Consider the following 48,278-nt stretch of genomic DNA (forward strand, 5'->3'; position numbering starts at 1 on the left):
CGGGAGATGCGAAGCATGAGCCGACTCAGCTTGATTCTGAACAAGATCTTCAAGGGCGGCGAAGCCCAGGCGTCGGAGCGCGCGCCGCAAACGAGCGCGCCGGCGTCACAGCCCTCCCCCGCCGCGCCGGTCCCCGGCGGCACAAGCCCCGCGCCGGCCGGCACGACCACCACGGCCAGCCCAGCGCCATCGACGCCGCCAGGCGTCAACCCGGCGCCCGCAGCCGGCGCTGGTGCGCACACTTCCACGCCGCAGGCCACGGTCGACGTGGCCGCCGTGCTGTCCGCGCTGGCCGCCAAGTCGCCGGGCAAGCTCGACTGGAAGAAGTCGATCGTCGACCTGCTCAAGCTGCTCGATCTCGACAGCAGCATCACCGCCCGCAAGGAACTCGCCAAGGAGCTGCACTATACGGGCGACCCCAACGATTCCGCCGCCATGAACATGTGGCTGCACAAGGCCGTGATGCAGAAGCTGGCGGAGAATGGCGGCAAGGTGCCGGCCGATCTCAAGGACTGACCGACCGTCCGAACGTTTGAGGAGGCCGCGCCCCGCGCGGCCTCTTTGCGTGACGCCGCCTTTCCGGGCGGCGCCGGTTTCGTGCCATCATAATGCCGACGAATCATCCGACAGACACGCCATGGGATTTTTCCAGCGCCTTACCGGCACACCTGCACCCGCCGGCGTCGCCAAGCCGGACCATTGCCATGTCGAAATCGACGGCGAGAAGGTCCGCGTGACGCTGCTGTGGAACGAGCGCGCCCGCCGCTACACCCTGCGCCTGCGCGGATCCGTGCGCGAGCCGGTGGTGACGATTCCGGCGCGCGGCCGGCTTTCGGAGGCGCGAGCCTTTCTCGACCGCAATCGCGGCTGGCTGCAGGCCCGTCTTGCCGCCCTGCCGGCCGCGACCCCGCTTGCCGACGGCGTCCTGATCCCGCTGCGCGGGGTGCCGGTGCGCATCCTGCACCGGCCGGGACGCGGCGTCGTGCGGCTGGAGGAGGGCGACGGCGAGACGCGGCTTCTGGTGCCGGGCGAGATCGACCACCTGCCTCGCCGCGTCACCGATTTCCTGAAGCGCGAAGCGCGGCGCGATCTCGAGGCGGCGACGGCGCGGCATGCCGCCTCGCTCGGCGTCACGGTCAAGACCATCCGGCTCGGCGACCCGACCAGCCGCTGGGGCTCGTGCTCGTCCTCGGGGACGATCGCCTATTCCTGGCGGATGATCCTGGCGCCGCCCGCCGTGCTCGATTATCTCGCCGCGCACGAAGTGGCGCATATGCGCGAGATGAACCATTCGGCGCGCTTCTGGCGCCATGTCGCCGCGATCTGCCCCGGCATGGACGAGGCGAAGGCCTGGCTGGTCCGCCATGGTGCATCGCTGCACGCGGTCGGCGCGGAATGACACGCCAGGCCTGCTAGACGGGACGCCCGGTCATTCCCGGAGCTGCCGCCACCCGCTATGATCAAAGCGAAGAATTGGGACGGAGAGAGCGTGATGTCTGCCGAAAAGTCACCGGCGCTGGCAGTGTCCAGCTGGAGCCTGCACCGGGCGCTGGGCCTCACCTACCCGAACCGGCCCGATCACGACGTGCCGCTGGCGCCCGAGCCGACCTTCGGCCCGGGGCACCTCGCCCTGCTCGACCTGCCGGCCGCCGTCGCCGCGCTCGACATCCACCGCATCGAGCTGTGCTCTTTCCACCTTCCCAGCCGCGACGCCGACTACGCGGCCGCATTCCGGGCGGCGCTCGAAAAGGCCGGCGTCGTGCTGCAGACCCTGCTGATCGAATATGGCGACATCACCCATCCCGTGACCCGCGAGCGCGATCTCGCCTGGATCGAAAGCTGGATCGACACGGCGGCGCGGTTCGGCGCCGAGCAGGCCCGCGTCATCGCCGGCCGGGCCGAGCCCACGCGCGACGCGCTCGATCTCAGCGTCGCCGGGCTGACCCGTCTCGGCCATTATGGCGAGGCTCGCGGCGTGCGGATCGTCACGGAAAACTGGTACGAACTGCTGCCCGGGCCGCGCGAACTGCGCTACCTGTTCGACCGGCTCGACGAGACGGTTACGCTCAACGGCGATTTCGGCAACTGGTCCGGCCCGACCAAATATGCCGATCTCGAGGCGATCTTCGATCTCGCCACCTGCTGCCACGCCAAGGCGGATTTCAGCAATGGCGTCCTGCATGCCGAGGATTTCCGGCGCTGCCTGGCCGCCGCCGACGCGGCCGGTTTCCGCGGACCCTACACCCTGATCTATGACGGCCCGGACGAGGACGAGTTCGCCAATCTCAGGGTCGAGCGCGATTTCATCCGCCGCCATTACGAAGAGGTACGCGCGAGCGTCGGCTGAGAGGCCATTGGGGACGCGGCTCTTCCTCGGGACGACGCCCTGCCCTTTATCGAACCAGGTTCAGCGTCCTGGGCTTGGCGGCGCCGGGCTTGGGCGGTTCGGGGCGGGCGGCGGCTTCCGCGTGCTTGACCGGCTCGGCCGGCTTCGCGGCTTCGGCGGGCCTGGCGACCGGCGCCGGTCGGGCGGGTTCGGCCGGCTTTTCGGCCTTGGGCGGCGCCGGCGGCTCGAAATCGAAGGAATAGTCGGCGAGCAGCTCGATCGCCTTGGCGAAGATCGTCTCCTCCCGTCGGGTCTTTTCCGCCTGCTCGCGCGTGTCGGCGGCGCGGCGCTCCAGCACCTTGCGGATGATGTTGTCACCCTCGCGCTTGCGGAAACGGGCGGCCATCGCCTCGGCGCGCTTCGCCTGGCGCTCGAGCTTGCGGATGCCGACGCCGATATCGGCCTTCTGCTTGGTCAGCGTGTCGCGGATCGGCGCGATCAGGTCGACCGCCTCGAAGGGAATGTCGCTTTCGAGCACCGAGGCGACCAGCGCGTGGATGCGCTCCATCGCCCGGCCGACAATGTCGTCGACGGCCAGTTCGCCCTCATAGCCGGTCTCGTCATACGCCTTGCGGCGGTCGGGATCGGAGAGAATCGCATAGGCATGGCTGAGGGTGTGAAACGCTTCGGCGGTGCCGCCGGCATCCGGATGCGCGGCGCGGGCGCGCTGGCGATAGGCCTTGTCGATCTCGGCGGGCGTGGCGTCCGGTTCAACGGCCAGCTCGCGGTACAGTTTGCGCTTGTCGGCCATGGCCGGCGAACTCCCTGGGCAGGGTGCCCGGCCTCTCCCATGGAGAGCGGCGAGCCTTGAAACGAAGCACGCCCGAACGGGCGCGTCGCCACTATCCACGCCTGACCGGCAAAGTCCACCGCCGCCATGGACGGCGCGGGCACGATCCTAGGGATCAGCCGCCGAACAGGCGGTCGAGCAGATTGCGGCGATGCGGGCGCGCCTGGTAGACGCCGGCCTGGCCATCCTCGCCGACACCGGCCGGCGGAACCGGCCCGCCGCGCTCGACGCCATAGGACGGATCGCCATCGCGGTAGATGCGGGCGCCGGGTGGCGGCGCCTGATAATCGCCGCCATCGTTCCAACCGCCATCGGGCGATTCCGGGTCGCTATAGCCGCCATAATCGGGCTGGCTCGCCTGTTGGTCGCGATATTGCGGCGCCGGCTGACCATTGGCCGGACCGCGCTGCGGCGGCGGTCCGCTGCCCACGACCTGGCCGTATTCATCGACCAGGCCGCCCTGTTCGGGACCGACATACTGGCCGTTCTGGTAAAGTTCCTGCGCCGTCTCGGCCGGGTCGCGATAGGCGTAGTTGCCGGGCAGCGCCGCGACGGCGACGCCCTTGTGCGCCTCGGTCATGAAGCGGTTCCAGATCTGCGCCGGCAGGCTGCCACCGGTCATCCGCTTGGTCGGCTTGGAATCATCGTTTCCGAGCCAGACGCCGGTGGTGAGATTGGCCGTATAGCCGACGAACCACGCATCCTTGGAATCATTGGTGGTGCCGGTCTTGCCCGCCGCCTGCCAGCCGGCGATCGCCGCCTTGCGGCCGGTGCCGCGCGCCAGCGTGTCGGTCATCATGCTGTTCATCATGCCCACATAGAGCGGATCGATGATCTGCGTCGCCTTGACCGAGGGGTGCTCGTACAGCGTCTTGCCGGCGACGTTCTTCACCCGCGTGATGACATACGGCTTGGCGCTGTAGCCGCCATTGGCAAACGGCACATAGGCGTCGGTCAGCTCCAGCAGGCTCACTTCCGAGGTGCCGAGCGCGATGGACGGATTGGGCTGCAGCGGCGAGGTGATGCCGAGCCGCTCCGCGGTCTTGATGACGCGGTCGGGTCCCACTTCATTGGCAAGCTGCACGGCGACCGTATTGATCGAGAGCGCCAGGGCGGTCTGCAGCGAGACGGGGCCCTTGTACATCTTCTCGTAGTTCTTCGGCTCCCAATTGCCGATCCGGGTCGGCTCGTCGACGCGGATGGTTTCCGGCACCATGCCGTATTCGAGCGCCGCGAGGTAGACAAAGGGCTTGAAGGCAGAGCCGGGCTGGCGCTTGGCGTCGACGGCCCGGTTGAACTGGCTCTGCTTGTAGTCGCGCCCGCCAACCATGGCGCGCACCGCGCCGGTGCCGTCCACCGCGACCAGCGCGCCCTGCGACACGCCGAAGGACTTGCCGCTCTTGTCGAGCGCCTCGGTCAGCGCCTTGCCGGCCATCTCCTCCAGATGCGGATCGATCGTCGTCTCGACGATCACGTCCTGGTCGAGCGCGCCGACCACTTCCGGCACCAGATCGGCAACCCAGTCGGCCACGTAGCGGCCGGCCCCGCCCTCGCCCTCCGACTGTGCCTTGATGGTGATCGAAGCGGCCTGCTTGGCCTGCTCGGCCGTGATGAAGCCGGCTTCTCGCATGGCGCCCAGCACCACGTTGGCGCGCGCATTGGCGGCGGCCGGGTCGGAGGTCGGGGCATAGGTCGACGGCGCCTTGAGCAGGCCGGCGAGCATCGCGGCCTCCTTCAGCGAGATGTCGCGCGCCGACTTGCCGAAATAGCGCCGCGACGCCGCGTCGACGCCATAGGCGCCGGCGCCCAGATAGACGCGGTTCAGGTAGGATTCCATGATCTGGGCCTTGGAGTATTTCGTCTCCAGCCAGATCGCCATGATCGCCTCCTGGATCTTGCGATCCATGGTGCGTTCGGGCTTCAGGAACAGGTTCTTGGCCAGCTGCTGGGTAACGGTCGAGCCGCCCTGCACGACATAGCCGGACCGGAAATTGACATAGGCCGCGCGCAGCAGGCCGAGCGGATCGACGCCGAAATGGCTCTGGAAGCGCCGGTCCTCGATCGCCATCACCGCCTGGCTCAGATAGGGCGGCAATTCCTCGATGCGCACCGACTCTCCGCCAGTATCGCCGCGATTGGCGATCAGCGTGCCGTCATTGGCCAGCACCTTGATGTTGGGCGGGCGCTTGGGGACCGACCAGTTGGCGGTCGAGGGCAGTTGCGTCGCATACCAGGCGATGCCGCCGGCCAGCGCGATCGTGCCCCAGAACATCAGGATCACGGTCCACTTGATGCCGCGGCGGATCCACTTGCCGATGCCGGAACCGCCGGAAGAGCGCTTGCGGCCGCCGGAACGCGCCTTCTTGCGGGCAGGCGCCTTGCTGCGGCGCGATTTGGAGCGTCGGGAATCGGCCATGGGGTCATCTTCACCGAGATCGATGAATTCCGCATCCTCTATGTCTTCTTCGAAGGGCTCGACCTCGGGCGGGCGCCCGCGCCGGTCGGCGGCGCCGAGTTCCGGCTCCCGCCGTTCGCGCCCGGGGCGCGGCGCGGCTTCCGGTTCCGGCTCGGGCGCTTCGCGCCGGCGGCCGGAGCGCTCCAGCGCCAGGCCCGGCTCGCGCCGTTCGGTGGCACCGGCTTTGCGAGAGCCCGGTTCGCTGCGGGCGGGGCCAAAACCGGGCTCCTGTCGTTCCGCGCCAAATTCCGGCTCGCCGCGAACGGCGCCGAAGCCCGGCTCGCTGCGCGTCTCGGCGTCGCGTTCGCCCCGCTCCCGCGGCGAACGGGGCGTGAAGCCCCCGGCCGGACGGTCGTCGGCGCCCAGGCGAATGTCGAATTCGCCTTCATCCGGGTCCTGCGGCTTGTCGAGCACCGGTTCGATCCGTTCGCTCCGCGGCGGTCTCGCCATGCCTGTTTCGTCTTCCGATCCAAAGGGTCGATAGGGTGCGCGGGGGCGCATGTTTAGCGGCCCGAATGCTCCATGAATACGGCGATTTCAGGGGAATCGGCAGTTGCCAACCGCTGATCGTCGCCGCGGAGCGGCCGGCCGGTCCCGCCGCGGCCGGCCTGTGACCCCCGTAACAGCGCCGGGAACGAAGATGGATAATGCTTCGTTAAGCAACGGGGTCGGTCGAAGGAGACGGCAATGGCACGGTTGGCAAGACAGACGGAACAGCAGGCGACGATGCAGATCGCCGCGACTCTGGCCGCCTCCACGACGCTCGTGCTCTTCCTCGGCAGCAGGACGCCTCTGGAGCCGTCGGCGACGCTGGCGGCGCTGACGCCGATCGCGCTGTGCGCCCTGCTCTACCTGTCCGGCGCGCTCGCCGCCACCAGCGTCACCAGTCTGTCGCGCCGCCCCATCCTTGGCGTCGCCGCGCTGACCGGCTTCGCGCCGTTCGGCCCGCTGCTGCCGCCCTCCGAGGACTGGGCGCTGTACGCCGCCTTTGCCATTTTCGGCCTGCTCACCGCCGGCAGCCTGCGCGCCGTCGTCGCCGCCTTCGCCCGCGAGCGGCTCGGGAGCCTGTGCGGCGCATGCGGGCTCGGCCTGATCGCCGCCATCGCGGCGACCGCCGGCATGGCCGACGGCCCGCTGATGCAGATGGTCCTCGCGCTGACCGGCATCACGGCCTTGCTCGCCGTCGCCACCGTCGTCGCCACCAGCCCGGCCAAGGTCCGCTGACCCCGTTGCCGCCGACAGTCCGATGGCAACAGAAGCGTTGTCATCGTGTCGCCGGCTGTAGCCAAACCGGATGCTCGCGGGCATAGTCCGCGCATGTCAGACACGCTCGCTTCCGCCATCGTTTCCCGCCCCGTCCAGAAGGGCGATCACGTCTTTCTGGTCGATGGATCGTCCTATATTTTCCGCGCCTACCATGCGCTGCCGCCCTTGACGCGCAAATCCGACGGCCTGCCCGTCGGCGCCGTCGCCGGCTTCTGCAACATGCTGTGGCGGCTGCTCAAGGAAGCGAACGAGGCCGGCGTCAAGCCGACCCATCTGGCGGTCATCTTCGACCATTCCGCCACCACCTTCCGCAATGCGCTCTACGACAAGTACAAGGCGCAGCGCCCCGAGCCGCCCGAAGACCTGCGGCCGCAGTTCGGGCTGATCCGCCAGGCGGTCGGCGCCTTCAACGTTCCGTCGATCGAGATGGAGGGTTTCGAGGCCGACGATCTCATCGCCACCTACACCAGGCAGGCGGTGGCCGCCGGCGCCGACGTCACCATCGTCGCCTCCGACAAGGACCTGATGCAGCTGATCGAGCCGGGCGTGATCATGCTCGACACGATGAAGGGCAAGACGATCGGCCGCGACGAGGTGATCGAGAAATTCGGCGTGCCCCCCGAGAAGGTCGTCGACGTGCAGGCGCTGGCCGGCGATTCCGTCGACAACATTCCCGGCGTCCCCGGCATCGGCGTCAAGACGGCGGCGCAGCTGATCGAGACCTATGGCGATCTGGAAACGCTTCTGCAGCGGGCCGAGGAGATCAAGCAGCCGAAGCGCCGCGAGGCGCTGATCGCCCATGCCGAGATGGCGCGGATCTCGATGCAGCTGGTGACGCTGGACCGCGACGTACCGCTCAACGAGCCGATCGACCGGCTCGGCGTGCGGCCGATCATCGGCGAGCAGCTGATCGCCTTCCTCAAGGCGATGGAATTCACGACGCTGACCGGCCGCGTCGCCGCTGCCACCGGCGTCGAATCCGGCGCCGTCGAAGCGGATGGCACACTGACGGCCAGGGCCCGCGAGGCGGGCCGCGCCGCGACCGCCGCCTCGCTGTTCGGGGCCCAGGCCGCGCCGCAGCCGGGCCTCGAGGACATTGGCGGGCTGACGCCCTCCAGCCTCTCGGCCACCCGGGCCAGCGCCATCAAGGCGATCCCCTTCTCGCATTCCGGCTATGAGACGGTGCGCACGGAGGACAGCCTCCGGGCCTGGATCGCCCGCGCCACCGAACTCGGCGTCGTCGCCGTCGACACAGAGACCACCTCGCTCGACCCGATGCAGGCCGAGCTGGTGGGCATATCGCTCGCCGTGGCGCCGAACGAGGCCTGCTATATCCCGCTCGCGCATCGCGGCGAGGGCGACGGCCTGTTCACGGAAGGGCTCCTGCCCGACCAGCTCGATATCCGCGTGGCGATTGCGCTGCTGAAGCCGATGCTGGAAGACCGCGCCGTGCTCAAGGTGGCGCAGAATCTCAAATATGACTGGCTGATGCTCGCCCGCCACGGCATCGAGACGGCGCCTTTCGACGACACCATGCTGATCTCCTATGTGCTCGACGCCGGTCGCGGCACGCATGGCATGGATCCGCTGTCGGAGAAGTGGCTTGGCCACAAGCCGATCTCGTTCGACGACGTCACCGGCAAGGGCAAGGCGCGCATCACCTTCGACCGCGTGCCGATCGAGCGCGCCAGCGAATACGCCGCCGAGGATGCCGACGTCACGCTGCGGCTCTGGCAGGTGCTGAAGCCGCGCCTCGCCGCCGAGGGCATGTCGACCGTCTACGAGACGCTGGAGCGGCCGATGATTCCGGTGCTGGCCTCGATGGAGCGGCGCGGCATCTCGATCGACCGCGCCATCCTCTCCCGGCTCTCCGGCGAATTCGCCCAGAGGGCGGGCGCGCTGGAAGCCGAGATCCAGGAAATCGCCGGCCAGCCCTTCAATGTCGGCTCGCCGAAGCAACTCGGCGACATCCTGTTCGGCGTGATGGGCATGCCCGGCGGCACCCGCACCGCGACCGGCGCCTGGGCGACAGGCGCCAGCATCCTGGAGGACCTTGCGGAACAGGGCTTTGAGTTGCCGCAGAAGATCCTCGACTGGCGCCAGCTCTCGAAACTGCGCTCGACCTATACCGACGCGCTGCCGGGCTATGTCCATCCCGAGACCCGGCGGGTCCACACCTCCTACGCGCTCGCCGCCACGACGACGGGCCGCCTGTCCTCGTCCGAGCCGAACCTGCAGAACATCCCGGTCCGCACCGAGGCGGGGCGCAAGATCCGCGCCGCCTTCATCGCCGATCCCGGTTTCAAGCTGGTCTCGGCCGACTATTCGCAGATCGAGCTGCGGCTGCTCGCCGAGATCGCCGACATCCCGCAGCTGAAGACGGCCTTCTCGGAAGGCATCGACATTCACGCGCTCACCGCGTCGGAGATGTTCGGCGTGCCGGTCGAAGGCATGCCTTCGGAAGTGCGTCGCCGCGCCAAGGCGATCAATTTCGGCATCATCTACGGCATTTCGGCCTTCGGCCTCGCCAACCAGCTGTCGATCGCCCGCGAGGAGGCCGGCGCCTATATCAAGCGCTATTTCGAGCGCTTCCCGGGCATCCGCGACTACATGGAAGAGACCAAGCGGATCTGCCGCGACCTCGGCTATGTCACGACGCTGTTCGGCCGCCGCTGCCACTATCCCGAGATCGCCTCGAAGAACGCCTCGATCCGTGCCTTCAACGAACGCGCCGCCATCAACGCCCGCTTGCAGGGCACGGCGGCCGACATCATCCGCCGCGCCATGGTCCGCGTCGAGCCGGCGCTGGAGGAAGCGGGCCTCAACGCGCGCATGCTGCTGCAGGTGCATGACGAACTGATCTTCGAGGTGCCGGAGGCGGAGGTGGAGCCGACACTGGCGCTGGTCACCCGCGTCATGGAGAACGCGCCCACGCCGGCCGTGGCGCTCAGCGTGCCGCTCAATGTCGACGCGCGCGCCGCCGACAACTGGGACGAGGCGCACTGAGCAGCGTCCGCGCCGATCCTGAAACAAGGAGGGCGCGGCCTGACCGGCCGCGCCCCAAGATCCTGCCTCGCCGGCAGCGTCGGATCAGATGACGCCTTCGACCGACTGGAAGCCTTCGAAATTCGGGTGGCCGAGGAACATCGGCTTGCGGTCGCCGGCGCCCTTGTGGGAATCGCGGAACTGCTGCGACTTGGTCCAGGCGACGAAATGCTCTTCGCTCTGCCAGACCGTGTGCGACGAATAGAGGGTGTGATCCTCGGCGGTCGCGCCCTTCAGCAGGTTGAAGGAGATGTAGCCTTCGAGCTCGTGCAGGTTGCGCGGGCGCGTGCGCCAGACTTCCTCGAACTCGGCTTCCATGCCCTTGATGACTTTGAAGCGGTTCATGGCGATGTACATGATCGTTCTTCCGTTTGCGTGCCGATGAGGTGCGTGTAGGGGTGATTCTTCAAGATAGGCAAAAAATGAGGAGGGACGACCGTTTCCGGCCTTCCCCCCTCGCGCCTGCCCGTCGTCACCACACCGCCGGGCAGGCGGTCTCAAAGCCGGCTCAGAACTGCATCTTCGCCGTCAGGAGGAAGGTGCGACCGCGACCCGTGTCCATTGCCGGAGCGCTGGCGATGTTGGACAGGGCGGGCGTGTAGGCCTTGTCGAACAGATTCGTGATATTGGCCGAGAGGTCGAGGCCGTTGTCGAACTTGTAGTTGGCGAAGGCATCGACCAGCGTATAGGCGGCCCAGTCGGCCTGCGGACCGAACAGGGCTTCGCCGCCCTGCGTCTCGCCGACATAGTTGACTCGCCCGCCGATCGTCAGGCGCTGCTCGAGGAAGCGCGCGCCGCCGGTCAGCGTGAAGACGTTGTCGGGCATGTAGCTGGAGGCGCCGAGCCCGTTGGTCTGCGAGGGCAAGTCGGTATTCGTGTAGGTGTAGGCGATGCTGCCGAACGCGAAACCCGCATCATAGGCGGTCTCCAGTTCGAAGCCCTGGACCGTCGACGTCCCTGGATTGTTGACGAACATCACTGAACCGCCCTGGCCAAGTCCGGCGGTGATGTAGTTTTCGATGTTCTGGTAGAAGTAGTTGGCCTTGATGCGGAAGATGTCGCCCTCGGTCAGCAGCCCGTTCTTGCGGATATTGGCGCCGACTTCCCAGCCCTTCAGGATCTCGGGATCCAGGAACGGGTTGGGGCCCATGCCGATGCCGCCACCGGGATGCGAGCCACCCAGCATCGTCTCGTTGATGGTCGGGGCGCGGAACGTCTCGGCATAGGTCACATAGGGCTGGAGCCACTCATAAGGATTGAGGGCCACGGTGAGGCGCGGATTGACGCGACCTTCCGACTGGTCGAGCTCGTTATTGCCCGCCGGCAGTCCGGCGCCATTGCCAGGCTGCGCCACAAAGGCGCCGTCGAGCGTGTAGAAATCGTAGCGCAGGCCTGCGATTACATCGACGATGTTGTAGCTGAACGTCGTTTCCGAGAAGACGCCGCCAATTCCGCTCTTGCCGCTCGGATTGACGCCACCCCCGATGGTGGGGTTGACCGTGTTGTAGGTGTCGACCGTGTCGTGGAAATACTCGAAGCCGTAAATCGCGCTGGCGCGAACGGCGCCGAGGTCAAAATTCGACGTGTTGGAGATGTCGAACCCGATGCCTTGATCATCGATGTGACGGCCGGCATAGGAGCCCGTCGTGATCGGGCTGTCATAGTCCATCTTGACGTCGCTGTAGTACAGGTGCGCCCGGACGTTGACGAGTTCGCTATCGGGATCCCAGTTGACGCCTGCCGAGTAGGTGTTCGACTTGACGTTCTGATTGTAGCTGTTGGCCGAAAAATCATTGTCGTAGAGGACGGCGCCGAGATTGACCGTCAGGTCGTCGGTCGGCTTGAACTCGCCCTTGACCAGGCCGGAAAGCAGGTTCTGACCGGTATAGGGCACCGTGATGCCGTCGCCATTCTGGTAGTCGCCGGGATTGCTGTAGCTGATCGCACCGGCGATGGCCGCGCCGCCGCCGGTCGAGCGCAGCGCGCCGGCCGCCATTTCGGAGAAGCCGACGTCGTTGCTGCCCCAGGTGAGCGTCGCCAGCGCACCCCAGTTCTTGCCGTCCTTCAGGATATCGTCGATGCCGATGGTGCGCATATTGGCGGTACCGGCCAGCGCGCCAGCGCCGCCCGCGGTCGACACCGCGCCGCGCTGCACGTCAACACCGGCGACCAGCGCCGGGTCGACATAGACGAAGCCCTGCGCCTCGTGGCCGGTGAAGCGGAAGTTCTGCCGGACACCGTCGATCATGGCGTTGACGCGGCCCGACCCTTCGAAGCCCCGGATGTTCACCGACAGGCCGGGGTTCTGGATGCTGTCGCGCGAGAACGTGCCGGGCATGGCGCGGAGCACATTGCCGATATTGCGCTGGCCGAACAGCTGGATCTCGTCCTCGCCGGCCGTGCTGATCGGCGCCGGGGTCGTGAACGGGTTCTTCCAGCCGTCCCGGTCGCTCGTCACGACGATCGGCGCCAGGAAGGCGGTCTCGCCCTTGGCGGCCTTCTTCTTCAGCTCCTCGTCGGTTTCCGTGCGATCGGCGGCCGGCGCCGGGGCGGTCTGCGCCCTGGCGGCGGTGGCCGCGAATGTAGCGAGGAGGGCTGCGGCCGTACCAGCCATCAGCCAAGTCTTGTGTCGAGCAACACGCATGCGAGCCCCATAGGCATTGGTTTGAATGGGCCTGGCTGGCTGTCCGGGCGCGCATGGCGGCGGCACTGGCGTGCTTGGCAATCTGCCGTTCTCCGTGGCTCCCCCGAGCGCATCGAAACCGGCATCGACGATCTTTCACTTGCGGAGATACGAAAAGGTGAGTACGTCAGTCAACTAAATTGTTGCGAATTATTCGCAAGTTTAGAACAACTCAAAATTGCCGCCACCCAGGCAATCCGGTGGAGCTGACATGCACGAGACACGACTGGCCGGGGATGCCCCGGAGACCCCTGTACCGGGTTCGGGACCGCGCGTGATTTCCAGCGACGAACTCCTCAACGGAACGCGCGAAATCATCATTCGCCATGTCGGCGAAGACTACAGGCTGCGCCTCACCCGGGCCGGCAAGCTCATATTGAACAAGTAGACGGGATCATGATGAGGCTCTCGCATTCTCCTTCGCCATTCGGCGCCCTCCGCTCGGTCGAGCGCCTGTCGGGCCGCCGCTTCCCGTTCCTGTTCGGGCTCGCCTTCGCCATCGTCATCACCTGCGGCGCGATCGTGCAGTCGGTCGCGGCCGAGCGGGTGATCGAGGATGCGACCGGCCGCAAGGTCACGATCGGCTCGACCGACCGCATCGTCACCATCGGCGGCGACATCACCGAGATCGTCTATGCGCTGGGCGCCGGCGACCGGATCATCGCCCGCGACACCACCTCGTCCTATCCGCCGGAGGCCGCCGCCAAGCCGGATGTCGGCTACATGCGCGCGCTGTCGGCGGAGGGCGTTCTCTCGGTCAAGCCGGACCTGATCATCGCCGTCGAGGGCTCCGGCCCGAAGGACGCGATCACCCTGCTCGAATCCGCTTCCGTGCCGATCGTCATCGTGCCCGAACGCCGGACCGGCGACAGCATCCTCGCCAAGGTGCGCCTGATCGCGGACATTCTCGGCGAGACGGAAAAGGGCGACAAGCTCGCCGGCACCATGGCCGCCAAGTTCAAGGCGCTGGAGACGGCGCTCGCTAGGATCCCGGAAAACGAGCGCAGGAAGGCCGTCTTCCTGATGAGCCTGAACGGCGGCAAGCCGATGGCGGCCGGCCACAACACCGCCGCCGATTCGATGATCCGGATCGCCGGCGGCATCAATCCGATGGCGGCCGTCGAGGGCTACAAGCCGGCGTCCGACGAGGCGCTGATCGCAGCCGAACCGGAAGTCGTCGTGATGATGATCGGCCAGAGCGGCCCGCCCAAGCCGGAAGTCGTGTTCGATTCGCCCGCTCTGCGCGCGACGCCGGCGGCCCGCGACAAGGCGCTCGTCACCATGGACGGCCTCTACCTGCTCGGCTTCGGGCCGCGCACGGCGGACGCGGCGCGCGATCTCGCGCACGCGCTCTATCCCAAGCTCGACCTTCCCGAATGGCCGGCGGCCGACTGATGAGCCTCGCCATGACAGCCCCGGTCGCCGGCGACCGCCGTGGACGGGCGCGGGTGGTGACCGCCAGCCTGGTCGTCCTGCTCGTCGCCGTCAGCGTGATCTCGCTCTGCGTCGGCCCCTCCGGCATGTCGACGGCGGAAGTCGCCGGCCTGCTTTCCGACGCGATCGCCGGCCGCTTCGATGCGATCAGCACGGTCAACCACGTCATCCTGTTCGACATCCGCGTGCCCCGCACCCTGCTGGGAGCGCTGGTCGGCGCGGCGCTGGCGCTGGCCGGCGCCATGATGCAGGGCCTGTTCCGCAACCCGCTCGCCGATCCCGGCCTGGTCGGGGTCTCGGCCGGCGCGGCGCTCGGCGCGGTCCTGGTCATTGTGCTGGGCGGCGCCTTCCTGGCGCCGGTAATGGATTTCCTCGGCATCGGCGCGCTGCCGATCGCCGCCTTCTTCGGCGGCCTCGGCACGACGCTGCTGCTCTATGCCATCGCCACCCGGCGCGGCCAGACCTCGGTCGGCACCATGCTGCTCGCCGGCATCGCGCTCGGCGCGATCGCCGGGGCGATCACCGCCTATCTCGTCTTCCGCAGCGACGACTTCCAGCTGCGCGAACTGACCTTCTGGTCGATGGGCGGCCTCGGCGGCGCGACCTGGCACAAGATCCTGCTCGCCACGCCGTTCATCGTCGGCGTGTTCCTCGCCATGCCGTTTACCGCGAGAGGGCTGGACGCGCTGGTGCTGGGCGAGGCGGAAGCCCGCCATCTCGGCTTCAACACGCAGTTCCTGAAGAGCCTGATCATCCTCGTCGTGGCGCTGGCGGTCGGCGTCTCCGTCGCCTTTGCCGGCATCATCGGCTTCGTCGGCATCGTCGTGCCGCATGTGCTGCGGCTGGTGATCGGGCCGGAGCACCGGACGCTGCTGCCGGCCACCGCGCTGCTGGGCGCCACGCTGCTGATCGTTGCCGACATGATCTGCCGCACCATCGTCGCCCCGGCCGAACTGCCGATCGGCATCGTCACCGCCACGATCGGCGCGCCCTTCTTCCTGTCGATCCTGCTCAGGAAGCGCGGCGTCATCGATCTCTAGGCGTCCATTCGGCCTGCGATTGAAGCGGGAGACGTGGCGGCCCGACCGGCCGGCCGCTCTCCCAGGAAACGGGAAGCAGAAATGCTGGAAGTTGAAGCCCTCACCGTCCGCGCCGGCCAGCGCGCCATTCTCGACAATGTCTCGCTCACCGTCGCGCCGGGCGAGCTGACGGCGGTAGTCGGGCCGAATGGCGCCGGCAAGTCCACGATCCTCAAGGCGGTCACCGGCGAACTGCGCGCCGCGCAGGGCATCATCAAGCTGGACGGCAAGAGCCTCGCCGCCTACCGGCCGTATGAGCTGGCGCAGCGCCGCGCCGTGCTGCCGCAGGCCTCCTCGCTCGCCTTCCCCTTCACCGTGCACGAAGTCGTCCGCCTCGGCACCAGCGGCGCGCTGAGCCCGGCCGACCGCGCCGCCCGCGTCGCCGCCGCGCTGATCCGCGTCGATCTGAACGGCTTTGGCGGCCGCTTCTTCCAGGAGCTGTCCGGCGGCGAGCAGCAGCGCGTACATCTGGCGCGCGTGCTCTGCCAGGTGTGGGAGCCGATCGTCGACGGCGTGCCGCGCTATCTCTTCCTCGACGAGCCGACGGCGAGCCTCGATCTCCGTCATCAGCTCCTCACACTCGACACGGCGCGCAATTTCGCCCGCGCCGGCGGCGGCGTCATCGCCATCCTGCACGATCTGAACCTCGCGGCTCTCTATGCCGACAAGATCATCGTCGTCAGCGCTGGCCGCATCGCCGCCAGCGGCACGCCGCGCGAGGTGCTGACCGATGCGATGATGCGCGCCGTCTTCGGCGTCAGCGTCCATGTTGGCGGCGTCCCCGCCGATGCGCCCTTCATCCTGCCGCATAGCGCACACGCCGCCTGACACCAACCTTTCGGCGGACAACCTGCCGGAACGGGAGGGGCGCGTCGCCATGTCGATTCCATCGCCACGGAACAGGCTCTAGATTGCGCCTCCCGAAACTGCGGACAGGGATTCGAACATGGCAGCCAGGAAACTGGTCAAAAAGCCGGCGCCGGCGCGCACGGTACTGATCATCGACGTCGGGACCTCGTCGGTGAAGGCCGCCCTGTTCGACGAGGCCGGCCGCACGCTGCGCTCCGCCGATGCGTCGATCACCACCCAGGCGCCGCAGCCGGGCTGGGCCGAGCAGGACCCGGCGCTCTGGTGGAAGGCGACGGTCGACGCGGTCAAGGCGCTCGCCATCGACATCCAGCCGATCGCCATCACGCTGACCGGCTCGATGCAGAACGTCATCCTGCTCGGGCGGGACGGCGCCAGCGTGCGCCCCGCTTTGCTCTACAGCGACGCGCGGGTGACGGCGGCGGAGATCGAGGCGCTGAAGGCGCAATTGCCCGGCGATTTCGAGACCCGGATCGGCAACCGCGCCGAGCCGGCGCTCTGCCTGTTCCGGCTCGACTGGCTGCTGAACCACGAGATCGACACCATGGGCAAGGTCGAGCGCGTGCTGTTCGGCGCCAAGGACGCGATGATCCATCGCATGACCGGCCGCGCCGTCGTCGATCCGACCTGCGCCACCACCACCGGCCTGCTGAACCTTGCCGGCCGCCATTGGGATGCGACCATACTCGGCGCCATCGGCCTGTCGCCGGCGATTCTTCCCGATATCCTCGACGCCGACGCGCTGGCCGGTCCGCTGCTGGCCGATCCGGCGAGCGTGCTCGGCCTGAAGCCGGGCATTCCCGTCTATGTCGGCGCCGGCGATGGCGGCGCAACGGCCTGGGGCACGGCGAGCGAGCAGCACGACCGGCCGCACGCCTATCTCGGCACCACCGGCTGGATCGCGGCGACCATGCCCTATTCCGTCGCCAAGCCGCCGCGCGACGCCTACACGCTGGCGGCCCCCGTCGGCACCGACGTGATCGTCATCTCGCCCTTCCTGGCGGCGGGACTGGCGATCGACTGGTATGCCGCGATCGCCAACAAGCCGGTCGGCGAGCTCTATGCCGCGGCGGCCGCCCAGGACGCCAACCCGCCCGGCGCGCTGTTCCTGCCCTATCTGATCGGCGAGCGGGCGCCCTTCTCCGACCGCGCCGTGCGCGGCGCGTTTTTCGGCCTCGACCGCGACCATGCGCCGGAAGCGCTGGCCTATGCCGTGCTGGAAGGGCTTGCCCACGCCATCCGCGACAATCTCGAGGCGCTGCCGATCCGCCCCGCGACCATTGCGCTCGCCGGCGGCGTCGCCGGCAGCCTCACCGTCGCGCAGCTGATCGCCGACGTGACCGGCGCCAGAGTGACGGTGCCGGCCGCCAGCCGCATCGTCACGGCCTATGGCGCCTTCCGCATCATCGCGCCGATCATCGGCCTGGCGGCCAAGGGCGACGCGGCCGAAACGAAAACCGCAGGGCGCGCGAAAAAGGCCGACAAGGTCGCCGGCATCCGCGACGAGACGGTCGTCAAGCCGCGCAAGGAGCGGGCCAGGCGGGCGGCCCGGCGCTTCGCCGCCTATCGCATGGCGGCAAGCCATGCCCGGGCGCTGGCCGCCGCGCTCGATCCGACGCTCTGATCCGCTTGCGCCGACGCTAGCGGAAGCGATATCACTCTCCCCGCACCCAAGGGGAGAGTGATAAAATGCGGGCTGGAATTCTTGGCTTGGCCTTTGCCGGCCTGATGGCTTCGACGGTCGGATCATTCGCCGCCGACGTGGCGGTGTTGACGCCGTATCAGAGCTCGGTCGCCACCAACCAGATGATCAACGTGTTCCAGGACAAGGCCAAGATGGCCGGCTGGAACGCGACCGTCGTCGACACGCGCGGCGACATGGGCCAGCTCGCCAGCCGCATCGAGGACGTCGTCGCCGCCAAGGTCGCGGCCATCGTGCTCGTCAGCGTCGACCCGACCCAGATCCAGGATCAGGTCAGCGCGGCGGCCGCCGCCGGCATCCCGGTGATCACCATCGACGGCGCCAAGGCGCCGGGCGTCGTGCTCAACGTCACCTCGGACAATTTCGAGCTCGGCACCAAGCTGTCCGACTTCCTGTTCGACAAGCTCGGCGGCAAGGGCAACATCGTCAAGTTCTTCTATTCGGCCCATCCGGGCGTGCACCAGCGCGAACTGGCGCTGGACGCGGCGCTGAAGAAATATCCCGATATCAAGGTGATCGCCGACCATTACGTCGTCGTGCCGGGCCCGATCGACGATGCCCGCAAGACCACGGAAAACTGGCTGAAGAGCCAGGGCGACCAGATCGACGCGGTGTGGGCCGCCTGGGACGAGCCGGCGATCGGCGCGCAGCTCGCGATCGAGGCCGACAAGCCGGATTCGAAGATCATCATCGCCGGCATCGACGGCAATCCGCAGGCGGTCGAGCTGATCAAGGCGTGCAGCCACATCAAGGGCACGGTCAGCCAGGACTTTGACGCCATGGCCGGCCTCGCCGCCGAAGGCCTGACGCAGATCCTCGCCGGCAAGACGCCGGAAAAGGCCGAGATCTACGCCCCGGCCAAGCTGATCACGCCGGAGACGCTGGGCGTCACCTGCCCGTGACATCGGATTCCTTTCTCGCGCTGGGCGGCCTCGTCAAGCATTTCGGCGCGACGAAAGCTCTCGACCGTGCCGATCTCGCGCTCCGCGCGGGGTCGGTGCATGCGCTTGTCGGCGAGAACGGCGCCGGCAAGTCGACGCTGATCAAGACGCTGTCCGGCCTCTACCAGCCGGACGCCGGCGCGATCCGCCTCGACGGCACCGAGGTGACCATCGACGGCCCGCGCGCCGCCGAAGCGCTCGGCTTCCGCTTCATTCACCAGGAGCTGAACCTGGTTCCGCATTTCGACGCCGTCGGCAATGCCTGGATCGGCCGCCGTCATCCCCGGCGCGGTCCCTTCATCGACCGCCGCGCCATGCGGGCCAAGGTGGCCGATGTCGCGGCGCGCATCGCCCCGGACCTGCCGCTCGACAAGCCCGCCGCCCGATTGACGCCCGGCCAGCGCCAGATGGCGGAAATCGTTCGCGCGCTGGTGGATCCAGCCCGCCTCGTGGTCATGGACGAGCCGACCTCCAGCCTCTCCGAGGGCGAGGCCGAACGGCTGCACGCGATCGTGCGCCAGCTTTCCGCCGAGGGCTGCGCCGTGCTGTTTATCTCGCACCGGCTCGACGAGGTGCTCGACCTTTGCGACAGCTACACCGTACTGCGCAACGGCCGCACGGTCGGCGCGGGCCGGGTCGCCGACACCAGTCGCGCCGGACTGGTGGCGATGATGTCGGGGACGGCGGGTGTTTCGCCATCCGCCCTGCGGCCCCCCCAACCCCAACATCCTGAGGAGGCTTTCGCAGAAAGCCGTCTCGAAGGACGCACAGTGGATGTGCAGCAGAAGCTTCCCGGCACCGACGCCCTGCGTCCTTCGAGACGGCCCTCCGGGCCTCCTCAGGATGTTGCGGTCGGCGCCCTGCCCGGCCAATCCAAAGGTCGAGCTGAAAAGCCAGTCCTCGCCACCGACCTCGCCTTCGGGCCCGGCGACAGCCGTTTCGCCTTTTCAGCCCGGCCGGGCGAGATCGTCGGGCTCTACGGCCTCGTCGGCTCGGGCCGCTCGTCGCTGCTGAAGACCATCTGGGGCGCGACGCCGGGGCGCGGGCTGATCGCCATCAACGGCCAGGTGCCGGGACATGGACCGGCCGGCCGCATCGCCGCAGGCTGCGCCTATGTGCCGGAAGACCGGCGCCGCGAGGGCCTCGCCAATGCGCTCTCGATCGAGAGCAATCTTTCGCTCGCCCACCTCCCCGATTTTCGCGCCTTCTCCCCCTTGCCGATGCCGTCGCGGTCGAAGATCCGAAACTTCGCCAGAGCCACCGGCGCGCGGCTGCGCCTCGTCGCCGGCGGCCTCGACCATTCCCCCGCCACGCTTTCCGGCGGCAACCAGCAGAAGCTGCTGTTCGGCCGCTGGCTCGGCCGCCCGATCCGCGTCCTGCTCGTCGACGAGCCGACGCGCGGCGTCGATGTCGGCGCCAAGGCCGAGATCCATGGCGAGATGCGCAAGATCGCCGCCGATGGCGCCGCCATATTGATGGCGACCAGCGACATCGAGGAACTGCTCGCCCTTTCGACCCGCGTGCTCGTGCTCCATGCCGGACGGCTGGTAGCGGAGCTCGACGGTCCCTCGCTCACCCGCGCGGCGGTCGTCGCCGCCGCCTTCGGCCATGCTCCCGACGAGCAGATGCCGCCCTCGGAACGCTCCGCATGATCCTTCTTCGCCGTTACGGCACGCTTCTGGCGCTGGCGCTGATCGTCCTCGTCTTCACCATCGCCTCGCCCAACGCCTTCGGCTCGATGTCGAACCTCGTCAACATCACCCAGCAGATGGCGCTGCTTGCCATCGTCGCCATCGGCGCGACGCTGGTCATGGTGCTGGGCGAATTCGACCTTTCCGTCTCGGCCGTCGTCTCCTGGGCGGGCATCGCCGCCGCCGCGCTGTTCGCGGCCGGCATCGCGGTCCCGGTGGTGATGATCGTCGTGCTGGTCTCGGCCGTGGCGATGGGGGCGATCTCCGGCTTCCTCGTCGCCCGCTACAAGGTGCCGAGCTTCATCGCCACGCTCGCCTTCGGCACCGTCATCGGCGGGCTGACCTTCTGGGTCTCCAACGGCGCGACGATGTTTTCCGGCATTCCGGCCGGCTTTCGCGATCTCGGCCGCGGCACGCTCGCCGGCGTGCCGGTGCCGACGCTCTGGCTGATCGGCGTGGCGGTGGTCTTCTGGCTGCTGCTGGACCAGACCGAGTTCGGCCGCAGGCTCTACGCAATCGGCGGAAATCGCGAGGCGGCGCGCCTGGTCGGCCTGCCGGTGCGGCGCGACATGGTCGTCGCCTTCGCGCTCTGCGCGGCGCTGGCGGGCCTCGCCGGCCTGCTGCTGACGGCCCGCCTCGGCAGCGCGCACCCGACCGGCGGCGGCGGCTACCTGCTGCAGGCCTATGCGGCGGTCTTTCTCGGCATGACGGCGTTTCGCGAAGGCGAGCCGAGCATTCCCGGCACGCTGGTCGGCGCGGCGATCATCGCCGTCGTCTCCAACGGCCTCACCATCCTCGGCGTGCCGAGCTTCCTGCAAGATCTCCTGACCGGGGCGATCATCCTCGCCGCCGTGCTGGTGCGGAATTTCGGCCGCGACGGCGATTGAGAAAGGCGACGGCCGCCTTATCTTCATCGAACCTTTCCAAAGATCGAGAGCTGCGATGAGACAAGACGTCGAGATCCAGACGGCGGATGGCGTCGCCAAGGCCGGGCTTTTCGCGCCGACCGGGCCGAACGCTACGAAGGCGGGCGTCATCCTCTATTGCGACGCCTTCGGGCCACGCCCGGCGCTGTACGGCATGGCCGAGCGGCTGGCGGATGCCGGCTATTTCGTGCTGGTGCCGGACCTGTTCTATCGCGCCGCGCCCTATGGCCCGTTCGATACCAACGCCTTCAACAACGAGGCGACGCGGGGCGAATTGCGGGCGCTGCTGCAGGCGACGACGCAGGACATGACCGCCGCCGACACCGGCGCCTTCCTCGACGCCCTGGAGAAGGCCGGCGCGACGGGCCGGATCGGCACGGTCGGCTACTGCTTCGGCGGCGGCCGGGCGCTGACGGCGGCGGCGTCCTATCCCGGCAGGATCGCGGCGGCGGCAAGCTTCCATGGCGGCAATCTCGCCAGCGACGCCCCCGACAGCCCGCACAGGAAGGCCGCCGACATCCGGGGCCGCGTCTATGTCGGCATGGCCGGCAGCGACAGCAGCTTTCCGCCCGCGCAATCGGCCAAGCTCGCCGAGGCGCTGCGCGAGGCCGGCGTCGACTACATGCTCGAAAACTATGTCGGCATGCCGCATGGCTGGACGGTCAGCGACCACAGCGTCTACGACGCCAAGGGCGCCGAACGCCACTGGAAGCGGCTGCTGGCGTTTTTTGAGGAGACGCTGCGGTAGGGGCTCACGCGCGGTGCCTCTGCTGCTCCAGCCGCGTTCCGACGTCTGTCACCGGCCTCCGTCATCCTCGCGAAAGCGAGGATCCATGCAGCCGGGGCCTTTCGAAAATGCTTCCCGACGCCTCGGCTGAATGGATCCCGGGTCTTCGCCCGGGATGACGGCGAGGGTGGGGTGACGGCGGAGGCAATGCGGAGGCGGAGGCAGAGTGGCGCTGCGGCTGGGCAGTCTCCGCAACGCGGGCCGGTCGGACCCTCACCCCAGCCCTCTCCCGCGCGCGGGAGAGGGGGCGCAACGCGCCCCGTCGTTCCGTATCGACCACGCCGACAGAGAGCCTGGGGGATGGAGAATGCGCCAACCAGCCTGGTTCGTTGTCGCCGCCCACACCGGCCGAAAAAGCCCTCGCCCGCTTGCGGGAGAGGGTTGGGTGAGGGTCTTGCTTACCCCCAACCCGATCAGCGGACCGTGCCGGCCCTGGCGTCGATGACTGCAAAATCCTTGGCGATGGCGTGCGTCGTGTCCGGCGGGATGACCACTTCGCCGCGATCGAGGCCGATCGTCTTCATGCCGGCGTCGCGGGCGGCGTCGAGCTCCTTCGTATTGTCCGACAGGAACAGGAGCTCCGACGGCTGAAGGCCGATCTCGGCAGCGATCGCCTTGTAGGAGGCGGCTTCCAGCTTCGAGCCGATGGCGGTGTCGAAATAGCCGGAGAACAGCGGCGTCAGGTCGCCGGAATGGGTGAAGCCGAAGATCAGCTTCTGCGCCAGCACCGAGCCGGACGAATAAACATAGAGCGAAAGCCCGCTCTCCTTCCATTCCGTCAGCTTCTCGACCACGTCGGGATAGACATCGCCCTTCAGCGTGCCGGAGCGGTAGCCGTCTTCCCAGATCATGCCCTGCAGCGTCTTCAACGGCTTCGCCTTGCGGTCCTCGTCGATCCAGGCGGCGAGCAGCTCGATGGTCGCGGCGGTGTCGAGATCCGGCCTCTTGGCGAGATCACGCGCTTCGGCCAGCGCCTCCGCGACGGCGGGATCGGCGGGATCGGCGGCGTGCTCGGTGACGAAGCCCTGCAGGCGGCTGCGCGCGAACGGGAACAGCACGTCCTTGACGAAGGAGATCGAGGAAGTCGTCCCTTCGATATCGGTCAGGACGGCGCGGATTTGCGGGGTCGACATCACTGGAATCCTGATGGTTGACTGGTACTTCCGCCTCTACTCGATTACGTGAGAGCGGTCATCCCATTTTCGGTCGAGGAATTTTTGATGAAAGTCGACGGCGTAGCCTATCGTTCGATCTGGCGCGATCCCTCGGAGACGACGGTCACGGTCGTCGACCAGACGCTGCTGCCGCATCGCTTCGATACGCTGAAGCTGATGAACGTCGCCGACGCCATCGACGCGATCAAGCGCATGGTCGTGCGCGGCGCGCCGCTGATCGGCGTCACCGGCGCCTATGGCTACGCCATGGCGCTGCGCGACGACCCGTCCGACGCCAATGTCGATGCCGCCTTCGACGCGATCAACGCAGCGCGGCCGACCGCCGTCAATTTGCGCTGGGCGCTGGAGATCATGCGCCAGGAGGTCCGCGATCTCGCCCCGGACGACCGTGCCGTCGCCGCCTATGTCACGGCCGACCGGCTGCGCGCCGAGGACATCGAGACCAATGGCGCGATCGCCGAACAGGGCGCGAGACTGGTGCGCGAGATCTACGAGGCCAATGGCCGCTCGCGCCCGGTCAACATCCTGACCCATTGCAACACCGGCTGGATCGCCTGCGTCGACTGGGGCACGGCGCTGGGCGTCGTCTACCGCGCCCATGACGACGGCATTCCCGTCCATGTCTGGGTCGACGAGACCCGCCCGCGCAACCAGGGCGCCAGCCTGACGACCTGGGAGCTCGGCTCGCATGGCGTGCCGCATACGCTGATCGTCGACAATGCCGGCGGCCATCTGATGCAGCACGGCCAGGTCGACATCTGCCTGGTCGGCGCCGACCGCGTCACCGCCTCGGGCGACGCCTGCAACAAGATCGGCACCTATCTGAAGGCGCTCGCCGCCAAGGACAACCATGTCCCGTTCTATGTCGTCCTGCCCGGCTCGACCATCGACTGGGGCATGCAGGATGGCGTCGCCGAGATCGAGATCGAGGAGCGCGCCTCCGACGAGGTGACGCATATTTCCGGCGTCGCCGGCGATGGCTCGATCGTCAAGGTGCGGCTGGCGCCGAAGGGCACGAAGGTCGGCAACCCGGCCTTCGACGTGACCCCGGCGCGCCTGGTGACCGGCCTCGTCACCGAGCGCGGCGTCGCCCCGGCGAGCCGCGAGGGCCTGCGGGCGCTCTATCCCGAAAAGGGCTGAGCCAGCGTCGGCCGCCCCCAGACGAAAACGGCGACGGGATGCCCCGTCGCCGCTGAACGTCTTCGCAGCTTGGCCGAACCTACGGCAGCGCGGCGACGATGATGATCTCGACCAGATGGGCCGGGGTGGCGAGCTTGGATTCGCCCGTGGCGCGTGCCGGCGGGTTGGCCTTGTCGACCCAGGCGTCCCAGACGGTGTTCATCGTGCCGAAATTGGCCATGTCGGCCAGCCAGATCTGGGCCGACAGGATGCGCGACTTGTCGGTGCCGGCCTCGGCCAGCAGGCGGTCGATGGTATCGAGCACGGTCTGCGTCTGGGCTGCGACGTCGTCGCCCGGATTGCCGACCTGGCCAGCGAGATACACGGTGTTGCCGTGGACGACGCCTGCGCTCATGCGGGGGCCCGGCTCGATGCGACGAATGCTGCTCATGGGATTTTCCTTTTGCGAATTGGCCGATCCCGTCTAGCGGCATAGCGCCATGGCTTCAAGCCCGGCGCGCGAACTCGCGGGTCAGAGCATCTCGCGAAAGCCGGCCTCGGGGTCCAACAGGCCGTGCAGCCGGTGCGCGGCGGCCTGGGCGAAGCGGAGTGTCATCGCCTTGCGCCGGGCGGCGACGAGCGGCGCATGCGGCGCCTCGCGCAGGATTTCGGCGCCATAGGCATCGGCCAGGATCAGCCCAGCCTGTTCCGGAAAAATCTCCTGCGGCACGCCGGCATGGCTGGCGAAATAGAGCCGGTCGCAATAGGGGGCGTAATCCGGCCATTTGCCGTCGGCGCGAAAATCGGCGATCGACGACTTGATCTCGACGATGGTGATCTCGCCGGATGGGCCGAGCGCGATGATGTCGGCGCGCCGACCCGTCGCCAGCACCAGTTCCGTGACGATGGCATGGCCGAGCGCCCGGAACAGCCGGCCGACGCCACGCTGCAGGGCCAGCGCCATATCCGACTGGCGGCCGTCGCGCGGCACCGCGAGGACAGGAGAATGAACCATGAACAGAGTTTGCCACGCGGCGGCAGGGAATTAAAGGGCGACGCCTGGGGCGTTCGGTCGCCGTTCTGTCACCTCTCCCTGAGGGAGAGGTGACAGAACGGAAACAGGCTATCGCCAGCGATTGTGCAGCCAGAGCCATTGCTCGGGGTGTTCGCGGACCCAGCCCTCGACCACCGACATCACCTTGGCCGTGCCGGCGTCGACGTCGATCCGGCCCTCTTCGTCGCGCGGCATCTCGACCGGCGGCGTCAGCTCGACGCGAAAACGGCCGTCGGGCAGGCGGATGGTGCGGGCGCCATGCACGGGGCAGTCATATTGCCGGGCGAGCCGGGCCACGAGCGGGTTGGCGTAGATCGGCCGGCCGAAGAACGGCACCTGCGGGCCCCGGCGGTGGTGCTGGTCGGTGAGGATGCCGAGATGCTCGCCGCGATCCAGCGCCGCGCCGACCTCGAAGGTGGCGCCGCGATTGGAAGCCACCAGCTTGCCCATCATCTGCTCGCGCTGCTGCAGCAGGTCCTCGCCGATGATGTTGTTGGAGGGCGCGCGGAACAGCGACACGACCGGCAGGCCGAACCGTGCCGCGACGACCGCGAGAATCTCCCAATTGGCGAGATGTGCCGAGAAGATGATGCCCGGCTTGCCGTCGTCGCGCATCGCCAGGAACTGGTCGACGCCGACGACGTCGATGCGGCCTTCGCCGAGGCGCTCGGGATCGATGTCGACCAGCTTGTCGAGGAAGACATATTCCGCGACCGTGCAGCCGAGATTGCTCCACACGCCCTGCAGGATCTTTTCCCGCTCGGCCTCGGATTTCTCCGGGAAGGCGGCGGCCAGGTTGCGCCGCGCCAGCTTGGACTCGGGCACGAAGCGGCCGATGAAGCGGGCGACCGAGCCCGCCACGCGGCCGGCGCGCTGTTCGCCCAGGCTGCGCACGCCGACGGTCAGCCCGCGCACGACGAAGGCGATCGCCGCATGGGCCGCCCGGCTGCGCGTGATGCGCCGCATCAGCTTGACCGGCTTCTTCTTTTTGCTGGGCAGCGCCATGGGAATCAGAGCGTGACGATGATCTTGCCGAAGACTTGGCGCTGCTCGATCCGGTCCAGCGCATCGCCCATGTCGTCAAGCGGCACGACGCTGTCGATGACGGGCTTGACGACGCCGGCGGCGATCTTGGCCAGCGACTGCGAGATATTCTCGATGCGGCAGCCGAACGAGCCGATCAGGCGCAGCTGCTGCTGGTAGAGCTGGAACAGGTTGATCTCGGTCGAGATGCCGGTGGTCGAGCCGCAGGTGACCAGCGTGCCGCCCCGGCGCAGCGAGAACATGCTGCCCGCCCAGGTATCGACGCCGACATGCTCGAAAACGACGTCGACGCCACGCTTCTTGGTGATCTTGCGGACGACGCCCTCGAAGCGGTCTTCGCGGTAGTTGATGACGTGATCGGCGCCGAGCGCCCTGGCCTTCTCGCCCTTTTCGTCGCTGCCGACCGTGGTGATCACGGTGGCGCCCACCGCCTTGGCAAGCTGGATCGCCGCCGTGCCGATGCCGCTGCCGCCCGCCTGGACGAGGATGGTCTGGCCGGCCTCGAGCTTGGCGTTGTCGAACAGCATGTGCTGCACGGTGCCGAAGGTCACTGGCGTGCAGGCGATGTCGCGCAGGGCGACGCCGTGGGGCGCTACGACGACATGGCGCGCCTTCAGCGTCACATATTCGCAGCAGAGGCCGTCAATGTGGAAGCCACGCACGCCGGCGACGTTCTCGCAGAGATTGTCACGGCCGGCATGGCAGGCCGGGCAGGTGCCGCAGGTCTCGGCGCCGTAGATGGCGACGCGGTCGCCGACCTTGACGCCCTCGACGTCAGGCCCGATCGATTCGATGGTGCCGGCAGCTTCCGCGCCGACGGTCAGCGGCAGCTTGCGCTTGGCGAAGGCCATGCCGCGCCAGCCCCAGACGTCGATGTGGTTGAGCGCAACCGCGCCCATCGCCACGCGAACCTCGCCCGGACCGGGCGCGGGGGCCATGGGGGCATCAACGATCGAAAGCTTGCGGTCGGCGAGCAGCTGCAGGGCGCGCATGAGTTATCCGTCTGTCGTTCTGAACAGGGCCTGCTTTACCGCCTCGGCGCGCAAGATGCCAGAGGCACGCTCCGGACCCGGCGTCGCGGTCAGGCGGGGCTGGCCGCGATCACCAGGCAGGCGTTCTGGCCGCCGAAGCCGAACGAATTCGACAGCACCATCGAGACCGGGGCCTCGCGGGCGACGTTCGGCACCACGTCGAGCGTCACCGAGGGGTCCGCTACGTCCTGGTTGATGGTCGGGGGAATGACGCCGCTGCGGATCGTCTGGATCGAGAAGACCGCCTCGATCGCGCCGGCCGCCGTCAGCGTGTGGCCGATCATCGACTTGTTGGAGCTGATCGGGATCGACTTGACGTGCTCGCCGAACACGGCCTCGAGCGACAAGGCTTCCATCTTGTCGTTTTCGGGCGTGCTGGTGCCGTGCGCGTTGATGTAGTTGATCTCGTCCAGGCCGATGCCGGCATCGCCGAGCGCCTGGCGCATGGCGCCGATGACCGGCGAGCCATCCGGCTTGGAGCGGGTGCGGTGGAAATCGTCGGCCTGCTCGCCGACGCCGCGGATGACGGCGAGGATCTCGGCGCCGCGGGCGACCGCCGCATCGTAATCTTCCAGCACCAGCGCGCCGGCGCCCTCGGCCATGACGAAGCCGTCGCGGTTCTTCGAGAACGGCCGGGAGGCAGTCGCCGGGTCTTCATTGTTGGTGGAAAGCGCCGAAAGCAGCGAGAAGCGGATCAGCGATTCCGCCTGCACCGAGCCGTCCGTGCCGATGCAGAGCGCCGCGTCCGTATCGCCGCGGCGGATCGCCTCGACGCCGAGCTGGATCGCGGTCGCGCCCGAAGCACAGGCCGTCGACAGCGAAATCGGCGCACCGCGCGTGCCAAACCGGTCGGCCGTCTTCTCGGCGACGCAGGCATAGAGCGCATATTCATAGGCATCGGCGCTGTTGAGCGTCATCGCGCTGTCGATCATGCGGTCATAGGGATCGGCCGTCGTGGTGTCGCCACCCTCATACAGCTCCCGCTTCACCGACCAGTCGAGCTCGACCGGCGGCACCGCCATGAATAGCATGCCCGGAAAATCGCCCGGCGTGCCGATCCTGGCGCGGGCAATGGCTTCCTCGGCCGCCAGTTCGGCCAGCTTTTCCGTCAGCACCGCCGAGCGCGGCACCTCGTCGAACAGGAAATCGACGGTGCCGGCGATCGTCGTGCGCAGGTGATCGACGGGGAAGCGGGTGATGCGGTGGATGCCCGACTTGCCGGAGGTCAGCGCCGACCAGTTGTCGTCGATGCCCTGGCCGAGCGAGGTGACCACGCCCATGCCCGTGACGGCGACGACCGGACGACCGAGATGATCCCGCGTCTTGCCTTTGCCCATGATCGTGACCTTTCTCAGTCGATCGCTTCGAGGAGCGCCATGCCCTCGCCGCGCCAGAAGCCCCAGCTCGTCGCCAGGATCTGGGTGGGGACGTCGGTCGCTTCAAGTTCCAATCCGGTCGGATCGGCCGGCCGGTAGAAGCCTTTGCGCGAGAGCGCCAGCGCGGCAAGCGCGACCTGGGCCGGGAAAGCGGCCTCCAGGCTGTTGCCGAGCAGGCTCTGCGTGGCGCGGATGGGACCGACCGTGCCTTCGGCGACCAGCGCTTCGAGCAGCGACCGCTCTTCGAGCGTGGCGGCGGCGACACCCGTGGCGCCCGACAGCAGGCCGACCGGCTTGTCGCCCAGTTCCGGACGGAGCGCGTCGATCTGGCCACGGGCCACGGCGGTGGCCTGGCCGGGCTCGCGGCGGCTGCGGCCGGACAGCACCGGGCCCAGCCGGGCATAGCCGGATTTGCCGCGCGCCTCGGCGCTTTCGCGCGATTCGAGCACCAGGAACACGCCGAGCGAGCCGGTGACCATGCCGCCGCCGGCATTGGCCCGCTCCCAGACGGAATTGACCGCGCCCTGCCACAGCGTGTTGCCCAGCGCGAGGCTGAGCAGCATGTCCTTGCGCTCGGCATTATAGGCCGCGCCAACCAGGAACTGTTCGCCCTGGCCGCCGGCGCGAATGCGGCGCGCGGCGATCTCGACGGCGCTGATGCCGGCCAGTTCCTCGCCCATGAAGGTGCGGGACGAACCGGTCACCTTGTGGACGATCGAGATGTTGCCGGCCAGAAGATTGGAAAGCTGCGCCAGGAAAAGGGTCGGGCGGAGATCGTTGGCGAGGCGCTCGTTCAGGAAGGCGTCGGGATTCTCGGCGCCGCCGAGACCGGCCAGGATCTGGCCATCGACGACGACGTCGCGCTCGCCGCCGCCGGCCGCCACGATCATGTCCATATGGGCAAGGCGATCGAGGTCGCCGGCGAGGCCCGCATCGGCGAGCGCCAGGCCGGCGGCATAGGTGCCAAGGCGCTGCCACGGCTCCATCTGGCGCTGGTCGGCCTTGCGCGGAATCTGCTTGTCGAGCTGCAGCGGCACCATCGGAAGCACCGGGAAGGGCGCGAAATGCTCGGTGTCGACGCTTCCGACCCGGGGCTCGTCGAGCGCAAGCGCCTGCCAGTGGGCATCAAGCCCCTCGCCGAGCGAGGAGATCAGGCCGATGCCGGTGACCCAGACGTCGCGGGCGCTGTTGCCGCCGGAATTGTCGCTCATACCATATCTCCGACCGGCGTCAGGCCGATCTGCCGCACCCGCTCGCGCATGTTCTCGACCAGTTCCGGGGCCGGGAAGTCCATGACGCGCAGCGTCAGTTCCGCATCACAGACCGGGCCGTCCGACTCGATCTTCGCCTCGGTCACGGCGAAGCCGGAACCGTCATGCGTCAGGGTTGCATAGACGTCGAGTTCGGCGCCGGGCTCGATGAACTTGCGGAACTTGGCCTTCTTGCTGCCGGCGAAGAACGGCATGCGCGAAAGGCCGTTCAGGCCGAGGATCAGGAAGCCGGAAGCCTGCGCCATGGTCTCGATCAGCAGCACGCCCGGCAGGATCGGATAGCCGGGAAAGTGACCTTCGAACACCGGGCTCGTCTCGGGGACGAAAGCCTTGGCATGAATACGACCGGCCGCAGCGTCGAAATCGACGATGCGATCAATCATCTGAAAATATTCGAGACGCATGATGGCTTCGACGCCGATCCTGTCAGGCGGTCTTCTTGGCGACCAGGTCGTCAATATGCGCGCAGAGGTTCTTCAGGAGGAAGTAATCCTCGACCGAAGCCTTGCCGGCATTGACTTCCTGGGTCCACTGCTCGAGCGGGATCTTGATCCCGAACTTCTTGTCGAGCGCGAACACGATGTCGAGGAAATCGAGGCTGTCGATGCCCAGATCGTCGATGGCGTGGGATTCGGGGGTGATCTTCTCGCGCGGAATTTCGCTGGTCTGGGCGATCACATCGGCGACGACGTCGAACGTGGAAGACATGACGGTCACGTAATCCTATCTAGAATGGCTCTCGCATATCGGGGCAAGCCTGCACATTTGCAACGACGTCGAAGCGTTTGCGGCAGACATGACAACCGATCCCGCAAGCCAAGGCGGCAGGGAATTGCATTCGTCCTGATACCGTGTGCCGTCGAGAAATACCAGCCTGTCCCGCGCACCCGGCAAATTCCGTCCCGGGATGATGTTATCCGGCATCGGACCCGGAAATGGCGAGCACGTCGACCTCGACATCCATCTGGTGGTCGCCGGAGATGACGATGATGCCGTCGACCGGCGCCGCGTCGGGATAGTCGCGCCCCAGCGCCAGCACGACGTGATCCTCGGCGGCAACGACGCCATTGGTGGGATCGAGTCCGATCCAGCCGGTCTCGCGGCCGCACCAGACGGCGACCCACGCATGGGTGGCGTCCGCGCCTTCCAGCCGCGGCTGGCCGGGCGGCGGCAGCGTGCGCAGGAAACCGCTGACATAGGCGGCCGGCAGCCCGAGCGTGCGCAGGCCGGCGATCATCACATGTGCGAAATCCTGGCAGACGCCGGCTCGCTTGGCGAAGGCGTCGGCCGGCAGCGTCGTGACATCGGTGGCCTCGGGATCATAGGCGAAATCCGCCTTGATCCGGCAGGTGAGATCGAACGCGGCGGCCAGGATCGGCCGGCCGGCGGGGAAACTCGCCACCGCATAGGCAGCGATCGCCTCGTCGATGGCGATGATGCGGCTGGCAAACAGGAAATGCACCGGCGACAGCGGCCCGAGATCGGCCTCGGCCACGGCCTGGCGGCGGATCTGCTCCCAGCTTGGCGTCGCCTCGCCGTCGCGCCTGTCGCCCGCGGCCACCGCGACGCGGGCGCGCGTCTCCAGCGTCAGTTCCTCATGCGGAAAGGCGAAGGCAACGGTCGTGATGTGGTTGCCGAAGAAATCAAAACCGTCCTGCCGCTCGGTCGGTTCCGGCGTGATGACGAGGTCGGCGGCAATGACCCGCTGGCCCTCGCGCGCGACCGGAAGCAACCGCAGTACCTGGCGCGAGAACGGCACCGGCGAGGCATAGCTGTAGCGGGTGGTCTGGCGGATATCGTAGAGCATGGTCATTCCCCGCCATCGAGCGCGTCGGCTGCCCGCCGGTGGGTGAAGTAGGCGAGCGCGACCTCGTCGGAAATCTTCATCAGCGTCTGCTCGAAACCGAGCAGATCGCCGGCATCGAGGGCGGCGGCGTCGGCGGTGCTCAACTCGGCGGCGAGGCGCGTCGCCAGCCGGTCGGCCGGGGCCAGCAGCCCGGCCGGCGCATGCGCCGGCATGTCGGCCAGCACCTGCCGGATCCGCTCGGCCTGGAAGGCGAGCGCACGCGGATTGGCGCCGTCGAGCAGCACGAGGTCGACCACCGGCACGCGCGCGGCCAGCATCACGTAGCGGATGCGATAGGTGATCTGGCTGTCGGCGAGTTCGAGCAGCGCGTCGAGTTCGCCCGCCTTGCCCGAAAGGCCGCAGAAGCGCGTGGCGCGGGCAATGGCGAGGCCGCGCTCGATGCGGCGGCCGGCCTCGAGAAAGCGCCAGCCCTGCTGGCGCACCATGTTTTCCTGCACCAGGCCCGAGAAGGCGGCGATCAGACGCAGCGCCGCATTGGCGCGCTCCAGCATGTCGCTGTCGGTTTCGGCCTCCAGCGGCTGGTTCAGCAACCCCTCGAGGTCGGCGACGGTGCGCCAGGCGTCGGGCGACAGGCGGTCGCGGATGACGGAAGCGGCCCGGCGCGAGGCCTGTGCGAGGCGCGGGACGGTGTTGAAATCGCTGCGGTCGGTCAGCATGGCGATGGCGCGCTCGGTCGGCGTCGCGTCCTCGTCCGTCTCGCCGATCGATCCGGCAGCGGCGAGCGTGGCGTCGAGCTGGGCGATGACCGCTTCGCCGTCATATTCGGCGCCGATATGCCGGCCGGCGATCGCGCGCAAGATGCGCAGCGTCGCCTCGGTGCGCTCGACATAGCGGCCGAGCCAGAACAGGTTTTCCGCCGCGCGGCTCGGCAGCGTCTGCGTCCTGCGCTGCAGCGCCACCTTGTCCGGCGAGGCCAGCAGCGTCGTCTCCGTCACCGGCTTGTCGGAGAGCACCCAGACATCGGCCGAGGCGCCGCCCTGGTGCAGGGTCACGGCACGGGCGTCGGGCTGGTCGGAAATCCGGCAGAAGCCGCCGGGCATCACCGTCCAGCCGTCATTCGTGCGCGCCACATAGAGGCGGAGAATGGAGGGGCGCGGCTCCAGCCGGGCGCTCTCGCCCTCGCCGCGCCAGACCGGCGTTGTCGAGAGCTTGACCGCTTCCTGACCGACGAAATCGGTGCCGCGCCGGCCGATCGCGCGGATCAGCGCTTCCTTGCGTTGGGGATCGAGCGTGCCGCCGAGCACCGCGCCGCGATCGAGCAGGCCGGGCACGCTGGCGCCCAGCGCCGGGGCGATCACCATGCGGTCGAGCTCGGCCACGACATGGTCGCGCTCCAGCGTCTGGCCGCACCACCAGGTGGCGACATTCGGCAGGATCAGATCCTCGCCGAGAATGCGGCGGGCAAGGCCGGGCAGGAAGCCAAGAATGGCCCGCGCCTCGACCAGGCCGGAGCCCAGCGCATTGGCGATCGCCACGTTGCGCTGGCGCACCGCGCCGGCCAGCCCCGGCACGCCGAGCCGCGAGGCCGGGTTCAGCTCCAGCGGATCGGCGAAATCGGCGTCGAGGCGTCTCAGCAGCACGTCGGCCCGCTTCAGGCCGGAAATGGTGCGCATGTAGACGGTGTCGTCGCGCACCGTCAGATCCTCGCCCTCGACCAGCACGAAGCCGAGATAGCGCGCCAGATAGGCGTGCTCGAAATAGGTCTCGTTGAGCGGGCCCGGCGTCAGCAGCGCGACGCGGGTCTCCTCATGCCGGTTCAACCGGTTCAGCCCGGTGCGAAACGCCTGGAAGAAGCCGGCCAGCCGCTCGACATTGAAGCTGCGATAGAGGTCGGGCAGCGCGCGCGAAAGGGCGATGCGGTTTTCCAGCGCGTAGCCGGCGCCCGACGGCGCCTGGGTGCGGTCGGAAACCACCCACCAGCGGCCATCCGGCCCGCGGCCGACATCGACGGCGTAGAAGCGCAGATGATGGCCGCCGACCGGCTCGGCGCCGACCAGCGGCCGCAGATATTCCGGACTGCCGGCGATGATCGCCGCCGGCAGCGCGCCATCGGCGGCAAGCCGCCCCTGGCCATAGGCATCGCCCAGAATGGCATCGAGCAGCTTGGCTCGCTGGATCAGGCCGGCCTCGAGATGGGCCCACTCCCTCGGCTCGATCAGGAACGGCACATGCGACAGCGGCCAGGGCCGCTCGTCGCCGTTCTCCGCGCCATAGACGCGAAAGACGACGCCGGAATCGGCGAGATGCCGGTCGGCCTGTCCAAAGCGGTGCTGCACCTCGCTCGGGCCCAGCTCGGCCATCGACTCGACGAAGCGCATCCAGTGCGGCCGGATGCTGCCAGCGGGACCGATGAACTCGTCGGCGATGCCGGGCAGCGGCCGGTAATTGGCGATCAGCCGCTCCGCCCGGTCGGCGGCGACCTTGCTGCGGCGGAGCGTTTCCTTGCGCGTCACGGGCATCAAAGATTGGCCGGGCGACGGAGGTCGAGCGTCATCGGAAACTCCGGCGAGCCGGTCTCGGCCTGCGGCATGAAGTGACCGGCCGTATGGCCGATCGCCTCGAAGCGCGCCAGCCGGCGCGCCTCCGCCTCATAGGAGTTGACCGGGAACGTATCGTAGTTGCGGCCGCCCGGATGGGCGACGTGATAGACGCAGCCGCCCAGCGAGCGCTGCGACCAGCTGTCGACAATGTCGAAGGTGAGCGGCGCGTGGGCGGGAATGGTCGGGTGCAGGCCGCGCGCCGGCTGCCACGCCTTGTAGCGCACGCCGGCGACGAACTGGCCCGTCGTGCCGGTGGACGTCATCGGCACGCGGCGGCCATTGCAGGAAACGACATGCCGGCGCGGGTCGAGGCCCTGGACCTCCACCTGCATGCGCTCGACCGAGGAATCGACATAGCGCACCGTGCCGCCGATCGCGCCCTCCTCGCCCAGCACATGCCAGGGCTCCAGCGCCTGGCGCAGCTCCAGCTTAACGCCCTGCTGCTCGATGCGGCCGACGAAGGGGAAGCGGAACTCGCGCTGCGCCTCGAACCAGACGGGATCGAAGGCATAGCCGGCGCGCTGCAGGTCGCCGAGCACGTCGAGGAAATCCGCCCAGACGAAATGCGGCAGCATGAAGCGGTCATGCAACTGCGTGCCCCAGCGGGTCAGCAGGCCGTGCTGCGGATTGTTCCAGAACATCGAGATCAGCGCGCGCACCAGCAATTGCTGCGCCAGGCTCATGCGGTAATCCGGCGGCATCTCGAAGGATCGGAACTCGACCAGACCGAGGCGGCCGGTCGGACCGTCCGGCGAATAGAGCTTGTCGATGCAGATCTCGGAGCGATGCGTGTTGCCGGTAACGTCGGTCAGCAGGTTGCGGAACAGCCGGTCGACGAGCCAGGGCGGCGGCGGCGTGCCATGGCCCGGCGCCGGCACGCTGGCCATGGCGATTTCCAGTTCGTAGAGCGCATCGTGCCGGGCCTCGTCGATGCGGGGCGCCTGGCTGGTCGGGCCGATGAACAGGCCGGAGAACAGATAGGAAAGCGACGGGTGGCGCTGCCAGTAGAGCACCAGGCTCTTCAGCAGGTCCGGCCGGCGCAGGAACGGGCTGTCGGCCGGATGGGCGCCGCCGACCACGACATGGTTGCCGCCGCCGGTGCCGGTGTGGCGGCCGTCGGTCATGAACTTCTCGGTGCCGAGGCGCGACAGCCGCGCTTCCTCATAGAGGTCGCGGGTGATGGCGACGCATTCGGTCCAGTCGCCCGCCGGCTGCACGTTGACCTCGATGACGCCGGGATCCGGCGTCACCTTGATCACGTCCATGCGCGGATCGATCGGCGGCGGGTAGCCCTCGACATGCACGGCGAGGCCGAGCGCGCGGGCGCTTTCCTCCAGCGAGGCGAGGAGCTCCAGATAATCCTCGAGCTTCTCGGTCGGCGGCATGAAGACGCAAAGCCTGCCGTCGCGCGGCTCGACCGACAGCGCGGTGCGCACCGTCTCGCCCTCGGTCAGGAATTGCTCGACCTGCTCGCCGCGCTCGGATTCGGCGTCCTCTGACCCGGCGCCGGCCAGATGGCGGGCCAGTTCCTCCTGCCGGGCGAGGGCTTCATGGCCCGCGCGGTCGCGACCGGCCAAGTCCTCGGGATCGGGCAGCGGTCCGCTGACGGCGCCCGGATCACGCTGGACGATGAAGGGATAGGACGAGACCGGCACGAAGGGCAGCGAGGACAGCGGCAGGCGGAAGCCGACCGGGCTGTCGCCGGGCACCAGGAACATCTTGCCGCGCCGGAGCGGCCATTTTTCCGACATCCAGCGCTTGTCGGGCGCGGCCTCGGCCTGCCAGCGCTGCACCGGCAGGATATAGCCGGAAGGCTCCGTCAGGCCGCGCTCGAACACGCGGGCAATGCGGGCGCGCGCCTCCGGATCATCGAGCCTGGAATCGAGCGGGGTGACGTTTTCCGGCAGCTCGGCTTCCTTGAGGATCCAGTGCGCCGGATCCTCATAGGCCGGCACGACGTGGTCGGCCGAAATGCCCAGCCGCTCCGAGAGATCGGCCAGCAGCGCGCCAGCCTGCGCCGGGGTCGCGTTGAGGTCGTCGGCCTCGGCGGCGATCAGGCTGGAATCGCGCCAGATCGGCTTGCCGTCCTTGCGCCAGTAGAGCGCGAAGGTCCAGCGCGGCAGGCTCTCGCCCGGATACCACTTGCCCTGGCCGTAATGCAGGAACCCGCCCGGCGCGAAGCGCTCGCGCAGCCGCCGGATCAGGTCGTCGGCGCGGTCGCGCTTGGTCGGCCCCACGGCTTCCGTGTTCCATTCCTCGGCCTGGTAGTCGTCGATCGACACGAAGGTCGGTTCGCCGCCCATGGTGAGGCGGACATCATTCGCCTGGAGGTCGGCATCGACCTTGTGGCCGAGTGCGTCGAGCGCTGCCCAGCTATCGTCCGAAAAAGGCAGGGTCACGCGGGGATTTTCCGCGACGCGGTCGACGCGCATCTCGAATTCGAACGCGGTCTCGGTGCCGGGATCGGCGGCGAACGAGCCGGTGATCGGCGCTGCCGAGCGGAAATGCGGCGTGGCGCAGAGCGGCAGGTGGCCCTCGCCGGTGAACAGGCCCGAGGTCGGATCCATGCCGATCCAGCCGGCGCCCGGCACATAGACCTCGGCCCAGGCATGCAGGTCGGTGAAGTCGACCTCGGTGCCGGAGGGACCGTCGAGAGCGGCGACATCGGGCTTCAGCTGGATCAGATAGCCGGAGACGAAGCGGGCGGCGAGGCCGAGATGGCGCAGCGCCTGCACCAGCAGCCAGCCGGAATCGCGGCAGGAGCCGGCGGCCGAGGACAGCGTTTCCTCCGGCGTCTGCACGCCCGGCTCCATGCGGATCAGATAGCGGATGTCGTTCTGCAGCCGCTGGTTGATCGAGACGAGGAAATCGACGATCTGCATCTGCCCGCGCGGGATCGATGCCAAAAAATTGGTCAGCAGCGGCCCGGCCGGCTCCGGCGCCAGATAGGCAGCCAGTTCCTCGGCCAGCGCCGGCTCATAGGCGAAGGGGAACTGGTCGGCATAGGGCTCGACGAAGAAATCGAACGGATTGTAGACCTCGAGCTCGGCCAGCAGGTCCACCTCGATGGCGAATTCGGTGGTCTTTTCCGGGAAGACGAACCGCGCCTGCCAGTTGCCGTGCGGGTCCTGCTGCCAGTTCACGAAATGGTTGGCCGGCGTCACCTTGAGCGAATAGCTCGGAACCTTGGTGCGGCAATGCGGGGCGGGACGCAGCCGGATGACCTGCGGTCCGAGCTGGACCGGCCGGTCATAGCGATAGCGGGTGACGTGGCGAAGCGCGGCAAGGATCGACATCGGCTTTTGGGCTCTCCATAGGCGTTCGCAGCAGGATAGTGGGCGGCGGGCGCACCGGCCGTCACGACGCAAGATTCACGCCATGCCGGCCCCGGGGCGCCCGCCCGCGGCTCAAGCCTTCACGACGGTAGAGCGGAATTTCGACGCAAGATACTCGCCGGAGCCGACCGGCGGATACTTTGCCGTCTCGCCCGGCTTCAGGCAGGTCGGAATGCAGGCAATGGCCGCGTCCCAGTTCGGCTGGTGGAAGAAGGCCATGGACTGGCGTCGGGCCGAACGGCCGAGGTCGCGCGGCGGAATGGTGACGCGGTGCAGCGTCGACTTCCACTGATCATTCGTCCAGCGCTGCATCAGATCGCCGATATTGATGACGAAGCTGCCGGCAACCGCCGGAACGCGGTGCCATTCGCCGTCCAGCCCCTTCACCTCCAGGCCGCCGGGCGCGTCTTCCTGCATCAGGATGGTGATCGAGCCGTAGTCCGAATGCACGCCGGCGCGAAGCTGGCCGGGGACGGGATCCTCCGTCAGGTCGGGATAGTTGAGCAGGCGCAGCGCGCTGGCCTCGCGGTCGATGAAGCGGTCGAAATAGGTTTCCTCCAGATCGAGCGCGAGGGCGAAAAAGCGCATGATCCGCCCGGCCAGCGCCGACATTTCCCGGTAATAGGCCTGGGTGGCGAGGCGGAACTCGTCGCCGCCGAGCGGCCAGGGATTGGCCGAGAACACGAAGGCCTCGGCATCGTCGGCCGGCTTGTGGTCGAGGCGCTGGAAGGCGGAGGGCCCGAACGAAAACGTCTCCTTCAGATCGGCCGGCTTGGCGTCGCCGAGCGAGGCCGCGAGCGTCTCGCCCTTGACCGGGCTGTAGCCATAGGGATAGCCCGGATAGGGCATCACGGCGGTCAGCTTCTCTTCGACCGGACGATCGAAGAACGCGCGTGACGCCTGCCAGCCCCGTTCGATGATTTCCGGGTTGGCGCCATGGCCGGTAATAAGGAAGAAACCCGTTTCGCGGCAGGTGCGGCCGATGGCATCGGCGACCGCGCGCGGGCCCTGGGGATCGGAGAGATCGATGATCGGAATGATCGACATGCGGGTCCTTGAACCATGACAAAGGGACAAGCCGAGACTATGGGGCCTCCACGACCTTGGGAACCGTCAATCGGCGGGACTTGCACATGAATGAAGCAACAGCCGCGCTAGCCGGCGATCGCGCCGCGCCTTCGGCCACGGTCGCCCGCCCCTCGCGCATCGCCGCTCTCGACGTGGCGCGCGGCGTGGCGCTGGTCTGCATGGCGATCTTCCATGGCGCGTGGGACGTCGCCTTTCTGCATATCGTGCGCTTCGATCCCGGCGCCTCGATCGGCTGGGTGATCTTCGCCCGCGCCATCGCCGGTTCGTTCCTGATGCTGGTCGGCATCAGCCTGGTGCTCTCGACCCGCAATGGCTTTCGCCCCAGGCCCTATCTGATCCGCCTGGCGATGATCGTCGCGGCTGCGGCGCTGGTGTCGGTCGCGACCTATTTCGTCATGCCCGAAGGATGGATCTTCTTCGGCATCCTGCACCAGATCGCGCTGGCGAGCGTGCTCGGCCTCGCCTTCCTGCGGCTGCCGCCCCGCCTCGTCTTCCTCGCCGCCATCGCGATCTTCGCCCTGCCCTTCCTGTATCGCGGCGAGGTATTCGCCCAGCCGGCGCTCTGGTGGGTCGGGCTGGCGCCGAAGCCACCCGGCTCGTTCGATTACGTGCCGCTCTTTCCGTGGTTCGGCGTGGTTCTGGCCGGTATGGCGCTGGCCAAGCTCGCGGTTTCACAGGGATGGGACCGGCGGCTCGCCACCTGGCAGCCGCGCTTCGCGCCCGGCCGGTGGCTCGCCTTTGGCGGACGCCACTCGCTCGCCGTCTATCTCATCCACCAGCCGGTGCTCTACGCCTTCTTCTTCGCGCTCGCCGTCATCGTCGCGCCGAACGGCGCGGAAAGAGACGCGCGCGCCGATTGCGCCGATCGATGCGTCGCCGTCGGCAAGAGCGCGGCCGATTGCCAGAGCTATTGCGGCTGCGTGTTCGATGACCTGAACGGCAAGGGCCTGATGGCCGCCTTCATGGCGCGCACCCTGGCCGAGGACCAAACCCTCCGGCTGCAGGAGACGATCGCCGTCTGCTCGGCCAAGACATTCCCTCCCGTGCCGGAAACCCCGGAGTCCGGCACGCTGCAATGAGCTTCAAGGAATCCCCATGAGCCAGCCCGTCCGCACGCCGATCGTCCAGTTCGGCACCAGCCGCTTCCTGCAGGCGCATGCCGATCTCTTCCTGTCGGAGGCGCGCGACCAGGGCCAGGATGTCGGTCCCGTCACCATCGTGCAGACCACGGCCTCCGGTGCCCGCTCCGGCCGGCTCAAGGCCTTTGACGGGTCGCCGATCCCGATCGTCATCCGCGGCATCGAGAACGGCGCGCCGGTCGAGCGCACGGTCGGCGTCACCTCGCTGGTGCGCGGCCTCTCCGCCGTCGACAACTGGGACGAGGTCGAGCGCATCGTCGTCGGGGAAGCGGAGATTCTGATCTCGAACACGTCGGATGCCGGCTTCGCGCTCAACGAGAGCGAAAGGCTTGGCAGCGACGTGCCCCGCGCCTTCCCGCTCAAGCTCCTGAAGCTGCTGGTCGCCAGATGGCAGGCGAAGGGCGCGCCGCTGACGCTGTTTCCCTGCGAGCTGATCCCGCGCAATGGCGACGTGCTCAAGGCGCTGCTCATGACGCTCGCCGCCGAAAACGACCTTCCGGCGGAATTCGTGGCATGGCTCGACACCTGCCTCTTCGCCAACTCGCTGGTCGACCGCATCGTCTCCGAGCCGATCGAGCCGGCAGGCGCGGTAGCGGAGCCCTATGCGCTCTGGGCGATCGAGAAGCAGCCGGGGCTCGCCGCGCCCTGCCTCCACCCGGACGTGCGCATGGTCGACGACCTCGCCGTCCATGAGCGGCTGAAGCTGTTCATCCTCAATCTCGGCCACACCGTGCTGGCCGAAGGCTGGCGCGAGACCTATCGGCCGGAAGGCGAACTGGTGCGCGAGAGCCTGGCCGATCCGGTCGTGCGCCAAAAGCTTGATGCGATCTATGACGCCGAGGTGCTGCCGATCTTCGCCGCAGGCGGCATTTCCGAAGCACCGGCCTACCGGGCGAGCGTGCTGGAACGGTTCGAAAACCCCTTCCTGGCCCATCGTCTGGCCGAGATCTTCGGCAACCATGCCGAAAAGAAGCGCCGCCGCATCGGCGGGCTGCTGGCCTGGAAGCGCGAGCTCGGCCTCGACCTGCCGACACCGCGCCTCGACGCGATTTTGGCCTCCAGCATCGGGTAAGCAGCAGAGAGGGATGGCCGCGAGAAGTCCAGTCAAGCCCCTCACCCTACCCTCTCCCGCAAGCGGGCGAGGGTTTCGGCCGGCGGCCTGCACGGAGTGGGAGCCGTGATGGGCTTAGGACCCCGACGATCCCCCTCTACCGCTTGCGGGAGAGGGTTGGGGTGAGGGTCTGCCTTCAGTCGAGGCTCAGCGGCCGGGCGTTATATCCGCGGTACCAGTCGACGAAGCGGTCCATGCCCTCGTCGATCGAGGTCTTCGGCGCGAAGCCGAGTTCTGAAGTGGCGAGGTCGATATTGGCGAAGGTCGTCTCGACATCGGCCTTGCGCATCGGCGCGAACTGGATCTCGGCCTTGCGGCCCGTCGCCCGCTCGATCGTGGCGATGAAATCCATCAGCGCGACCGGCCGGTTGTTGCCGAGGTTGAAGATGCGGTTCTCCGCCCGCTTCGGCTGGCGGTCGACCGCGCCCAGAACGCCGGCGACGATGTCGTCGATGAAGGTGAAATCGCGCTGCATCGCGCCGTTGTTGTAGACGGTGATCGGCCGCCCCTCGAGGATGGCACGGGTGAACAGCCAAGGCGCCATGTCCGGCCGGCCCCAGGGGCCATAGACGGTGAAGAAACGCAGGCCCGTCGAGGCGATCCCCTGCACATTGGCATAGGAATGGGCGATCAGCTCGCCGGCCCGCTTGGTCGCGGCATAGAGCGAGGCGGGCCGGTCGGTGCGGTCGCTCTCGCGGAACGGAACATCCTCGTTCAGGCCGTAGACCGAGGAAGACGAGGCATAGACGACGTGGCGCAGGCGCGGCAGGCGCAGCGCCGCCTCGAACATTACCACCTGGCCGGTGACATTGGCGTCGGCATAAGCGAGCGGGTTCTCGATCGAATAGGCGACGCCGGCCTGGGCAGCGAGGTGCACCACCGTCTCGATGTCGGCATGGGTGGTAACCAGCCGCTCCATCGCCGCCATGTCGCTGACGCTGGCCTCGACGAATTCGAAATGCCGGTGCACCGCCAGCCGGTCGAGCCGGGCCTGCTTCAGCGCGGGATCGTAATAGGGATTCAGATTGTCGACGCCGATCACGGCGTCGCCGCGTTCGAGAGCCGCCTTCGCAACCTGCGAGCCGATGAAGCCCGCCGCACCGGTGATGAGCATTTTCATAGCCAAGCACTTAGCGGATTTACCGCCGCCGACAAAGGCTTCGGCGGCGCTTTCACGCGCCTTCGTTTCATTCCGCGCCCCGATCCGCTATGACATTGGAGCGCCGATCCGGTGCGAAAGGATGCTGGACGTCGGATGATTTCGCAGAAGGCCAAATACGCATTCAAGGCGCTGATTCATCTCGCCAGGCAGCCCCAGGGCGAGACGACGCAGATCGACGACATCGCCCGGCAGGCCGGCGTGCCGCGCAAGTTCCTGGAGCATATCCTGCTCGATCTGAAACATCGCGGCATCATCGCGAGCCGGCGGGGCCGCGCCGGCGGCTATGTCATGATCAAGCCGCCCGGCGAGGTCACGATCGGCCAGGTCCTGCGCGCCATAGACGGCCCGATCGCGCCGCTTTCCTGCATTTCCCGCACGGCCTACCAGCCCTGCGCCGACTGCCCGGACGAGGCCGCCTGCGCCGTCCGCCGCATGTTCGCCGGCCCCTACGAAGCCCAGCTCCGGGCCTTCGAGGCCACGACGCTGGCCGATGCGCTCCGCCACCAGTCCGATCCGGTAGATCTGGACATCTCCCGCGACATCGTTTCTGCTGGGGCGCCGATCTAGGAAGGATTTTCTAGATCGGATCGAACAGAAGGCGCTGCGTGGTTTGAAATTGTCGACCGCCTATGTCGAGATAATGGGGTCATCGATCAAGGAGCCCACGATGGTCCGCCCGATATCCACGCTTGTCCGCCGCCTCCGACCCGGGCTCGCAGCCCTCGTCGCCGGTGTGGCGATGATTGTGACGCCGGCGCTGGCCGACATATCGCTGCTGAATGTCAGCTATGACCCGACCCGCGAGCTCTACAAGGCCTACAACACCGCCTTCGCCGCGCACTGGAAGTCCGAGACCGGCGAGACGGTCACGATCCAGCAGTCGCATGGCGGCTCCGGCAAGCAGGCCCGTTCGGTCATTGACGGGCTCGACGCGGATGTCGTGACGCTGGCGCTGGAAGCCGACATCGACGCCATCGCCAAGGCGAGCGGCAAGATCCCGGCCGACTGGCGCGGCCGCCTGCCGCATAATTCCGCGCCCTATAGCTCGACCATCGTCTTCCTGGTCCGCAAGGGCAATCCGAAGGGCATCGCCGACTGGGGCGACCTGATCCAGGACGGCGTCGAGGTCATCACCCCCAACCCGAAGACCTCGGGCGGCGCGCGCTGGAACTATCTCGCCGCCTGGGCCTATGCCAACAAGGCGTTCGGCAAGGACGACGCGAAGACGAAGGAATTCGTCTCGACCCTGTACAGGCATGTCCCCGTGCTCGATACGGGCGCGCGCGGCTCGACCACCACCTTCGCCCAGCGCGGCATCGGCGACGTGCTGCTCGCCTGGGAAAACGAGGCCTTCCTGGCGCTCGAGGAACTCGGCCCCGACAAGTTCGACATCGTCGTGCCGCCGCTGTCGATCCTGGCGGAGCCGCCGGTCGCCCTGGTCGATGCCAATGTCGACGCCAAGGGCACCCGCAAGGTCGCCGAAGCCTATCTGACCTATCTCTATTCGCCCGAAGGCCAGACGATCGCGGCAAGGAACTATTATCGCCCGTCCAAGCCGGAAACTGTCGACGCAGCGCTGCTGACACGGTTCCCGAAGCTCGACCTGGTGACCATAGACGACCCGCAATTCGGCGGGTGGGCCAAGGTTCAGCCGGAGCATTTCGGCGACGGCGGCATCTTCGACCAGATCTACAGACCGAACTGAACGGATCCAGATGGCCGCCACGACCATCGCATCGGTCAGGAAGTCGAGCGTCATCCCGGGCTTCGGGTTGGCGCTTGGCGTTACCTTGACCTATCTCAGCCTGATCGTCCTGATCCCGCTGGCCGGCCTGTTCTGGCGTTCCGCCAGCGGCGGTCTCGACGAATTCATCCGCATCTCGACCGATCCGCGCACGCTCGCGGCGCTGCGCCTCTCCTTCACGACCTCCTTCGTCGCCGCGCTGGTCAATCTCGTCTTCGGCCTGATCCTCGCCTGGATCCTGGTGCGCTACGAGTTTCCCGGCCGCCGCCTGCTCGATGCCGTCATCGACCTGCCCTTCGCGCTGCCGACAGCCGTCGCCGGCATCGCGCTGACGACGCTCTATGCGCCGAATGGCTGGATCGGCGCCTGGCTGGCGCCGCTCGGCATCCGTATCGCCTATTCGCAGACCGGCATCATCATCGCGCTGATCTTCATCGGCCTGCCCTTCGTCGTGCGCAGCGTGCAGCCGGTGCTGGAAGACCTCAACCGCGAGGTCGAGGAAGTCGCGGCGACGCTCGGCGCCAACCGGCGCCAGACGGTGCGCCGGGTCGTCATGCCGGCGCTGTGGCCGGCGCTGCTGACCGGCTTCGCGCTCGCCTTCGCCCGCGCCGTAGGCGAATATGGTTCGGTGATCTTCATCGCCGGCAACAGCCCCTACAAGACCGAGATCGCGCCGCTGCTGATCGTCATCAAGCTGGAGGAATTCTCCTATTCCGGCGCCACGACGATCGCCGTGCTGATGCTGATCGCATCGTTTCTGGTCCTGCTCGCGATCAACCTGATCCAGAGCTGGAGCCGGCGGAGATATGGCGATGTCTGACGAAGCCTTCACCACCGCCCGCCTGCCGGGCGCCTCGGCGATCCACTTCCGCCCGGTGACGATGGAGCGCAAGCACGTCCGCGTCGCGCTGATCCTCATCTCGCTGGCGTTTCTCGGCCTGTTCCTGATCATGCCGGTGGTCGCCGTCTTCGTCGAGGCGTTTCGCGGCGGCATGCCCGCCTTCGCCGAGGCGATCTTCGAGCCGGACGCGGCGGCCGCCATCCGCCTGACGCTGCTGGTCGCCGCGATCTCCGTTCCCTGCAACCTCGTCTTCGGCCTGGCCGCCTCCTGGGCGATCGCCAAGTTCGACTTCAAGGGCAAGAGCCTGCTCAACACGCTGATCGACCTGCCCTTCTCGGTCTCGCCCGTGATCGCGGGCCTGATCTACATCCTGATGTTCGGTTCGCAGAGCCTGCTTGGCCCCTGGCTGAAGAGCGAGGGCATCCAGGTCATCTTCGCGGTGCCCGGCATCGTGCTGGCGACGATCTTCGTCACCTTCCCCTTCGTGGCGCGCGAGCTGATCCCGCTGATGGAGGAACAGGGCCGCGGTGACGAAGAGGCGGCGCTGTCGCTCGGCGCCTCGGGCTTCCAGGTATTTTTTCGCGTGACCCTGCCCAACGTCAAATGGGCGCTGCTTTATGGCGTGCTACTGTGCAACGCCCGCGCCATGGGCGAATTCGGCGCGGTTTCCGTGGTTTCCGGCCACATTCGCGGCCTGACCAACACCATGCCGCTGCATGTCGAGATTCTCTACAACGAGTATAATTTCGCGGCCGCATTCGCCGTAGCCTCGCTGCTGGCGCTGCTCGCCCTCTTTACACTGGTCGTCAAGTCGGTCTTGGAATGGCGTTATGCCGACGAGATCGCCGCGACGCGCCGCCACTGAGGTAACTGGAATGAACGCGATCACCCCGATCGACAAGGGTGCTTCGGTGGCGCTTGGCGCGCCGATCGACGTGACCATCGAGAACGTCCAGAAGGCGTTCGGCGACACGCCGGCGCTGCATGGCGTCTCGCTCGACGTCAAGGCGGGCGAGCTGGTGGCGCTGCTGGGACCGTCCGGCTCCGGCAAGACGACGCTGCTCAGGATACTCGCCGGTCTCGACGCGCCGACCGCCGGCCGCGTGCTGTTCGGCGGCGACGATGCGCTGGGCCTTTCGGTGCAGGACCGCAATGTCGGCTTCGTGTTCCAGCACTACGCGCTGTTCCGCCACATGACGGTGTTCCAGAACATCGCCTTCGGCCTGACGGTGCGGCCGCGCGGCGAGCGCCCGCCCAAGGCCGAGATCCGCAAGCGCGTGCTGCATCTGCTCGACCTGGTCCAGCTCACCGGCCTCGACAAGCGCTATCCCTCGCAGCTCTCGGGCGGCCAGCGGCAGCGCGTGGCGCTCGCCCGGGCGCTGGCGATCGAGCCGCGCGTGCTGCTGCTCGACGAGCCCTTCGGCGCGCTCGACGCGCAGGTGCGCAAGGATCTGCGCCGCTGGCTGCGCGAGATCCACGACCAGACCGGCCACACCACCTTCTTCGTCACGCACGACCAGGAAGAGGCGCTGGAGCTTGCCGACCGCGTCGTCGTCATGTCGAAGGGCCGCATCGAGCAGGTCGGCACGCCGGACGAGATCTATGACGCGCCGGCGAGCCCCTTCGTGTTCGAGTTCATCGGCGAGTCCTCGTTCCTGCCGGTCACCGTCGTCGACGGCGCCGTGCAACTGGACGGCCGGCCGCTCGACCTCTCCGGCCTGGGCGCGCCCTCCGGCACCGCCACGCTCGGCTTCCGGCCGCATGACGTCTCGATCGTCGAGGATGGCAGTCCGGCGATCACCGGCACGATCGTCACCGAACGCCGGCACGGCGGCGCCCGCCGGCTCGAGCTCGAGGTCGGGACGGACAAGCATCGCGTGGAGATCGACATGCCCGTCGACCACAGCCGCCTCGCCGGCAACCAGATCGCCTTCCGCCCGCATCGCTGGCGGATCTTTCCGCGCTAGTCTCCGGGTGCGCCGCCTCCGGGAAGGGACGAAGCGGCGCGGCCCGCTGGACGCTAAAGGTCGAGGATCGGCGCGAAGCCGCCATAGATCATGCGCTGGCCGTCGAACGGCATGTCGAACCGCATGCGCGGATCGGCCATGACCTTCTCCCAGCCGGCATTGCGGGCTTCCTTGCTCGGCCATTCGATCCAGGAATAGACGACCGTCTCGCCGTCGGTGGCCTTCACCGCGCGGCGGAAATCGGTGACCTTGCCATCCGGCACGTCATCGGCCCAGGTCTCGACGACGCGTGTCGCGCCGTATTCGCGGAACATCGGCGCCGTCTTCGAGGCGAGCGCGAGATAGGCCTGCCTGTTGGCCTCCGGAACGGCGATCAGGATGCCGTCGACATAGCCGGCCTTGCCGGGCTGGCCATCCTCGAGAAGGGCTTCGAAGCCGCCAAAGATCATCCGCTTGGCGTCGAAGGGCATCGAGGTGCCCATCGCCTCCATGCGCGGATCGCTCATCATCTTCTTGTTGCAGGCATCGCGCGTCGCGCGGTCGGGATATTCGAACCAGGAGAAGACGATGACCTCGTCGGGCTTGGCCTGCACGGCGCCCCTGAAATCGGTGACCTTGCCGTCCGGCACGTCGTCGCCCCAGGTCTCGACCATCCGGGTGACGCCATGTTCCTTGACGAAGGCCGCCGCGTCGGCGGCATGCTTGCGATAGGCTTCCTTGTTGGCAGCCGGAACGGCCACCACGAATCCCTCGATATAGGTCATGGTTCGATCTCCTCCTGATCATCCCGCTTGGCGGGTGGTGCTCCCGCGTCTTCCCTTGCCGGGCCTCCGGCGCCTCGGCGCGCCCCCGGTGGACAACGGCTTTCGTGATGGATTGTCCAATTGACAATTTAGGTTGATATCAACATAAGAAGGGCATGTCAAACGCTGGCCCCGTGCCCTTCTCGACCACGCTGCATGTCCGCGATCATTGCCTGTGCCTGGCCGCCCAGCGCGCCGCCCGCGCCCTGGCGCGCCGCTTCGACGAGGCGCTGCGGCCCGTCGGCCTGACGAGCGGCCAGTTCTCGCTGCTGATGTCGCTGAACCGGCCGCAGCCGCCGTCGATCGGCGCGGTGGCGGCGCTGCTGGCCATGGATCGCACCACGCTGACCGCCAATCTGAAGCCGCTGGAGCGGCAGGGCTTCCTGAGCACCGCCGTCGACCCGGAAGACCGGCGCAGCCGCCGCCTGGCGCTGACCGATGCCGGCCGGGCCGTACTGGCCGCCGCTTTGCCGATCTGGCAGCGCACCCATGCCGAGGTCGAGGCGCCGCTCGGCGAGGGCATGGCGGACCAGCTGCGCGCCGGACTGATGGCGCTGG

42 protein-coding genes are annotated in these 48,278 nt (G+C 67.9%); 23 read left to right on the forward strand and 19 right to left on the reverse strand.

Annotated features, from left to right (window positions below):
• Window positions 1–15: 15 nt before the first annotated feature.
• The 3 genes from OSH10_RS21180 (at window position 16) to OSH10_RS21190 (ending at window position 2,347) form a co-directional block, all read left to right on the forward strand.
• Entirely contained in the window at window positions 16–516 is a 501-nt protein-coding gene (locus OSH10_RS21180; protein ID WP_266334434.1) for a DUF3597 domain-containing protein, read from the forward strand.
• A gap of 121 nt (window positions 517–637) precedes the next feature.
• Window positions 638–1,399 (forward strand): M48 family metallopeptidase, encoded by a 762-nt coding sequence (locus OSH10_RS21185; protein WP_266334436.1) that lies wholly within the window; start codon window positions 638–640, stop codon window positions 1,397–1,399.
• A 93-nt stretch (window positions 1,400–1,492) separates the two neighbouring features.
• Complete coding sequence (locus OSH10_RS21190; RefSeq protein WP_266334438.1) at window positions 1,493–2,347, forward strand: sugar phosphate isomerase/epimerase family protein; 855 nt, start codon at window positions 1,493–1,495, stop codon at window positions 2,345–2,347.
• Window positions 2,348–2,393: 46 nt separating this feature from the next.
• Here OSH10_RS21190 and OSH10_RS21195 read toward each other — a convergent pair whose 3' ends face one another.
• Both OSH10_RS21195 and OSH10_RS21200 read right to left on the reverse strand, forming a co-directional pair.
• Window positions 2,394–3,137, reverse strand: coding sequence for a DnaJ domain-containing protein (locus OSH10_RS21195; protein ID WP_266334440.1), 744 nt, complete (start codon window positions 3,135–3,137; stop codon window positions 2,394–2,396).
• A gap of 154 nt (window positions 3,138–3,291) precedes the next feature.
• Entirely contained in the window at window positions 3,292–6,081 is a 2,790-nt protein-coding gene (locus OSH10_RS21200) for a transglycosylase domain-containing protein (protein WP_266334442.1), read from the reverse strand.
• A gap of 237 nt (window positions 6,082–6,318) precedes the next feature.
• On the opposite strand from OSH10_RS21200, the gene OSH10_RS21205 reads away from it, so the two are divergent.
• On the forward strand, window positions 6,319–6,855 hold the full coding sequence (locus tag OSH10_RS21205) for a hypothetical protein (protein WP_266334444.1): 537 nt from the start codon (window positions 6,319–6,321) through the stop codon (window positions 6,853–6,855).
• 93 nt (window positions 6,856–6,948) lie between these two features.
• Entirely contained in the window at window positions 6,949–9,903 is a 2,955-nt protein-coding gene (gene polA / locus OSH10_RS21210; protein WP_266334446.1) for a DNA polymerase I, read from the forward strand.
• Window positions 9,904–9,987: 84 nt separating this feature from the next.
• Here the strand turns inward: polA and OSH10_RS21215 are convergent, their stop codons facing one another.
• Window positions 9,988–10,299, reverse strand: a complete 312-nt coding sequence (locus OSH10_RS21215; protein ID WP_266334448.1) for an antibiotic biosynthesis monooxygenase family protein — start codon at window positions 10,297–10,299, stop codon at window positions 9,988–9,990.
• 151 nt (window positions 10,300–10,450) lie between these two features.
• Entirely contained in the window at window positions 10,451–12,556 is a 2,106-nt protein-coding gene (locus tag OSH10_RS21220; RefSeq protein ID WP_266334450.1) for a TonB-dependent receptor domain-containing protein, read from the reverse strand.
• Window positions 12,557–12,836: 280 nt separating this feature from the next.
• On the opposite strand from OSH10_RS21220, the gene hemP reads away from it, so the two are divergent.
• The 9 genes from hemP (at window position 12,837) to OSH10_RS21265 (ending at window position 22,013) form a co-directional block, all read left to right on the forward strand.
• On the forward strand, window positions 12,837–13,013 hold the full coding sequence (gene hemP, locus OSH10_RS21225; RefSeq protein WP_266334452.1) for a hemin uptake protein HemP: 177 nt from the start codon (window positions 12,837–12,839) through the stop codon (window positions 13,011–13,013).
• 8 nt (window positions 13,014–13,021) lie between these two features.
• Complete coding sequence (locus OSH10_RS21230) at window positions 13,022–14,020, forward strand: heme/hemin ABC transporter substrate-binding protein (protein ID WP_266334454.1); 999 nt, start codon at window positions 13,022–13,024, stop codon at window positions 14,018–14,020.
• A gap of 11 nt (window positions 14,021–14,031) precedes the next feature.
• Window positions 14,032–15,099 carry a FecCD family ABC transporter permease gene (locus OSH10_RS21235; protein ID WP_266334455.1) on the forward strand — a complete coding sequence of 356 codons (1,068 nt, stop codon included), beginning with the start codon at window positions 14,032–14,034 and terminating at the stop codon, window positions 15,097–15,099.
• Between the two features lie 81 nt (window positions 15,100–15,180).
• Entirely contained in the window at window positions 15,181–15,966 is a 786-nt protein-coding gene (locus tag OSH10_RS21240) for a heme ABC transporter ATP-binding protein (RefSeq protein ID WP_266334457.1), read from the forward strand.
• A 118-nt stretch (window positions 15,967–16,084) separates the two neighbouring features.
• Window positions 16,085–17,629 carry a xylulokinase gene (locus OSH10_RS21245; protein WP_266334459.1) on the forward strand — a complete coding sequence of 515 codons (1,545 nt, stop codon included), beginning with the start codon at window positions 16,085–16,087 and terminating at the stop codon, window positions 17,627–17,629.
• 65 nt (window positions 17,630–17,694) lie between these two features.
• On the forward strand, window positions 17,695–18,609 hold the full coding sequence (locus OSH10_RS21250; RefSeq protein ID WP_266334461.1) for a sugar ABC transporter substrate-binding protein: 915 nt from the start codon (window positions 17,695–17,697) through the stop codon (window positions 18,607–18,609).
• Window positions 18,606–20,300 (forward strand): sugar ABC transporter ATP-binding protein, encoded by a 1,695-nt coding sequence (locus tag OSH10_RS21255; protein WP_266334463.1) that lies wholly within the window; start codon window positions 18,606–18,608, stop codon window positions 20,298–20,300. The genes OSH10_RS21250 and OSH10_RS21255 overlap by 4 nt, the downstream gene beginning before the upstream one ends.
• The gene (locus OSH10_RS21260; protein ID WP_266334465.1) at window positions 20,297–21,226 is read left to right on the forward strand and encodes an ABC transporter permease; all 930 of its coding nucleotides are present in this window, start codon (window positions 20,297–20,299) and stop codon (window positions 21,224–21,226) included. Before OSH10_RS21255 ends, OSH10_RS21260 begins: the two co-directional genes overlap by 4 nt.
• 55 nt (window positions 21,227–21,281) lie before the next feature.
• On the forward strand, window positions 21,282–22,013 hold the full coding sequence (locus tag OSH10_RS21265; RefSeq protein ID WP_266334467.1) for a dienelactone hydrolase family protein: 732 nt from the start codon (window positions 21,282–21,284) through the stop codon (window positions 22,011–22,013).
• A gap of 452 nt (window positions 22,014–22,465) precedes the next feature.
• Here the strand turns inward: OSH10_RS21265 and mtnC are convergent, their stop codons facing one another.
• The gene (gene mtnC, locus OSH10_RS21270) at window positions 22,466–23,185 is read right to left on the reverse strand and encodes an acireductone synthase (RefSeq protein WP_266334469.1); all 720 of its coding nucleotides are present in this window, start codon (window positions 23,183–23,185) and stop codon (window positions 22,466–22,468) included.
• An 87-nt stretch (window positions 23,186–23,272) separates the two neighbouring features.
• Between mtnC and mtnA the strand changes: the two genes are divergently transcribed.
• Complete coding sequence (mtnA, locus tag OSH10_RS21275; protein ID WP_266334471.1) at window positions 23,273–24,367, forward strand: S-methyl-5-thioribose-1-phosphate isomerase; 1,095 nt, start codon at window positions 23,273–23,275, stop codon at window positions 24,365–24,367.
• A gap of 79 nt (window positions 24,368–24,446) precedes the next feature.
• Here mtnA and OSH10_RS21280 read toward each other — a convergent pair whose 3' ends face one another.
• From OSH10_RS21280 to OSH10_RS21335, 12 genes are all read right to left on the reverse strand, one after another.
• Window positions 24,447–24,797: a RidA family protein gene (locus OSH10_RS21280; protein ID WP_266334473.1), complete on the reverse strand. Its 351-nt coding sequence runs from the start codon at window positions 24,795–24,797 to the stop codon at window positions 24,447–24,449.
• Between the two features lie 81 nt (window positions 24,798–24,878).
• Window positions 24,879–25,361, reverse strand: a complete 483-nt coding sequence (locus OSH10_RS21285) for an MmcB family DNA repair protein (RefSeq protein ID WP_266334474.1) — start codon at window positions 25,359–25,361, stop codon at window positions 24,879–24,881.
• Window positions 25,362–25,469: 108 nt separating this feature from the next.
• Window positions 25,470–26,405 (reverse strand): lipid A biosynthesis lauroyl acyltransferase, encoded by a 936-nt coding sequence (locus OSH10_RS21290; RefSeq protein WP_266334476.1) that lies wholly within the window; start codon window positions 26,403–26,405, stop codon window positions 25,470–25,472.
• A 5-nt stretch (window positions 26,406–26,410) separates the two neighbouring features.
• Window positions 26,411–27,436, reverse strand: coding sequence for a zinc-binding dehydrogenase (locus OSH10_RS21295; protein ID WP_266334478.1), 1,026 nt, complete (start codon window positions 27,434–27,436; stop codon window positions 26,411–26,413).
• Between the two features lie 89 nt (window positions 27,437–27,525).
• Complete coding sequence (locus tag OSH10_RS21300) at window positions 27,526–28,812, reverse strand: beta-ketoacyl-ACP synthase (protein WP_266334480.1); 1,287 nt, start codon at window positions 28,810–28,812, stop codon at window positions 27,526–27,528.
• Window positions 28,813–28,826: 14 nt separating this feature from the next.
• Window positions 28,827–30,062 (reverse strand): beta-ketoacyl-ACP synthase, encoded by a 1,236-nt coding sequence (locus OSH10_RS21305; RefSeq protein ID WP_266334482.1) that lies wholly within the window; start codon window positions 30,060–30,062, stop codon window positions 28,827–28,829.
• A complete protein-coding gene (locus tag OSH10_RS21310) occupies window positions 30,059–30,526 on the reverse strand; it encodes a 3-hydroxyacyl-ACP dehydratase FabZ family protein (protein WP_266334484.1) in 468 nt (155 codons plus the stop codon). The genes OSH10_RS21305 and OSH10_RS21310 overlap by 4 nt, the downstream gene beginning before the upstream one ends.
• A 22-nt stretch (window positions 30,527–30,548) precedes the next feature.
• Window positions 30,549–30,830, reverse strand: coding sequence for an acyl carrier protein (locus tag OSH10_RS21315; protein ID WP_266334486.1), 282 nt, complete (start codon window positions 30,828–30,830; stop codon window positions 30,549–30,551).
• Between the two features lie 205 nt (window positions 30,831–31,035).
• Entirely contained in the window at window positions 31,036–31,929 is an 894-nt protein-coding gene (locus OSH10_RS21320) for a transglutaminase family protein (RefSeq protein WP_266334513.1), read from the reverse strand.
• A gap of 2 nt (window positions 31,930–31,931) precedes the next feature.
• Window positions 31,932–34,448, reverse strand: coding sequence for a circularly permuted type 2 ATP-grasp protein (locus tag OSH10_RS21325; RefSeq protein ID WP_407660745.1), 2,517 nt, complete (start codon window positions 34,446–34,448; stop codon window positions 31,932–31,934).
• Window positions 34,448–37,825, reverse strand: coding sequence for a transglutaminase family protein (locus OSH10_RS21330; RefSeq protein WP_266334490.1), 3,378 nt, complete (start codon window positions 37,823–37,825; stop codon window positions 34,448–34,450). The genes OSH10_RS21325 and OSH10_RS21330 overlap by 1 nt, the downstream gene beginning before the upstream one ends.
• Before the next feature lie 111 nt (window positions 37,826–37,936).
• Entirely contained in the window at window positions 37,937–38,911 is a 975-nt protein-coding gene (locus OSH10_RS21335) for an isopenicillin N synthase family dioxygenase (RefSeq protein ID WP_266334492.1), read from the reverse strand.
• An 86-nt stretch (window positions 38,912–38,997) separates the two neighbouring features.
• Here OSH10_RS21335 and OSH10_RS21340 point away from each other — a divergent pair, with 86 nt between their 5' ends.
• Window positions 38,998–40,032 (forward strand): heparan-alpha-glucosaminide N-acetyltransferase, encoded by a 1,035-nt coding sequence (locus tag OSH10_RS21340; RefSeq protein WP_266334494.1) that lies wholly within the window; start codon window positions 38,998–39,000, stop codon window positions 40,030–40,032.
• 16 nt (window positions 40,033–40,048) lie between these two features.
• Window positions 40,049–41,164, forward strand: coding sequence for a mannitol dehydrogenase family protein (locus OSH10_RS21345; RefSeq protein ID WP_266334496.1), 1,116 nt, complete (start codon window positions 40,049–40,051; stop codon window positions 41,162–41,164).
• A 175-nt stretch (window positions 41,165–41,339) separates the two neighbouring features.
• On the opposite strand, the gene OSH10_RS21350 is transcribed toward OSH10_RS21345, so the two are convergent.
• Window positions 41,340–42,323, reverse strand: coding sequence for an SDR family NAD(P)-dependent oxidoreductase (locus OSH10_RS21350; protein WP_266334498.1), 984 nt, complete (start codon window positions 42,321–42,323; stop codon window positions 41,340–41,342).
• Between the two features lie 135 nt (window positions 42,324–42,458).
• Between OSH10_RS21350 and OSH10_RS21355 the strand changes: the two genes are divergently transcribed.
• The 5 genes from OSH10_RS21355 (at window position 42,459) to OSH10_RS21375 (ending at window position 46,917) form a co-directional block, all read left to right on the forward strand.
• Entirely contained in the window at window positions 42,459–42,932 is a 474-nt protein-coding gene (locus tag OSH10_RS21355; RefSeq protein WP_266334500.1) for an RrF2 family transcriptional regulator, read from the forward strand.
• 100 nt (window positions 42,933–43,032) lie between these two features.
• Window positions 43,033–44,070, forward strand: a complete 1,038-nt coding sequence (locus OSH10_RS21360; RefSeq protein WP_323181649.1) for a sulfate ABC transporter substrate-binding protein — start codon at window positions 43,033–43,035, stop codon at window positions 44,068–44,070.
• Between the two features lie 10 nt (window positions 44,071–44,080).
• Window positions 44,081–44,929 carry a sulfate ABC transporter permease subunit CysT gene (cysT, locus tag OSH10_RS21365; RefSeq protein WP_266334501.1) on the forward strand — a complete coding sequence of 283 codons (849 nt, stop codon included), beginning with the start codon at window positions 44,081–44,083 and terminating at the stop codon, window positions 44,927–44,929.
• Window positions 44,930–44,990: 61 nt separating this feature from the next.
• Window positions 44,991–45,815: a sulfate ABC transporter permease subunit CysW gene (gene cysW, locus OSH10_RS21370; RefSeq protein WP_266334517.1), complete on the forward strand. Its 825-nt coding sequence runs from the start codon at window positions 44,991–44,993 to the stop codon at window positions 45,813–45,815.
• A gap of 64 nt (window positions 45,816–45,879) precedes the next feature.
• Window positions 45,880–46,917: a sulfate/molybdate ABC transporter ATP-binding protein gene (locus OSH10_RS21375; RefSeq protein WP_266334519.1), complete on the forward strand. Its 1,038-nt coding sequence runs from the start codon at window positions 45,880–45,882 to the stop codon at window positions 46,915–46,917.
• 53 nt (window positions 46,918–46,970) lie between these two features.
• Here OSH10_RS21375 and OSH10_RS21380 read toward each other — a convergent pair whose 3' ends face one another.
• Window positions 46,971–47,681 (reverse strand): DUF1428 domain-containing protein, encoded by a 711-nt coding sequence (locus tag OSH10_RS21380; protein ID WP_266334502.1) that lies wholly within the window; start codon window positions 47,679–47,681, stop codon window positions 46,971–46,973.
• Window positions 47,682–47,836: 155 nt separating this feature from the next.
• Between OSH10_RS21380 and OSH10_RS21385 the strand changes: the two genes are divergently transcribed.
• The coding region (locus OSH10_RS21385; protein WP_266334503.1) for a MarR family winged helix-turn-helix transcriptional regulator at window positions 47,837–48,278 on the forward strand (442 nt) is incomplete at its 3' end.

The organism is Kaistia defluvii (genome assembly GCF_026343955.1).
Taxonomy (GTDB): Bacteria; Pseudomonadota; Alphaproteobacteria; order Rhizobiales; family Kaistiaceae; genus Kaistia; species Kaistia defluvii.

Bases quoted from the DNA above. Each gene is read 5' to 3' on its own strand.
- OSH10_RS21180 (WP_266334434.1), top strand. From the start codon at position 16: ATGAGCCGACTCAGCTTGATTCTGAACAAGATCTTCAAGGGCGGCGAA.
- OSH10_RS21185 (WP_266334436.1), top strand. From the start codon at position 638: ATGGGATTTTTCCAGCGCCTTACCGGCACACCTGCACCCGCCGGCGTC.
- OSH10_RS21190 (WP_266334438.1), top strand. From the start codon at position 1,493: ATGTCTGCCGAAAAGTCACCGGCGCTGGCAGTGTCCAGCTGGAGCCTG.
- OSH10_RS21195 (WP_266334440.1), bottom strand. From the start codon at position 3,137: ATGGCCGACAAGCGCAAACTGTACCGCGAGCTGGCCGTTGAACCGGAC.
- OSH10_RS21200 (WP_266334442.1), bottom strand. From the start codon at position 6,081: ATGGCGAGACCGCCGCGGAGCGAACGGATCGAACCGGTGCTCGACAAG.
- OSH10_RS21205 (WP_266334444.1), top strand. From the start codon at position 6,319: ATGGCACGGTTGGCAAGACAGACGGAACAGCAGGCGACGATGCAGATC.
- polA (WP_266334446.1), top strand. From the start codon at position 6,949: ATGTCAGACACGCTCGCTTCCGCCATCGTTTCCCGCCCCGTCCAGAAG.
- OSH10_RS21215 (WP_266334448.1), bottom strand. From the start codon at position 10,299: ATGTACATCGCCATGAACCGCTTCAAAGTCATCAAGGGCATGGAAGCC.
- OSH10_RS21220 (WP_266334450.1), bottom strand. From the start codon at position 12,556: ATGGCTGGTACGGCCGCAGCCCTCCTCGCTACATTCGCGGCCACCGCC.
- hemP (WP_266334452.1), top strand. From the start codon at position 12,837: ATGCACGAGACACGACTGGCCGGGGATGCCCCGGAGACCCCTGTACCG.
- OSH10_RS21230 (WP_266334454.1), top strand. From the start codon at position 13,022: ATGATGAGGCTCTCGCATTCTCCTTCGCCATTCGGCGCCCTCCGCTCG.
- OSH10_RS21235 (WP_266334455.1), top strand. From the start codon at position 14,032: ATGACAGCCCCGGTCGCCGGCGACCGCCGTGGACGGGCGCGGGTGGTG.
- OSH10_RS21240 (WP_266334457.1), top strand. From the start codon at position 15,181: ATGCTGGAAGTTGAAGCCCTCACCGTCCGCGCCGGCCAGCGCGCCATT.
- OSH10_RS21245 (WP_266334459.1), top strand. From the start codon at position 16,085: ATGGCAGCCAGGAAACTGGTCAAAAAGCCGGCGCCGGCGCGCACGGTA.
- OSH10_RS21250 (WP_266334461.1), top strand. From the start codon at position 17,695: ATGCGGGCTGGAATTCTTGGCTTGGCCTTTGCCGGCCTGATGGCTTCG.
- OSH10_RS21260 (WP_266334465.1), top strand. From the start codon at position 20,297: ATGATCCTTCTTCGCCGTTACGGCACGCTTCTGGCGCTGGCGCTGATC.
- OSH10_RS21265 (WP_266334467.1), top strand. From the start codon at position 21,282: ATGAGACAAGACGTCGAGATCCAGACGGCGGATGGCGTCGCCAAGGCC.
- mtnC (WP_266334469.1), bottom strand. From the start codon at position 23,185: ATGTCGACCCCGCAAATCCGCGCCGTCCTGACCGATATCGAAGGGACG.
- mtnA (WP_266334471.1), top strand. From the start codon at position 23,273: ATGAAAGTCGACGGCGTAGCCTATCGTTCGATCTGGCGCGATCCCTCG.
- OSH10_RS21280 (WP_266334473.1), bottom strand. From the start codon at position 24,797: ATGAGCAGCATTCGTCGCATCGAGCCGGGCCCCCGCATGAGCGCAGGC.
- OSH10_RS21285 (WP_266334474.1), bottom strand. From the start codon at position 25,361: ATGGTTCATTCTCCTGTCCTCGCGGTGCCGCGCGACGGCCGCCAGTCG.
- OSH10_RS21290 (WP_266334476.1), bottom strand. From the start codon at position 26,405: ATGGCGCTGCCCAGCAAAAAGAAGAAGCCGGTCAAGCTGATGCGGCGC.
- OSH10_RS21295 (WP_266334478.1), bottom strand. From the start codon at position 27,436: ATGCGCGCCCTGCAGCTGCTCGCCGACCGCAAGCTTTCGATCGTTGAT.
- OSH10_RS21300 (WP_266334480.1), bottom strand. From the start codon at position 28,812: ATGGGCAAAGGCAAGACGCGGGATCATCTCGGTCGTCCGGTCGTCGCC.
- OSH10_RS21305 (WP_266334482.1), bottom strand. From the start codon at position 30,062: ATGAGCGACAATTCCGGCGGCAACAGCGCCCGCGACGTCTGGGTCACC.
- OSH10_RS21310 (WP_266334484.1), bottom strand. From the start codon at position 30,526: ATGCGTCTCGAATATTTTCAGATGATTGATCGCATCGTCGATTTCGAC.
- OSH10_RS21315 (WP_266334486.1), bottom strand. From the start codon at position 30,830: ATGTCTTCCACGTTCGACGTCGTCGCCGATGTGATCGCCCAGACCAGC.
- OSH10_RS21320 (WP_266334513.1), bottom strand. From the start codon at position 31,929: ATGCTCTACGATATCCGCCAGACCACCCGCTACAGCTATGCCTCGCCG.
- OSH10_RS21325 (WP_407660745.1), bottom strand. From the start codon at position 34,448: ATGCCCGTGACGCGCAAGGAAACGCTCCGCCGCAGCAAGGTCGCCGCC.
- OSH10_RS21330 (WP_266334490.1), bottom strand. From the start codon at position 37,825: ATGTCGATCCTTGCCGCGCTTCGCCACGTCACCCGCTATCGCTATGAC.
- OSH10_RS21335 (WP_266334492.1), bottom strand. From the start codon at position 38,911: ATGTCGATCATTCCGATCATCGATCTCTCCGATCCCCAGGGCCCGCGC.
- OSH10_RS21340 (WP_266334494.1), top strand. From the start codon at position 38,998: ATGAATGAAGCAACAGCCGCGCTAGCCGGCGATCGCGCCGCGCCTTCG.
- OSH10_RS21345 (WP_266334496.1), top strand. From the start codon at position 40,049: ATGAGCCAGCCCGTCCGCACGCCGATCGTCCAGTTCGGCACCAGCCGC.
- OSH10_RS21350 (WP_266334498.1), bottom strand. From the start codon at position 42,323: ATGAAAATGCTCATCACCGGTGCGGCGGGCTTCATCGGCTCGCAGGTT.
- OSH10_RS21355 (WP_266334500.1), top strand. From the start codon at position 42,459: ATGATTTCGCAGAAGGCCAAATACGCATTCAAGGCGCTGATTCATCTC.
- OSH10_RS21360 (WP_323181649.1), top strand. From the start codon at position 43,033: ATGGTCCGCCCGATATCCACGCTTGTCCGCCGCCTCCGACCCGGGCTC.
- cysT (WP_266334501.1), top strand. From the start codon at position 44,081: ATGGCCGCCACGACCATCGCATCGGTCAGGAAGTCGAGCGTCATCCCG.
- cysW (WP_266334517.1), top strand. From the start codon at position 44,991: ATGGAGCGCAAGCACGTCCGCGTCGCGCTGATCCTCATCTCGCTGGCG.
- OSH10_RS21380 (WP_266334502.1), bottom strand. From the start codon at position 47,681: ATGACCTATATCGAGGGATTCGTGGTGGCCGTTCCGGCTGCCAACAAG.